The organism is Methylobacterium sp. A54F (genome assembly GCF_053346035.1).
The window spans coordinates 490,438-543,645 of sequence record NZ_JBKFBF010000001.1; the positions used below are offsets into that span (position 1 = coordinate 490,438).

58 protein-coding genes (2 of these 58 cut by a window edge) are annotated in these 53,208 nt (G+C 74.1%); 21 read left to right on the forward strand and 37 right to left on the reverse strand.

Annotated elements, in window-relative coordinates; genetic code table 11:
• From ACLBXP_RS02415 to ACLBXP_RS02465, 11 genes are all read right to left on the reverse strand, one after another.
• On the reverse strand, positions 1-1,047 hold the 5' portion of the coding sequence (locus ACLBXP_RS02415; RefSeq protein WP_447665951.1) for an acyltransferase family protein. Its footprint begins 36 nt before the window's first position; only the first 1,047 of its 1,083 coding nucleotides appear in the window; the start codon lies at positions 1,045-1,047; its stop codon lies beyond the left edge, outside the window.
• An 84-nt stretch (positions 1,048-1,131) separates the two neighbouring features.
• Complete coding sequence (locus tag ACLBXP_RS02420) at positions 1,132-1,575, reverse strand: peptidase P60 (RefSeq protein ID WP_447665953.1); 444 nt, start codon at positions 1,573-1,575, stop codon at positions 1,132-1,134.
• Between the two features lie 23 nt (positions 1,576-1,598).
• Positions 1,599-2,486, reverse strand: a complete 888-nt coding sequence (locus ACLBXP_RS02425) for a DUF2163 domain-containing protein (protein ID WP_447665955.1) — start codon at positions 2,484-2,486, stop codon at positions 1,599-1,601.
• Positions 2,487-2,496: 10 nt separating this feature from the next.
• Entirely contained in the window at positions 2,497-3,153 is a 657-nt protein-coding gene (locus ACLBXP_RS02430; RefSeq protein ID WP_447665956.1) for a phage distal tail protein, Rcc01695 family, read from the reverse strand.
• A 10-nt stretch (positions 3,154-3,163) separates the two neighbouring features.
• Complete coding sequence (locus ACLBXP_RS02435) at positions 3,164-3,736, reverse strand: phage tail tape measure protein (protein WP_447665958.1); 573 nt, start codon at positions 3,734-3,736, stop codon at positions 3,164-3,166.
• A 16-nt stretch (positions 3,737-3,752) separates the two neighbouring features.
• Positions 3,753-3,995: a phage tail assembly chaperone gene (locus ACLBXP_RS02440; protein ID WP_447666208.1), complete on the reverse strand. Its 243-nt coding sequence runs from the start codon at positions 3,993-3,995 to the stop codon at positions 3,753-3,755.
• Positions 3,992-4,363: a gene transfer agent family protein gene (locus tag ACLBXP_RS02445; protein ID WP_447665959.1), complete on the reverse strand. Its 372-nt coding sequence runs from the start codon at positions 4,361-4,363 to the stop codon at positions 3,992-3,994. Before ACLBXP_RS02445 ends, ACLBXP_RS02440 begins: the two co-directional genes overlap by 4 nt.
• 34 nt (positions 4,364-4,397) lie before the next feature.
• Complete coding sequence (locus ACLBXP_RS02450; RefSeq protein ID WP_447665961.1) at positions 4,398-4,808, reverse strand: phage major tail protein, TP901-1 family; 411 nt, start codon at positions 4,806-4,808, stop codon at positions 4,398-4,400.
• 25 nt (positions 4,809-4,833) lie between these two features.
• Positions 4,834-5,223, reverse strand: coding sequence for a DUF3168 domain-containing protein (locus ACLBXP_RS02455; protein ID WP_447666209.1), 390 nt, complete (start codon positions 5,221-5,223; stop codon positions 4,834-4,836).
• Positions 5,224-5,252: 29 nt separating this feature from the next.
• Complete coding sequence (locus ACLBXP_RS02460; RefSeq protein ID WP_447665963.1) at positions 5,253-5,618, reverse strand: head-tail adaptor protein; 366 nt, start codon at positions 5,616-5,618, stop codon at positions 5,253-5,255.
• 22 nt (positions 5,619-5,640) lie between these two features.
• Complete coding sequence (locus ACLBXP_RS02465) at positions 5,641-6,204, reverse strand: head-tail connector protein (RefSeq protein ID WP_447665964.1); 564 nt, start codon at positions 6,202-6,204, stop codon at positions 5,641-5,643.
• 43 nt (positions 6,205-6,247) lie between these two features.
• On the opposite strand from ACLBXP_RS02465, the gene ACLBXP_RS02470 reads away from it, so the two are divergent.
• The 3 genes from ACLBXP_RS02470 (at position 6,248) to ACLBXP_RS02480 (ending at position 8,429) form a co-directional block, all read left to right on the forward strand.
• Complete coding sequence (locus ACLBXP_RS02470) at positions 6,248-7,009, forward strand: S1 family peptidase (RefSeq protein ID WP_447665965.1); 762 nt, start codon at positions 6,248-6,250, stop codon at positions 7,007-7,009.
• Between the two features lie 152 nt (positions 7,010-7,161).
• Complete coding sequence (locus ACLBXP_RS02475; protein ID WP_447666210.1) at positions 7,162-8,064, forward strand: S1 family peptidase; 903 nt, start codon at positions 7,162-7,164, stop codon at positions 8,062-8,064.
• 128 nt (positions 8,065-8,192) lie between these two features.
• Complete coding sequence (locus ACLBXP_RS02480) at positions 8,193-8,429, forward strand: DUF6894 family protein (RefSeq protein WP_447665966.1); 237 nt, start codon at positions 8,193-8,195, stop codon at positions 8,427-8,429.
• A 193-nt stretch (positions 8,430-8,622) separates the two neighbouring features.
• On the opposite strand, the gene ACLBXP_RS02485 is transcribed toward ACLBXP_RS02480, so the two are convergent.
• The 7 genes from ACLBXP_RS02485 to ACLBXP_RS02515 form a co-directional block, all read right to left on the reverse strand.
• A complete protein-coding gene (locus ACLBXP_RS02485; RefSeq protein ID WP_447665967.1) occupies positions 8,623-8,868 on the reverse strand; it encodes a hypothetical protein in 246 nt (81 codons plus the stop codon).
• Positions 8,869-8,879: 11 nt separating this feature from the next.
• Complete coding sequence (locus ACLBXP_RS02490) at positions 8,880-9,959, reverse strand: hypothetical protein (RefSeq protein WP_447665968.1); 1,080 nt, start codon at positions 9,957-9,959, stop codon at positions 8,880-8,882.
• Positions 9,960-10,123: 164 nt separating this feature from the next.
• Entirely contained in the window at positions 10,124-11,386 is a 1,263-nt protein-coding gene (locus ACLBXP_RS02495; protein WP_447665969.1) for a phage major capsid protein, read from the reverse strand.
• On the reverse strand, positions 11,383-11,922 hold the full coding sequence (locus ACLBXP_RS02500) for an HK97 family phage prohead protease (RefSeq protein WP_447665970.1): 540 nt from the start codon (positions 11,920-11,922) through the stop codon (positions 11,383-11,385). Before ACLBXP_RS02500 ends, ACLBXP_RS02495 begins: the two co-directional genes overlap by 4 nt.
• Positions 11,922-13,091 carry a phage portal protein gene (locus ACLBXP_RS02505; protein WP_447665971.1) on the reverse strand — a complete coding sequence of 390 codons (1,170 nt, stop codon included), beginning with the start codon at positions 13,089-13,091 and terminating at the stop codon, positions 11,922-11,924. The genes ACLBXP_RS02500 and ACLBXP_RS02505 overlap by 1 nt, the downstream gene beginning before the upstream one ends.
• A 218-nt stretch (positions 13,092-13,309) precedes the next feature.
• Positions 13,310-14,614 carry a DNA-packaging protein gene (locus ACLBXP_RS02510; protein ID WP_447665973.1) on the reverse strand — a complete coding sequence of 435 codons (1,305 nt, stop codon included), beginning with the start codon at positions 14,612-14,614 and terminating at the stop codon, positions 13,310-13,312.
• Positions 14,532-15,266, reverse strand: coding sequence for a hypothetical protein (locus tag ACLBXP_RS02515; protein ID WP_447665974.1), 735 nt, complete (start codon positions 15,264-15,266; stop codon positions 14,532-14,534). Before ACLBXP_RS02515 ends, ACLBXP_RS02510 begins: the two co-directional genes overlap by 83 nt.
• A gap of 235 nt (positions 15,267-15,501) precedes the next feature.
• Between ACLBXP_RS02515 and ACLBXP_RS02520 the strand changes: the two genes are divergently transcribed.
• A complete protein-coding gene (locus ACLBXP_RS02520; RefSeq protein ID WP_447665975.1) occupies positions 15,502-16,542 on the forward strand; it encodes a sensor histidine kinase in 1,041 nt (346 codons plus the stop codon).
• A 326-nt stretch (positions 16,543-16,868) separates the two neighbouring features.
• On the forward strand, positions 16,869-17,291 hold the full coding sequence (locus ACLBXP_RS02525) for a SufE family protein (protein ID WP_447665977.1): 423 nt from the start codon (positions 16,869-16,871) through the stop codon (positions 17,289-17,291).
• A gap of 9 nt (positions 17,292-17,300) precedes the next feature.
• Here ACLBXP_RS02525 and ACLBXP_RS02530 read toward each other — a convergent pair whose 3' ends face one another.
• Both ACLBXP_RS02530 and ACLBXP_RS02535 read right to left on the reverse strand, forming a co-directional pair.
• Complete coding sequence (locus ACLBXP_RS02530; RefSeq protein WP_447665978.1) at positions 17,301-18,134, reverse strand: DUF6456 domain-containing protein; 834 nt, start codon at positions 18,132-18,134, stop codon at positions 17,301-17,303.
• Between the two features lie 91 nt (positions 18,135-18,225).
• A complete protein-coding gene (locus ACLBXP_RS02535; RefSeq protein WP_447665979.1) occupies positions 18,226-18,450 on the reverse strand; it encodes a hypothetical protein in 225 nt (74 codons plus the stop codon).
• 167 nt (positions 18,451-18,617) lie between these two features.
• Between ACLBXP_RS02535 and ACLBXP_RS02540 the strand changes: the two genes are divergently transcribed.
• A complete protein-coding gene (locus tag ACLBXP_RS02540) occupies positions 18,618-20,750 on the forward strand; it encodes a S9 family peptidase (RefSeq protein ID WP_447665980.1) in 2,133 nt (710 codons plus the stop codon).
• A gap of 53 nt (positions 20,751-20,803) precedes the next feature.
• On the opposite strand, the gene ACLBXP_RS02545 is transcribed toward ACLBXP_RS02540, so the two are convergent.
• Positions 20,804-24,340 (reverse strand): AsmA family protein, encoded by a 3,537-nt coding sequence (locus tag ACLBXP_RS02545; protein ID WP_447665981.1) that lies wholly within the window; start codon positions 24,338-24,340, stop codon positions 20,804-20,806.
• Positions 24,341-24,647: 307 nt separating this feature from the next.
• Between ACLBXP_RS02545 and ACLBXP_RS02550 the strand changes: the two genes are divergently transcribed.
• On the forward strand, positions 24,648-24,953 hold the full coding sequence (locus tag ACLBXP_RS02550) for an EndoU domain-containing protein (protein ID WP_447665982.1): 306 nt from the start codon (positions 24,648-24,650) through the stop codon (positions 24,951-24,953).
• A 12-nt stretch (positions 24,954-24,965) separates the two neighbouring features.
• Complete coding sequence (locus tag ACLBXP_RS02555; RefSeq protein ID WP_447665983.1) at positions 24,966-25,280, forward strand: hypothetical protein; 315 nt, start codon at positions 24,966-24,968, stop codon at positions 25,278-25,280.
• A gap of 62 nt (positions 25,281-25,342) precedes the next feature.
• Here ACLBXP_RS02555 and ACLBXP_RS02560 read toward each other — a convergent pair whose 3' ends face one another.
• Positions 25,343-25,594 (reverse strand): hypothetical protein, encoded by a 252-nt coding sequence (locus ACLBXP_RS02560; RefSeq protein ID WP_447665984.1) that lies wholly within the window; start codon positions 25,592-25,594, stop codon positions 25,343-25,345.
• 138 nt (positions 25,595-25,732) lie between these two features.
• On the opposite strand from ACLBXP_RS02560, the gene ACLBXP_RS02565 reads away from it, so the two are divergent.
• From ACLBXP_RS02565 to ACLBXP_RS02575, 3 genes are all read left to right on the forward strand, one after another.
• On the forward strand, positions 25,733-28,093 hold the full coding sequence (locus tag ACLBXP_RS02565; RefSeq protein WP_447665985.1) for an ATP-dependent helicase: 2,361 nt from the start codon (positions 25,733-25,735) through the stop codon (positions 28,091-28,093).
• A gap of 429 nt (positions 28,094-28,522) precedes the next feature.
• Positions 28,523-29,239, forward strand: a complete 717-nt coding sequence (locus ACLBXP_RS02570; protein ID WP_447665986.1) for a PhoH family protein — start codon at positions 28,523-28,525, stop codon at positions 29,237-29,239.
• 113 nt (positions 29,240-29,352) lie between these two features.
• Positions 29,353-29,601, forward strand: coding sequence for a hypothetical protein (locus ACLBXP_RS02575; RefSeq protein WP_447665987.1), 249 nt, complete (start codon positions 29,353-29,355; stop codon positions 29,599-29,601).
• Positions 29,602-29,816: 215 nt separating this feature from the next.
• Here ACLBXP_RS02575 and ACLBXP_RS02580 read toward each other — a convergent pair whose 3' ends face one another.
• Both ACLBXP_RS02580 and ACLBXP_RS02585 read right to left on the reverse strand, forming a co-directional pair.
• Entirely contained in the window at positions 29,817-31,289 is a 1,473-nt protein-coding gene (locus tag ACLBXP_RS02580; protein WP_447666211.1) for a L,D-transpeptidase family protein, read from the reverse strand.
• A 239-nt stretch (positions 31,290-31,528) separates the two neighbouring features.
• Positions 31,529-32,482, reverse strand: coding sequence for an acetyl-CoA carboxylase carboxyltransferase subunit alpha (locus ACLBXP_RS02585; RefSeq protein WP_447666212.1), 954 nt, complete (start codon positions 32,480-32,482; stop codon positions 31,529-31,531).
• Between the two features lie 295 nt (positions 32,483-32,777).
• Between ACLBXP_RS02585 and ACLBXP_RS02590 the strand changes: the two genes are divergently transcribed.
• Positions 32,778-33,563, forward strand: a complete 786-nt coding sequence (locus ACLBXP_RS02590; protein ID WP_447665988.1) for a 3-hydroxybutyrate dehydrogenase — start codon at positions 32,778-32,780, stop codon at positions 33,561-33,563.
• 41 nt (positions 33,564-33,604) lie between these two features.
• Here the strand turns inward: ACLBXP_RS02590 and ACLBXP_RS02595 are convergent, their stop codons facing one another.
• The 3 genes from ACLBXP_RS02595 to meaB form a co-directional block, all read right to left on the reverse strand.
• A complete protein-coding gene (locus tag ACLBXP_RS02595; protein WP_447665989.1) occupies positions 33,605-33,949 on the reverse strand; it encodes a CsbD family protein in 345 nt (114 codons plus the stop codon).
• A gap of 165 nt (positions 33,950-34,114) precedes the next feature.
• Positions 34,115-34,744: a pyroglutamyl-peptidase I family protein gene (locus ACLBXP_RS02600; protein ID WP_447665990.1), complete on the reverse strand. Its 630-nt coding sequence runs from the start codon at positions 34,742-34,744 to the stop codon at positions 34,115-34,117.
• Entirely contained in the window at positions 34,741-35,733 is a 993-nt protein-coding gene (gene meaB, locus ACLBXP_RS02605) for a methylmalonyl Co-A mutase-associated GTPase MeaB (RefSeq protein WP_447665991.1), read from the reverse strand. Before meaB ends, ACLBXP_RS02600 begins: the two co-directional genes overlap by 4 nt.
• A 564-nt stretch (positions 35,734-36,297) precedes the next feature.
• Here meaB and ACLBXP_RS02610 point away from each other — a divergent pair.
• Positions 36,298-37,335, forward strand: a complete 1,038-nt coding sequence (locus tag ACLBXP_RS02610; RefSeq protein ID WP_447665992.1) for an alpha/beta hydrolase — start codon at positions 36,298-36,300, stop codon at positions 37,333-37,335.
• A gap of 159 nt (positions 37,336-37,494) precedes the next feature.
• A complete protein-coding gene (locus ACLBXP_RS02615; protein WP_447665993.1) occupies positions 37,495-37,845 on the forward strand; it encodes a hypothetical protein in 351 nt (116 codons plus the stop codon).
• An 83-nt stretch (positions 37,846-37,928) separates the two neighbouring features.
• Here the strand turns inward: ACLBXP_RS02615 and ACLBXP_RS02620 are convergent, their stop codons facing one another.
• Positions 37,929-38,852 (reverse strand): acyl transferase, encoded by a 924-nt coding sequence (locus ACLBXP_RS02620; RefSeq protein WP_447665994.1) that lies wholly within the window; start codon positions 38,850-38,852, stop codon positions 37,929-37,931.
• Complete coding sequence (gene mdcB, locus ACLBXP_RS02625; RefSeq protein ID WP_447665995.1) at positions 38,849-39,733, reverse strand: triphosphoribosyl-dephospho-CoA synthase MdcB; 885 nt, start codon at positions 39,731-39,733, stop codon at positions 38,849-38,851. Before mdcB ends, ACLBXP_RS02620 begins: the two co-directional genes overlap by 4 nt.
• Positions 39,734-39,877: 144 nt before the next feature.
• Between mdcB and ACLBXP_RS02630 the strand changes: the two genes are divergently transcribed.
• From ACLBXP_RS02630 to ACLBXP_RS02645, 4 genes are all read left to right on the forward strand, one after another.
• Positions 39,878-40,402: a DUF533 domain-containing protein gene (locus ACLBXP_RS02630; protein WP_447665996.1), complete on the forward strand. Its 525-nt coding sequence runs from the start codon at positions 39,878-39,880 to the stop codon at positions 40,400-40,402.
• A 629-nt stretch (positions 40,403-41,031) separates the two neighbouring features.
• The gene (locus tag ACLBXP_RS02635; protein ID WP_447665997.1) at positions 41,032-42,105 is read left to right on the forward strand and encodes a TadE/TadG family type IV pilus assembly protein; all 1,074 of its coding nucleotides are present in this window, start codon (positions 41,032-41,034) and stop codon (positions 42,103-42,105) included.
• The gene (locus tag ACLBXP_RS02640) at positions 42,102-42,566 is read left to right on the forward strand and encodes a hypothetical protein (RefSeq protein ID WP_447665998.1); all 465 of its coding nucleotides are present in this window, start codon (positions 42,102-42,104) and stop codon (positions 42,564-42,566) included. The genes ACLBXP_RS02635 and ACLBXP_RS02640 overlap by 4 nt, the downstream gene beginning before the upstream one ends.
• On the forward strand, positions 42,566-43,102 hold the full coding sequence (locus ACLBXP_RS02645; protein ID WP_447665999.1) for a TadE/TadG family type IV pilus assembly protein: 537 nt from the start codon (positions 42,566-42,568) through the stop codon (positions 43,100-43,102). Before ACLBXP_RS02640 ends, ACLBXP_RS02645 begins: the two co-directional genes overlap by 1 nt.
• 26 nt (positions 43,103-43,128) lie before the next feature.
• On the opposite strand, the gene ACLBXP_RS02650 is transcribed toward ACLBXP_RS02645, so the two are convergent.
• From ACLBXP_RS02650 to ACLBXP_RS02670, 5 genes are all read right to left on the reverse strand, one after another.
• Positions 43,129-44,310: a pyridoxal phosphate-dependent aminotransferase gene (locus ACLBXP_RS02650; RefSeq protein WP_447666000.1), complete on the reverse strand. Its 1,182-nt coding sequence runs from the start codon at positions 44,308-44,310 to the stop codon at positions 43,129-43,131.
• A gap of 48 nt (positions 44,311-44,358) precedes the next feature.
• Positions 44,359-44,550: a hypothetical protein gene (locus ACLBXP_RS02655; protein ID WP_447666001.1), complete on the reverse strand. Its 192-nt coding sequence runs from the start codon at positions 44,548-44,550 to the stop codon at positions 44,359-44,361.
• 125 nt (positions 44,551-44,675) lie between these two features.
• Positions 44,676-46,085 (reverse strand): ATP-binding protein, encoded by a 1,410-nt coding sequence (locus tag ACLBXP_RS02660; RefSeq protein ID WP_447666002.1) that lies wholly within the window; start codon positions 46,083-46,085, stop codon positions 44,676-44,678.
• 7 nt (positions 46,086-46,092) lie between these two features.
• The gene (locus ACLBXP_RS02665) at positions 46,093-46,803 is read right to left on the reverse strand and encodes a response regulator (protein ID WP_447666003.1); all 711 of its coding nucleotides are present in this window, start codon (positions 46,801-46,803) and stop codon (positions 46,093-46,095) included.
• The gene (locus tag ACLBXP_RS02670) at positions 46,800-47,381 is read right to left on the reverse strand and encodes a MarR family winged helix-turn-helix transcriptional regulator (RefSeq protein WP_447666213.1); all 582 of its coding nucleotides are present in this window, start codon (positions 47,379-47,381) and stop codon (positions 46,800-46,802) included. Before ACLBXP_RS02670 ends, ACLBXP_RS02665 begins: the two co-directional genes overlap by 4 nt.
• 232 nt (positions 47,382-47,613) lie before the next feature.
• On the opposite strand from ACLBXP_RS02670, the gene ACLBXP_RS02675 reads away from it, so the two are divergent.
• From ACLBXP_RS02675 to ACLBXP_RS02685, 3 genes are all read left to right on the forward strand, one after another.
• Positions 47,614-48,501, forward strand: coding sequence for a branched-chain amino acid aminotransferase (locus ACLBXP_RS02675; RefSeq protein ID WP_447666004.1), 888 nt, complete (start codon positions 47,614-47,616; stop codon positions 48,499-48,501).
• A 169-nt stretch (positions 48,502-48,670) separates the two neighbouring features.
• Positions 48,671-48,925 (forward strand): DUF3072 domain-containing protein, encoded by a 255-nt coding sequence (locus ACLBXP_RS02680; RefSeq protein ID WP_447666005.1) that lies wholly within the window; start codon positions 48,671-48,673, stop codon positions 48,923-48,925.
• 114 nt (positions 48,926-49,039) lie between these two features.
• A complete protein-coding gene (locus tag ACLBXP_RS02685) occupies positions 49,040-49,270 on the forward strand; it encodes a Flp family type IVb pilin (RefSeq protein WP_447666006.1) in 231 nt (76 codons plus the stop codon).
• Between the two features lie 7 nt (positions 49,271-49,277).
• Here the strand turns inward: ACLBXP_RS02685 and ACLBXP_RS02690 are convergent, their stop codons facing one another.
• From ACLBXP_RS02690 to ACLBXP_RS02700, 3 genes are all read right to left on the reverse strand, one after another.
• A complete protein-coding gene (locus ACLBXP_RS02690) occupies positions 49,278-50,105 on the reverse strand; it encodes a DUF937 domain-containing protein (RefSeq protein WP_447666007.1) in 828 nt (275 codons plus the stop codon).
• Positions 50,106-50,172: 67 nt separating this feature from the next.
• Positions 50,173-51,618, reverse strand: a complete 1,446-nt coding sequence (locus tag ACLBXP_RS02695) for an MATE family efflux transporter (RefSeq protein WP_447666008.1) — start codon at positions 51,616-51,618, stop codon at positions 50,173-50,175.
• On the reverse strand, positions 51,611-53,208 hold the 3' portion of the coding sequence (locus tag ACLBXP_RS02700) for a monovalent cation:proton antiporter-2 (CPA2) family protein (protein ID WP_447666009.1). Its footprint extends 376 nt past the window's final position; only the last 1,598 of its 1,974 coding nucleotides appear in the window; the start codon falls outside the window, past its right edge; its stop codon occupies positions 51,611-51,613. Before ACLBXP_RS02700 ends, ACLBXP_RS02695 begins: the two co-directional genes overlap by 8 nt.

Consider the following 53,208-nt stretch of genomic DNA (forward strand, 5'->3'; position numbering starts at 1 on the left):
CCACCGGCGCAGCGCCGGCAGGCGGTCGAGGGCCGGGCGCTCGACGAGGTGCCAGCTCAGGAGGCCGAGGCCGGTGGCGACGGCGAGGACCAGGGCCGCCATGGCCCAGGGGGAGAGCTGCGGCGCGTGCAGGATCAGGAGGCACTGCACCGGCCAGGCGTAGAGGTAGAGCCCGTAGGAGGGGTCGGCCGCGTTCGCCGCGAGGCTGAGCGCGGTCGGGCGCACCGCGAAGGCGAACCAGAAGATCAGGTAGCCGCCCAGCAGCGCGAAGGCGGGCTCGGCCAGGGGCCCGACGCACAGCAGCGGCGCGAGCAGGGCCGCCGCGCCGCCGGCCCCGCGGGCCGTGTAGCGGATCCGCGCAGCGAACAGCTGGAAGGCGCCCCCGCAGGCGAACAGGAAGCCGAGCCGGATCATCTCCGAGAGGGTGCCGAGCGCCGTCCCCGGCTGCCCCACCGGCAGGAGGAGCGGCCGCACCAGCACGAGCCCGGCGAGGACCGCGAGGAGCGCGAGGTAGCGCCGGTCGTCGCGGAACACCCCGAGCTTCGCCACGAGGCCGAGGAGCAGGTAGCAGCCGAACTCGATCGGGATCGTCCACATCGCCCCGTTGAGGATCGGGTAGGACAGGTCCGCGAAGGCCCCGGGGACCACCGGGATCAGCAGCAGGGCGAGGCGCGCGAGGCTCCCGTGCGCCGAGGCGCCCGCGAGGTCGCCGCCCGCCAGGGGCGCCACCACGGCGATGCAGACCAGGGAGGCGACGACGAAGCCCGGGTAGATCCGCACCGCGCGGCGCGCCACGTAGTCGGCAAACGAGGTCCGGTTGCGGTAGCTGCGCGTGACGAGGTAGCCGCTCACCAGGAAGAAGCCGTCGACGGCCAGCTCCCCGAACGACAGCGTACCGAAGGCCCGCGTCAGCAGCTCGCGGGAGCGGTCGCCGTCGACGAGCTCCGGCGCGTGCGAGAGCACGACGAGGGCGGCCAGGATCAGGCGGATCGCGCCGATGTTGTTGGCGCGGCTCGCATCCTCCCGGGCCGCGGGGATGGCCGGCATCGCGGCGGGTCTCCGGGCGGTGTGGCGGGGCGGGTTCGGATCGACCCTAGCGCATCCGGGGGCCCTCGCGCCGTCGTGCCCCGGTCACACCGCGCCCGGAAACCGGAAGACGTATCGCAGGTGGCGGCGCCACCAGGGCGTGAGCGCGACCTCCGTCACCGCGGCGCCGTCATGGGCGTGGATCATCGCGGCCGGGCCCGTCGCGATGGCGCAGTGGCGGGCCGGCAGGTGCGCCCGGAAGCCGAAGAGCAGGACGTGGCCGGGAGCGATCCGCTTATCCGGCACGGGCAGCAGGTGGCGGAGCGCGGCCTCCGCCAGCGGGTCGCTGCCGGCCGGCGCCGACTCGGCCCAGCTCCCCGCGTAGGGTGGCGGCGTCTCCGGCTCCGGCCCGAGGAGTCCGCGCCAGACCCCGCGCAGGAGGCCGAGGCAGTCGCAGCCGATGCCGGGGAGCGAGGCCTGGTGCCGGTAGGGCGTGCCGAGCCAGAGCCGCGCCTGCGCGACCACGGCCTCGGGCGTGACGTCACGCATCGGTGCCTCCACGGTCCATCGCCTCAGGTGCCGACCGGGCGGAACAGGCTGCCGCCGTCGAGGCCGGGGCCGGAGCCCGGGGCGTAGCGGAGCACGAAGTCGTTGCCCGGCATGTGCGGGAATCCCTGGAAGTTCGGGACGTTGGCGAAGGTGTCCCGGCAGGTGGCGAGGCGCTTGTCGCAGCCCGCCGTGAGCGTGAAGGCGTCGCCGGGCGCGATCGGCCGCGGCGGCGCCTCCCAGAGGTCGAGGCTGCCGGCCGTGGCCGTCCGCACGTCGCCGGCCAGCCCCGCATTGGCGCCCCCGGTCCAGGCCAGGCGGCCGGCGGCGAAGAGGGTGTCCGGGAACGCGCCCGCCAGCGCCGCCGTGAAGCGGCCGGGCGCCTCCGCGGCGAGGACCGTGCCGGTGGTCCGGAACCGCCCGAGGTCGACGCGGCAGCGCATGTCACCGAGATCGGCCCCGCAGGTGGCGCCGTAGGTCCGGCCGCGGGTCGCGTCGAGGCGGTCCATCAGGCCGCGCAGCTCGGCCACGAAGGCCGCGCCGGTGCGGCGGATCTCGCCGAGGCTCGCCACGTCGAGGAGGAGGCGGGCGGCCGGGTCCGTCCAGTCGACGATCCAGGTCTCGACGCTCGCCCCGTCGTAGAGGCCGCCCGCGACGTCGGCCTCGGTGAGGCCGAGCCCCGTGAGCGCCCCCGCCACCTCGCCGCCCGAGACCGCGAAGCCGAGCTCGGCGCTGGCCTCCGCCGCCTCGAGCCCGCTGCGGGCCGCGTAGACGAGGCCCCCGAAGGTGAGGTCGCGGTCGTGGTCGGTGAAGCCGAGGCTCGCCCCGTCGCGCCGGCGCAGCGCCCAGCAGTGGCACAGCGTGGTGGCGCCCCCCGAGAGGCGCGTGGCGAGGGCGGGCGGCAGGTCGCGCATGGGGCCTCCCTCAGGGCACGATCTCGATCAGGGGCACCCGCGGGATCTCGCCCGCCGTGAAAGCCTCGAGGTCGATGCCGAGGCTGTCCGTGTCGAAGCGGACGGGCACGTCGAACTCGAAGCCCGCCGTCACCGCGGCCCCCGCGGGCGGCACCGCGCCGGCCGCGAAGGTGACGAGGCCGGTGGCGGGGTCGCAGGCGAACTGGCCGCGGGCGGCCTCGGTCCCGTTCACCGCCACCCGCACGGTGCCGTCCACCGGCTTGGCGATGAGCCGCCGGTAGGGGAGGGGCCCGCCGCCCGCGACCCGGTCCGAATAGGTCTTGGCGAGCGCGAAGGCGCGGTTGGCGCCGTCGCCGGTGCCGAGGGGCTGGTCGGTCGGGCCCGGCGCCCGCGAGGGCAGGCCGGAGCGGAAATCGACCCGGTCGCGGTAGCGGAAGCCGTAGAGGCGGCCGCGCCGCGCCTCGAAGAAGGCCAGCACGGCGTGCAGCGCGTCGAGGCTGCGCACGCCGAAGCCCGCCTCGTAGCGCCGCCGGGAATCCGCCCAGCGGCCGTTGCGGTGCTCGCGGCCCGAGGCCAGGGTGACGATCTCGGTGAGCCGCACCGGGCCGCCGCTGCCGCGCAGCGAGACGTCGAGGGGGAAGCGCACCTCGTGGAAGTCGGACGCCATCCGGGCCTCCTCACAGCGCCCGCTGGCCGCGGGCGACCGCGCGGGCGAGGCCGGCGGCGACCTGCGCCTCGGAGCGGCGGAAGCCCGCCACGTCCGGCGTCGCGATGTTGACGGTGACGGAGACCGGCCGGCCCGGGCTGCCCGCCGCCACGCCGAGGCGCCCGTCCTGGCCCCGCCGCAGGGGCAGGATCGCCTCGGGGCCGGCCTCGCCCATCAGGCCGGTGCCCCCGCGCATCGGGAAGTAAGTCGGCGCGGCGACGATCCCGCCCTCCGCGAAGGGCCGCACCCGGCCCCCGGCCACGACGCCGCCGCGCGCGAAGGCCGCGCTCTCGGCACTGGCGCCGATCAGGCTGTTGACGAGGCTCGTGACGCCGGTGCGCACCGGGCTCAGCGCCGCCCGGGTCGCCGCGCTGGCGAGGCGGGTGCCGAGCTGGGCCAGCACCCCGTCGAGCTGCCGCCCGGCCCCGAGGTTGCGGGTGAGCGCCGTCGAGAGGCTGTTGCCGAAGCTCTTCGCGAGGCGGTCGAGGGTGTCGAGCTGGCGGATGCGGGCCGCGGTGTCGCGCTCGGTCTCGGTCTCGGCCATGGCTCTCTGCCTCTCGTCAGTCGGGGTCGGGGTGGGCGGCGAGGAGCCGCGCGAGGTCGGCCCCGGTCGGGGCCGCCCAGGTCTGCGGTGCCCAGGTCCGCGGCGCGCCGGTCGATGTCCCGGCGGCGGCGATCAGCTCGCGGGGCGTCGCCGCCCAGAAGTCGCGCGGGCGCCAGCCGAGGCGGTGGAGCCCCAGGTGCAGCGCCGCATCCCACGGGAAGGCGGGGGCAGGCCCCGGCGCGTCCCCGCCCGTGGTCAGCGAGGGCCCGCGGGTGCCTCGCCGCGATCAGGCGTTTCGGCCTCGGCCCGTCCGGCCTCGGCCGGCCCGAAGGCCGCCACCAGCGCCCGCTCCAGGGCGAGCGCCACGGCCGCGAGGCCGCCCGCCAGGGGCAGGCGCGCCACGGCTGCGTCGTCGAGGTCGTGGCCGCCCCCGCGGAGCGCCGCGCCGAGGAGCGCGATCAGGTCCCGGCTCGCGAGCCGGCCGCCCGCGAAGCGCGCGCCGAGGCCGGAGAGGTCGTCGGCGCCGCAGGCCGCCTCCAGCTCGGCCAGCGCCCCGAGCGTCAGGCACAGGGTGTAGCGGCGGCCGCCGAGGTCGAGCGGCACCTCGCCGCGGCGCAGGTTGGGCATGGCGGCGCTCCGCAGGGAATGGGTGGTCGGTGGGTCAGGTCGCCGTGAAGCTCAGCGGCCCGGCCGAGTCGAGGCTGATGTCGAAGGTGACCTCGCCGGCATGGTCGCCCCGGTACTCGAGGCTCGTGACCTGGAACGGCCCCTCGATGATCCCGAAGGACGGCACCACGATCTGGTAGGTCTCGATGGCGCCGTCGAAGAAGACCTGGCGCAGGCGCAGGTCCGACGCCTCGTCGCGGAACACGCCGGAGCCGGAGAGGCCGGCGCGGCGCACGCCCGCCCCGGCCAGGAGCTCGCGCCAGCGCCCCGCCGAGTCGGCGTTCGTGACGTCGACGGCCTCGGCGTTCAGGGCGATCTGGCGGGCGCGCAGGCCCGCCACCGCCACGAAGCCGCCGGCGCCGTTGCCGGCCCTGATGAGGAGGTCCTTGCCCTTCTGCGCTGCCATGGCGGTCTCCGGTCCGGGATGGGGGTCAGGCCGCCTCGGTGACGGCTTCGAGGGTGAGGGTGCTGCGGGCCTCGCCGGTGCGCTCGTCGCGGGCGGCGCTGAGCGCCCGCACGCGGAGCGTCACCACGGCGTGCCCGGCGGGCGCGAGGTTCGCGTCCGTGATCAGGCGGGCCATGCGCTCGGCGGCGTCGAGCCCCGTGCGGGCGGAGCCTGCCCGGGCGAAGACCACGAGCTGCAGGGTGTGGGCGTGGCGCGCCGCCCCGTCGACGGAGGCGTCGCGCACCTCGGCGTCGCCGAACAGGGCGTAGACCGGCACGGAGCCGCGGGGCGGCTCGTCGTGGAGGCGGAAGGCCCCGCCCATCAGGGCGGCCAGCGTCGCGTCGGTGGCGAGGTAGGCCAGGAGGGCCGCCCGCATCGCGAGGAGCGGCGTCGGGGGGAGCGGGCTCACGAGGCGGCCTCCGCGAGTTCCTCGACCTCGCAGACGAGGTCGCGCCCGCGCTCCGCCGGGTCGCCGACCGACCGGATCGTGAAGCGGCGCGGGCCCGCCGCGAGGCGCATCTCGGGGGCGAGGCCCGGGCGCGCCCGCAGGGTGATGCGGTGGGTGGCGACGCTGTCGCTGCGGCCGCCGCGGCTGCGCTCCGCCTGGCCGAGGGGTTCGATCGCCCCCCAGACCAGCGGCCCGGCCACGTAGCGGCGCAGGCGCCCGCCGAAGCCGTCGGGCTCGTCCACCGGCCGTTCGAGCACGAAGCGCCGCCGCCGCGCCCCGAGGGCGAGGCGCGCGAGGGGAGTGGGTGAGAGGAACTGGCGCATCGGGGCTCCGGGTCTCGGGCGGCTACAGGCGCAGCCAGCGGTAGGGCGATGCCAGCGCGGCGATGTCGGGGGGCAGCACCGGGCCGGCCTCGTCGCCGCGATGCTCGAACCAGGCGGCGGCGAGCCGCCGGACGGCCAGCGCCAGCGGCGGCGGCAGGGGCGGCCCGTCCCCGCCGAAGCCGGCCCGCAGCTCGATCGCGAGGCCGCCCGGGCCGGCCCGCGCCACCGCGTCGAGGTGGAGGGCCGGGGCCTCCAGCGGGTCTGGGCCTGCGGCGACGAGGCCGGGCGGGAATGCTGCGAGCGTGCCGTCCGCCGCGAGGGCGCCGGCCCGCGCCACGGCGACCAGCGGGCTGAGCGGCAGGGCGAGGCGCCCGTCCCGCGGGCGCTCGGGAAGCCAGAGCCGGAAGGTGCCCGGCGCGAGGATGCGCCGCGTCTCGGCCTCCAGGCGCGCCCGCGCCGCCGCGATCAGGCTGCCGATCAGCGCGTCCTCGGCGCCGCCGTCGTCGGGGTCGAGGCGCAGGTAGGCCCGCATCTCGGCGAGGCTCACCGGCTCGACGGTGGCGCCGTCCACGCGTATCGGGGTCATCGCTCGGATCTCCGGTGAGCACGAAGTCAGGATCGGACCGTCGATGGGACGCACCAGCCCGCCCCGCCCGCGCGCGGCCCGCGCGACCGCCCGCGCCGCCGCGCTCGGCGCCGCGCTGGCGGCCCTGTCGGGGGCGCCCGCCTCGGCCGTGGTGGGGGGCCGCGAGGCGCCGGAGGCGGCCTCCGCCAGCGTGATGGTGCTGACCTCGAACGGCGGCGTCTGCACCGGCGTCGTGGTGGCCCGTGACGCGGTGCTCACCGCCGGCCACTGCGTCGCCGGCATCACCCAGAACCGCGTCCACTTCCGCGATGCCGGGGACCAGCCCGTGCTGATGGACCTCGCCGAGCGCCGCGTGCATCCGGGCTACGTGGCCGATGCGGTGCGGGGCCGGACGCGCTCGATCGACCTCGCCCTGCTGCGTACCCGCGAGCCGCTGCCGGCGCGGTTCACGGCGGCGACGCTCAGCCCCGCCATGCCGCGGGCGGGCGCGGACCTGATCCTCGGCGGCTACGGCGCCACGGACCTGCGCGACCGCCGCTCGCTGGGGCGCTTCCGCGTCGCGGCGCTGCCCGTGGTGGAACCCTACGGGCAGAGCCGCATCCTGGTCTGGCTGCAGGGCGCCCGCGCCGGCGGCTGCCAGGGGGATTCCGGCGGCCCGATCTCGGAGGGCGGGGCGGTGGTCGCCCTCGCGGCCTGGGTGAAGGACGCCTGCGGCGGCCTCACGCAGGGCATCCTGCTCGGCCCGCAGCGCGACTGGATCGACCGCACCCTCGGGGACTGGCAGCGCAGCGCCGCCTGGAACTGAGCCGCGCGGACGGGACGCGGCGCCCGATCCCGAGGCACGGCGGAACCACAGCTTGGCCGGTCGATTGGGTTAGGCTAGGCTCGAAGGGCCTCTGACAAGCTTGAACCCGGATGCGGGAGAGACGAGTGATGGTCGCGACCCCGTTCCGCACGATGTTCCGCCGGTCCGGGCGCGGGTTTCCGGGCGGGACCGCGGGCCTTCGGCGCGCGGCGATCGCCCTCGGCGCGGTCGCGGCCGGCCTCGCCGCGGCGCCCGCGCAGGCCGTGATCAACGGCCAGGTCGCGCGCGACCCGAACGGGGCGCGCAGCTTCACGGTGCGCATCGAGAGCACCCAGGGCGAGATCTGCTCCGGCACCCTGATCGCCCCCGACATCGTCCTCACCGCCGCCCATTGCGTGATGCACCAGGCCGGCTACAGCGTGATCGCGGTGGACCGCGGCTTCCGGCAGGTGCGCATCCCGGCGGCCGCCGCCTCGATGCATCCGGACTTCGTGCCCGGCACCACCCCGGAGGACCAGCCCGGCATCGACCTCGCCCTGATCAAGCTCGCCCAGCCCCTCGGCGGCGACTTCATGCCCCTCGACGCCCGGGGCGGGGGCGGCATCGCCAACGGCGAGAGCGTGGACATCGCGGGCTTCGGGGTCGTTGCCGAGAACCGGCGCAACACCGCCCGCACGCTCCGCCAGGCGCACCTCGTCTCGATCGGCTCCCTCCAGGTCGCCAACCGGGTGACGGTGGTGACGGACCGCCAGCGCCTCGCCGAGACGGCGGGGGCGGGCGCCTGCCTCGGCGATTCCGGCGGGCCGATCCTGCGCGGCGGCCCCGGCGGCTACCAGATCATCGGCGTCGTCAGCTGGTCCAGCGGCGCGCTCCAGCAGAACGGCCGGCGGCGCACCGCCTGCGGCGGCTTCACGGCCGTGACGCCGGTGGCCGAGCACGCGGGCTGGATCGCCACCCGTGCGGCCGAGCTCAACCGCATGCAGGTCGGCGAGGCGCTGCCGCAGGGCCGCGGCAACCGGACCGACTGGATGGCCCGCTCCGCCCGCCGCCGGTGATTCCGCGGCGACGAACCGCCCCGGACGTCACGCCGCGCGGCGAGGAAGCGCATCCGGCACGTCGTCAACCTTGACGGCGCTCTGCTATGGTCGTGGGAGGCAGTCCCACGTTGATTCGGCCCACCCCCATGCCCCGGTACTTCATCGACCTTCACGACGGGTCTGAGCTGGCTCGCGACGAGACCGGCTTCGAGCTGCCCGACCGCGCCGCGGCCCGCGACAAGGCCACGCGCATCATGTCGCGCATCGCCCGCGACTTCCTGCCCGACGTCGACCGCCAGGACTACGTGGCGGCGGTGCGCGACTCCAAGGGCGCCGTGCTGTTCCGCCTGCGCATGTCCCTCGTGATCGAAACCGGCGAGTAGCCGTCACGGAACCGTCAGGCGCCTCCGCTAGGGGGGCGCCGATGACCGCTCTCGAGAACCTGATCGGCGACGCCCGCCGGCGCCGCTCCTACAACCGCATGGTCCTGATCATCGTCACGACGATGGGCGCCGTGGGCGTCGCGGCCGGCCTGATGCGCTGAGGCGAGGAGTCGCGACGGCCGGTCCGGGGGCCTCAGTAGGCCTCCACCGGCCCCGTGACCTCCACGTCGACGTCGAAGTTGCGGAACTGCTTCGGCAATCCGCGGGCGGCGTCGGGATCCTCGACGAACACCTTCATGGTCCAGCGATCGCCGGTCCTGTTGACCCCGAGGCCGACGGCCCGGCCCGGGCGGCCGCGTGCGTATTGCGACACGAACTCGGCCTTCGCGGCCTGCGCGTCCGCCTGTGAGGCGAGCAGCTTCGCGCGGCGATCATCCATGACCGAATCCCTCAGGGGCCAGTATAGATATCAACATCCAACGCATTCAGAACCGACTGGATCGGGTTGGCAAAAGTGATGCCATGACCGTTCGGCCCACCCCGGGAAGTACCGGCAAAGAGGAGCCCCACCGCCTGCCCATCCTCCGTTAGGATGAGCGAGCCGCTGTCGCCCGCGCGGGAGAATGCGCCGTCTCGGCCCCCGATGGCAACCTGCCGGTCGAAGCGCATCAGCCGGATGCTGCCGCGATCGGGCATCTGGACGGTCACGTTTTCCACGTCGATCGCGATGACCGCCCCGTGCGTGCAGTCCGTCGTGCGGCCGACCTTCAGGACCGACAGGCCCGGCAGCAGCGGTGCCTCGATGCCGCCCGTCAGGGTGCAGACGTGCCGGCCGCCGTGATCGCTCACCTGCCCCGCCGCGCAGGCGGTTCCGTCGAGGACCGGCGCGAAGGCGCAGTCCAAAAGGTTGATGGCGCCGGCGCCGAACCCGATCGGCACGAAGCGGTCGAGCTGCGCGGCATGGTTCGCCGCGTGGTGCAGATGGCCGCCATCGGCGGCGCCGGGCTGAAGGATGATGTCCCCGCAGGCCCCCGCATTCGCGAGCGCGAGGACGTGGTTGTTCGACAGGATGCCGACTTGGCCGCCGGTCCGGCATCGCACGAAGCAGCCGAGGGTCCCGGCCGTCGTGAGGTGATGGCCGACCGAGCTGCCGATGCGCAGGGGACGGCACCGGGCACGCCCGCCCCGCGCCTTGATCCGGCCGGTGACGATCACCCGGACCTCGTTCGGCCCCACGATGTCGAGGGCGCGTTCCACGACCGGGTGATGGCGCAGCCGTGCCTGCTGCACGAACAGGCCCAGCGCGCGCTCGCCCTCTCCGTCCCCCACGATCCCGACCGCGATCAGGTCGCGGGGGTCGGGCTCCCCGGTCTGCCGGGCCGCCTCGATCGCATCGAAGGCCTCCGAACCCGGCAGGGCCATGAACAGGGGCGGCGCGTCATCGGCGAGGGCCACCATGGGGACTTCCCCGAAGCGGAAGGCGCGCAGGAACACCTCGGCCTTCGCATTCTCTGCCCCGTCCAAGTCCATGCCGCATCACCCCCGCGTCAACCCAGGCGGTTAAATCACCTTCAAGTTAACAAATGAAGGGTTGTTCCCGCGGATAACTACCTCAGGTGTGATTACAGCCTGCGTTGTGACCTTTCCTCGACAGTTGCGGCCCTCCGCCACGCCTGGATGGAGGGCCGCGGCCCTCAGGCGAACTTCACGAGCTTGATCGCCTCGTGGTCCTGCACGCCGCCGCCGACGCGCTTCGTGGTGTAGAACAGCACGTAGGGCTTGGCGGAGTAGGGGTCGCGCAGCACCCGGAGCCCCGTGCGGTCGACCACCAGGTAGCCGCGGCGGAAGTCGCCGAAGGCCACCGAGAGGGAGCCCGCGGCCGCGTCCGGCATCGCCTCGGCCTCGGTGACGGGGAAGCCCATCAGGGTCGCGGGCCGGTCGGCGGTGAGCGGCGGCTGCCAGAGGTAGTTGCCGTCCGCGTCCTTGAACTTGCGGATGGTGCTCTGCAGGCGCCGGTTCATCACGAAGCCGGCGTTCTGGCGGTAGGCGGCGCGCAGCCCGAAGACGAGGTCGTAGAGGAGGTCGCAGGGGCTCTGGGCCGGGAAGGCGCCGGCCGTCCCGGTGGCGACGAAGCCGATCTTGCCCGGCACCCAGGCGGCGTTCGCCACCGTGTCGTAGCTCAGGAAGCCCTTCGGGCGGCTCACGCCGTTGCCGGTCACGAAGGCTACGCCCTCCTGCTCGGCGAAGGCGGTCTCGACCTCGTCGGCGAGCCAGGCGTCGACGTCGACGACGGCGTCGTCGAGGAGCGTCTGCGTGGCGGCCGGCATGGCGTAGAGCTCCATCGCCGGGAAGGCGAGCTCGGACAGGGCCGGTCCCGCGGTCTCGGGGCGCGGGGCGGCCTCGGCCACCCAGCCGGCGACCGGCGCCCCCGTCGCCACCGCCCGCTTGTACTGGCCGCCCGAGATCGCCCGGACGCTCGCGAGCGCGCGGATCGGCGAGAGGGTGGCGAGGCGGCGCAGCACCTCGCGCTCGATGGTCTGGGGCACGAGGTAGCCGCCGTCGGGGCCGGAGCCAGCCTGCAGGGCCTTGGCCTCCAGGCCCTTGAGCCCGGCGCTCTCGCCGGCCCGCACGTAGAGGTCGAAGGCCGCCTTGTGCTCCGCGGCGAGCGGGTCGCGGGCGGGCTCCGGCCCGGCGAGCGGGGGCCGGGCGCGGTCGAGGGCGATGCGGTCGAGCCGCCCGCGCGCCGCGTCGAGGGCGGCGTCGATGCGGGCGAGCTTCTCCTCGGTCACCACGTCGGGGCCGAGCCGGCCCTCGATCTCGGCGAGGCGGCGGTCGTTCGTCGCCTTGAAGGCGTCGAAGGCGCGGCCGAACTCGTCGAGGGCGGCCTTCGCCTCGCCGGGAGCGCCGGCGGCCTTGTTCTCGAGGAGGAGCGTGTCGCGGGCGGTGTCAACGGTCATCGGGGCCTCTCGGGCTGGGACGGAAGGGGTGTGCGGAAGCGGCGCGCAGCGGACGGGGCGAGCCGGCGCGCCAGGGCGCGGAGCCCGGCCGCGAGGCCGTCCTCCGCATCGGCGTCGGGGCCGGCGTCCGGTCTCGCACCGGCGCGGGCGCCGGGCTGCAGCGGGAAGCTGACGAGGGAGATCTCCCAGAGGTCGACCGCCAGGAGGTGGCGCTGCCCGGCCCGGTCGGGGCGGGCGCTCAGGGTCCGGAAGCCGATCGAGAGCCCGTCGAGGCCGCCCCCGCGCATCAGCGCGTCGACCTCCCGGGCGCGCTGCACGGCGAGGTTGAGGCAGCCCTCGACGCGCAGGCCCCGCGCATCCTCGGCGAGGCCGATCCAGCGGCCGATCGGCTCGGCGGGGTCGTGCTGGAACAGCATCCGGACGCCGTGCGCCCCGCGCCGCCGCAGGGTCTCGGCGAAGGCCCCGCGGGCCACCACGTCGCGGCCGAGGTCGGGCACGCCGAAGAGGCTCGCGTAGCCGGTGAAGTGGCCGTCCATCAGGGGGCTCCCGGTTCGGGTGCGTAGCCGACCGCCTCGCGCTTCTCGGCGGGGCTCAGGAAATCCGCCGCGCCGACCCGCCGCCACAGGCTCTCGCGCTCGGGGGCGAGGGCCTCGATGGCGTCGAGGTCGGGCTCCAGGCTCGCGGGGCCGAAGGCGGGCTCCAGCCAGCGCGCCAGCGCGTCCGCCGTGCGGCGCACCAGCGGGATCACGGTCTGGCGGTAGAAGGCGCGGTTCGCCTCCGCGTAGTTCGCGTGGGTGTTGTCGCCGGGCAGGCCGAGGAGCAGCGGCGGCACCCCGAAGGCGAGGGCGATCTCGCGGGCGGCCGCCGCCTTGGCCTCCACGAAGTCCATGTCCCGCGGGGACAGGGCGAGGGGCTTCCAGTCGAGGCCGCCCTCCAGCAGGAGCGGGCGGCCCGCGTTGGCGGCGCCCTGGTAGCTCGCCTCGAGCTCGCCCTTGAGGCGGCCGAACTGCGCCTCGGTGAGCCCGGTCGTGCCGGCGAAGACCAGGGCGCCGGAGGGGCGCGCCGCGTTGTCGAGGAGCGCCTTGTTCCAGGCGCCCGCCGCGTTGTGCAGGTCGAGGGCCACCGCCGCGGCCTCCATCGGCGCCAGCCCGTAATGGTCGTCGCGGGGATGGAACAGGCGCAGGTGGAGGATCGGCGCCACGCCCTCGCCGCCCATGTCGTAGCGCAGGCGGCGCCCGCCGGCCTCGTAGACGTAGGCCGCGGGCCAGCCGTCCGGCCCCGGGACCACCCGCATCCGGTCGGGCCGGAGGGCCTGCAGCGCCCGCGGCACCCGGTCGAGGCAGATTGCCTCGACGTAGGCGTTGCCGGACACCATCAGGTGCCCGTAGAGGCCCTCCAGGAAGCCCGTCCCGCCCTCCCGGGGGTTCGGCCGCGCGAGCAGCGCGGCGAGCGGCCGGGCGGCCTCGGCGGTGGGCCCCGTGAGGGTCAGGGGCAGCGCGGCCGCGGCCTCGGCCACCATCCGCACGGCCCGGTGCACCACGGCGTTGCGCTCGAAGCCCTCGCGGGCGAGCGCCGCCCCGTCCCGGGCGGTCCAGACGGCGCGGCCCTCCCCGTAGAGGGCGAAGGCCGGCGGGGCGAGGGCGGCAGCCTTCGCGGCCGGCACGTAGCCGGCCGCCCGGGCGAGCCGGGCGATCAGGTGGGCCATGGGGGTCTCCGGAGGTGGGGCGTTCGCGGCGAGGCGGGGCCCGGCGCGCCGGGCGGGGCGGCCCGGGCCGCGCGGGGCGGGCCGCCGACCGGCCGCCACCAATCCGCACCCGCCGAACCGGCCCAGAGGGCGCTGGTCGGCCGGCAGGCGCGGACGGCCGGGTCAAGGATCCGGCGCCCCCGGCATCGCAAGCGGCGTACCGTGTGTCTTGTCGAGGTCTACAACCCGCGGATGCGCGGCTCGCGGCTGCCGAGGAGCAGGTGGGTGACCGCCCAGACCAGGGCGTCGAGGCGGTCCGGCGAGGCGCCGGCCGAGAGGCCGTCCGACCCGAAGTCGCAGAGCTCGTCCTCCAGGGCCGGGAAGGTGCCGGCGTGGCGCACGCGGCCCTGGCCGTAGAGCACCGAGACCGGCTCCGCCCGCAGGTACTTGCCCCGGGTGGCCCTGACCGCGGTGACGGGGACGGCCGGGTCGACCTCGGCGAGCACCGCCGCCGCCATCTCGCCGCCCTGGTTGGTCTCGACCACGAGGGCGTCCGCGGAGAGGCGGTGATAGAGGGCGAGGGCCGCCGAGGCCCAGGCCTGGGGGGCGGCGCGGGCGAGCGTCGCGTCGGCGAGCACGTAGGCGGTGCCCCCGAGGGCGCCGACCGCCACGATCCCGCAGGCATCCGCCCGCGCTCCCGAGGAGGCGGGCGGGTCCACCGCGACCACGATGCGGGCGAGCCCCGGCGGCGCGCCGTCGACCCGCGCGGCCTCCAGGGCGGCCCGGGTCCAGAGGGCGTCCGCCCGGTCCTCGATCAGCTCGCCGTCGAGCTCCTGCCGGCCGAGCCGCGTGCCGGCGTAGCGGCCGACCACCGCCTCCAGGAAGGCGGGGGCGAGGTTGCGGGCGTTGTCGGCGGTGCGCGCCCGGCTCACCACCGCCCGCGGGTCGGCGATCAGGCGGCGGATCAGCGGGATCGGCCGCGGCGTCGTGGTGACGAGGTTGCGCGGGTGCCGCCCGAGGCGGAGCCCGAACTGCAGCATGTCGTAGGCGGCCTCCGGCCGGCGCCACTTGGCGAGTTCGTCCGACCAGGCGGCGCCGAACTGGGGGCCGCGCAGGGAATCCGGCTCCTCCGCCGAGAAGGCCAGCGCCACCGCGCCGTTGCTCCACTCGACCCGCCGCCGGCTCGGCGACCAGTGCGGCCGGGCGCCCCGGCCGGGCAGGCCGAGGAGGCCGGAGGGCCCCTCGATCATCACGTCGCGCACGTCCGCGTAGGTCTCGCCCACCAGGGCGATGCGGCCCACGGCCTCCGTCGTGAAGGCGGGGTCCCCGAGGGCGAGCGCCCGCACCCACTCGGCCCCCGTGCGGGTCTTGCCGCAGCCGCGCCCGCCGATGACCGCCCAGGTGGTCCAGTCGGCGCGGGGGCAGGGGGGCAGCTGGTCGGCCCGCGCGAGATGCAGCCAGTCAGTCGCCAGCCCCGCGACGAGGCCCGGCGGCAGGCTCGCCAGGAAGTCCGGCAGGCGCCCGCTCGCCAGCGAACGCCGCATAGCGGTCCGCGATCGCCGCGCGCAGGGCCGGCAGGTCGGCCGGGTTCGCTCTAGGCTCGCGGGCATCTGGCTCGCGGGCATCTGGCTCGCGGGCATCTCCCCCGGCATCCGCGCCTCCCGCATCCATGGTCAGGTCGTCGAGGAGGCGCTTGAGGCCCCCGAGGTCGCGAAGCGCGCGTGCCGTGTCGAGCCCCGGCGGCGCCTCGGCGAGGCGGGCATCGCCCAGCGCCGCGTCGAACTGCGCGATCTGCTCGGCGACGAGCCGGCGCAGGCTCCTGCGCAGGCCGGCCGCGTCGATCTCGGGTGGGCACGGGGCTCGCCGGGCGGCGCGCCCGCGCGCGTCGGACAGGCTGCGCACCATCAGCGCGCGCCCCGCCGCCCGCGTCGGGCCCAGCACCTCGGCGAGGTCGCCTGGATCGACGGAGGGGTTCCGGTAGAGGCGGGCCAGGGCCGCCCGGCGCCGCGCCGTCAGCTCCCCTTCGACACTGCCCTTGCGGAGCCGCCAGCGGTGGGTCCGGTTCCAGGAGGAGATGACGCTGCGCGAGACGCCCGTCGTCCGCGCGATGGCGCGCACGCTGCGGCTCGTGTCGCGCATCAGCGCCGCGACCGCCGCAACCGTCTCGGGCGGGACGGGCTGGAAAGCTCCGCGCATCGCCAGGCCCCGCCGTCTCGTCACACTTCTTGAGCGTTCCTGTTTTGTACTCCAGGAGCGTCGCGCTGTCAACCACGAAAATCCTAAGACCGGCAAATCATCCCTTAACCCATGTTGTGCGCTCTTGCATTCCGGCACCCTGCCCGGACCGCTCGGAACGGGGTTCCGCCCGGCACGTTGACCGGCGCTTGCAATGCGCACATCAGCCTGGAGTGACGGGCGAATCGGGAGCACCATGGCCGCGGACACAGCCTCGAACGGATCGCATCCGGGCCGGGACGAAGTCGACGCCGCGTTCCGGCGCTTCTCCGACTTCGTGCCGCTGATGATGTGGCGTGCCGACCCGGCCGGGCAGGCCGTGCACCACAACGAGTGCTGGCTCGACTTCACCGGCCGCAGCGCCGCAGCGGAGATCGGCGAGGGCTGGCGCGAGGGGCTCCACCCGGACGACTTCGACCGCCACGCCGCCCTGGTCGCGGATGCCTTCGCGCGGCGCGAGCCGTTCACCGTCGAGTACCGCCTGCGCCGGCACGACGGGGCCTATCGCTGGCTCCTCGACACCGGGCGGCCCCTCACCGAGCAGGGCGTGTTCCACGGCTTTCTCGGCTCCTGCTTCGACATCACCGACCGCAAGCGGGCGGAGGAGCACATCGAGCGGGCGCTCGCCGAGAAGGAGACCCTGCTGGCTGAGGTGTATCACCGGGTCCGCAACAACCTCCAGGTGATGGTGAGCCTGATCGGGCTCTACGGCCGCGCCGCGCCGCAGCCCTGCCGCGGCAGCTTCGAGGCGCTGGGCCAGCGGGTGCGGGCGATCGCCCTGGTGCAGCAGCACCTGCACGAGGCCCCCCACATCGCCTCGATCGACCTGCGCGACTACCTGTTCCGCCTCGCCTCCGGCCTCGGCCAGCTGCGGCGGGCCGGGCGCATCAGCGTCCAGGTGGGGGGTGCGGGCAGCGCGCTCGTGGAGCCGCGCACCGCCAACGCGCTGGGCATGATCGTCGCCGAGATCGTGGCCGAGTGCCTCGACGCCACCCCCGAGAGCGTCTCCTGCGGCATCCGCGTCGACATCCAGGCCGCCCCGGGCTCGCCGGTGCGCCTCCGCGTGGTCTCCGAAGCCTCGGACGGGACCGACACCGACCGGCCCGACGTGCCCAAGCTCGGGCCCCGCCTCATCGCGGCCTACGCGGCCCAGGCCGAGATCGCGGCCTTCGGCACCGCCCGGGCCGACGACCCGCTGGAGCTGCAGCTTCCCGAGACGCGGACCGGCGCGGCCTGAGCCGGGGCCGCCGTGGCACCAGGGCTCCGGGCTCGGCTCGACGCCGGGCCACAGCCGCCCCGATTCACCCTCGCCGTCATTCCGGGGCCGCATAGCGGAGCCCGGAATCCAGAACCGCCGACGCCCCCTCGTCCTGCCACCTCGGCGGCTCTGGATCCCGGGCTCGCCTGCGGCGCCCCGGGATGACGTCGTGCATGTCATGAGGCGTCACGCTCGTCCTGTGCTCGTGCTTCGTTGGCCCGGGCTCGGAGCCCCGGCCGTGGCCCCGGACGCCCGGGCCGCCTATATGCCGGGGCGAGACGCGCCCCCGAACCGACCGAGCCCGCATGCTGCCCCCGATCGAGACCATCATCGAGAATTTCGAGTTCATCGACGACTGGGAGGAGCGCTACCGCTACGTGATCGAGCTCGGCCGCGCCCTGCCGCCGCCCACCGAGGCGCTGCACAGCGAGGCGAACCGGGTGCACGGCTGCGCCAGCCAGGTCTGGCTCGACATGGCGGTGGAGCGCGAGGGAGCCGAGCCGCGCCTGCGCCTGCAGGGGGACAGCGACGCCCACATCGTGCGCGGCCTCGTCGCGCTGATGATCGCGCTGTTCGACGGCAAGACCCCCCGCGAGGCCGCCGACACCGACGCCCTCGCGCTCTACAGCCGCCTCGGCCTCGCCGAGCACCTCACGCCCCAGCGCTCGAACGGCGTGCGCGCCATGGCGGACCGCATCCACCGCGACGCGGTGCGCCTCGCCGGCTGAGGCGCTGCGTCAGGCCCGCTCGCGCCACAGCCGCATCCGGGCCCGGTCCGGGCCGGTGGCGCTGCGCTCGAGGCCGTAATGCTCGGCGAGCCGCCCGAGGGCGATGCGGGCCACCACCTTGGCGGAGCGGGCCGGCCAGCGCCGCTCGGCCTCGATCCGCTCCAGGCCCTTGAGGTAGCCGCAGAGGTCGATCAGCAGGCCCGAGAGGTCGCTCCCCACCGCCGCCAGCGCCGCGCGCACCCGCTGCTGGGCGGCCACCGCCGCGTCGGTGGCCGCGGCCGGGTCGCGCGGGCCGGAGCCGTCGACCCGCACCGCCCCCCAGTCGATTCCCGTCCGGGGCATCATCTGCGCGAGGGTCATGTCCCGCCGCAGGCGCTCCCCCGCCTCGAACGAGGCCCCGTCGAGGAGGGGCGCCCCGTCGCGCCCCCGGCGCCGCGCCATCCAGGCGAGCGGGCTCTCGCTCGCGTCCCGCAGGGCCGGGCCGTCCGCGGCCGCCGCGCCCTCCGTCGCCACGAGGTCGAGGTGCTGGGCCAGGAACGCGCTCTCGCCCGCGGCGGCGGCCCGGCGCAGGTGCGCGCGGCCCGCCGGGGCGATGGTGATCCGCCCCCGGCCGCCGGCCTCGCGCTGGGCGAGGTCCGCGCGCAGGAGCTCGGCCCCGGCGGCCTCCGGGAAGCGCCCGCCCCCGACCGAGAGGCCGCTGCCGCCGGCCCGCAGGATCAGGGCACCGGGCTCGATCGGGTCCGCGAAGGCGTAGGCGCCCTCCGCCGCGAGCGCCGCCAGAAGCCGCCCCGCTGACCGCCCGAGGGGACGCGTACGCACCAATTTGTTCGTGTTTTGTTCCATCCGTGGGGCGCCCTTGGGGTTGCGCGAGACACCTGAGGTAACGGAAAATGATCCTAGAACAAGACTTGACGGCGTTATCCCCAGCGGAGCGTCACGCTGCGGGCGGCCGGGTCGGCGGGTGGCGCAGAACCTCGGCGATCTCGTCCTCGGACTTGCCGCGCACGGCGTAGCCCATGCGCTCGAAGCGCTCGACCAGCGCGTCGCTGTCGCTGGCCGAGCGGGCCGCCCAGGCGGCGAGCTCGGCGTTTGTGCCGTCGAGGTCGACCTCGGCGGGCGTCTCGGGGCCGGCGCCGCCGGCGGGGCTGTCGCTGCTCATGCTGACATGATGTCGCAGGCCGGAATCCCTGTCCAGCCGCCTCGGCCCGGGGCCCGTCACGATGCCGCGGGTTGCCGCGGCGGGCCCACGGCGTCACATGTCTGCGGCCTCGCGGGCCGGGCGGCGCCTCGCCCTCCGGCCCGTCCGTTCCCCACAGGATCCCGGCGATGACCCCCGACCGTTCCGCACCGTTCCCTCGCCTCGAAGCCCCAGTCGCGCCCCGCAGGCCGCACGCCTTCACGGTCCACGGCCGGACGATCAGCGACGACTACGCCTGGCTGAAGGCCGAGAACTGGCAGGCGGTGCTGAAGGACCCCGCCGCGCTGCCGGCGGACATCGCGGCCCACCTCGCCGCCGAGAACGCCCACGCGGAGGCCGCGCTCGCGGACACGGCGGAGCTGCGCCGGACGCTCGTCGCCGAGATGCGCGGCCGGATCCGGGAGGACGACAGCAGCGTGCCGGAGCCCGACGGCCCCTTCGCCTACTACACCCGCCACCGCGACGGCGGGCAGCACCCCCTCGTCTGCCGCCGGCCCCGCACCGTGCTGGCGCTGACGGGCGAGCCGAGCCCGGAGGAGGGCGAGGCGATCCTGCTCGACGGGGACCGGGAGGGCGCCGGCCAGCCGTTCTTCGAGCTCGCCGCGGCGGTCCACTCGGACGACCACGCCCGCCTCGCCTGGAGCGCGGACGGCAAGGGCTCCGAGCTCTACACGATCCGGGTGCGCGACCTCGCCACCGGCACGGACCTCGACGACCGGGTGGAGGCGACCTCGGGCGCGGCGGTGTGGTCGGGCGACGGGCAGAGCTTCTACTACGTGGCGGTGGACGCGAACCACCGCCCGGCCCGGGTCATGCGCCACCGCGTCGGCACCCCGCAGGACGCGGACGTCGCGATCTACGAGGAGCCCGATTCCGGATTCTTCGTCCACATCGGCAAGACCCAGTCCGGCGCCGACCTCGCGGTCACGGCCTCCGACCACGAGACCTCGGAGGTCCACCTCCTCGACCGCCACGCAGCGGACCCGGTCCTCACGGTCGTGCAGCCGCGCGAACCGCTGCTGATCTACTCGGTGGAGAGCTGGGGCGAGCACCTCTTCATCCTGACGAACGCCGACGGCGCCGAGGACTTCAAGATCGTCACGGCGCGCCGCGCGGCGCCGGGGCGCGCCCACTGGCAGGACGTCGTCCCGCACCGGCCGGGGGTGATGATCCGCCACCAGCACGTGCTGGGGAACCACCTCGTGCGCCTCGAGATCGAGAACGCGCGCCCCCGCATCATCGTGCGCGACATGGCGGGCGAGGAGCACGCGGTGGCCTTCGCGGAGGAGGCCTACTCCCTCGGCCTGCAGCCCGGCCACGAGTTCGAGACGGCGGTGATCCGCTTCACCTACTCCTCGATGACGACGCCTGCCGAGACCTACGATTACGACTGCGTCACCCGCGCCCGGCAGCTGCGCAAGCGCCAGACCGTGCCGAGCGGGCACGACCCGGCGGCTTACGTGACGCGGCGCCTGTTCGCCATGGCCCCGGACGGGGCGCAGGTGCCGATCTCGCTCCTGCACCGGCGCGACAGTCCCCTCGACGGCAGCGCGCCGCTCCTCCTCTACGGCTACGGCTCCTACGGCACGCTGATGCCGGCGGCCTTCCGGACGAACCTGCTCAGCCTCGTGGATCGGGGCTTCGTCTACGCCATCGCCCACGTCCGGGGCGGCACCGAGAAGGGCTGGGGTTGGTACCTCGACGGCAAGCGCGACCGGAAGACCAACACCTTCACGGACTTCATCGCCTGCGGGCGGGCGCTGATCGAGGCGGGCTACACCGCGCCGGGGCGGATCGTGGCGCACGGCGGCAGCGCGGGTGGGATGCTGATGGGGGCGGTGGCCAACATGGCGTCCGAGCTCTTCGCCGGTATCGTCGCCGACGTGCCCTTCGTGGACGTGCTCAACACCATGCTGGACGGCGACCTGCCGCTCACGCCCCCCGAATGGCCCGAATGGGGCAACCCCGGCGCGGACCCCGCCGCCTTCGAGACGATCCTGTCCTACTCGCCCTACGACAACGTCGGCGCCCACGCCTACCCGGCGATCCTGGCGCTCGGCGGCCTCACCGACCCGCGGGTGACCTATTGGGAGCCGGCAAAATGGGTGGCGCGCCTGCGCGCCACCATGACGGGCGGCGGCCCGGTGCTCCTGCGCGTCAACATGGAGGCCGGCCACGGCGGCGCCGCCGGCCGGTTCGACCGCCTGGAGGAAGTCGGCCTGATCTACGCCTTCGCGCTGACGGCGGTGGGCCGGGCCTGAGGCCGTTCAGGGCGCGCTCCTTCGCGCGTCGGGCGCGGTGAGCAGGCGCGGGCTCACGGCTGCGCCGAGGGCGGGCGGATGTCGAGGGGAGGGTCGGCAGCGTCCGGTGCGCGGGCGCGGGCGGCATCCTCGGCCCGCTGGCGGGCCTGGCGGGCGGCCTCCTCGGCGGCCTTCTCCGCCGCGGCCCGGTCGGCGGCGGCCTTGAGGGCGGCGGCACGGGCCCGGTCCATCTCGACGCGGGCGCGGCGGCGCTGGCGCTCCGCCTGGTCGGCCTCGATGAGCTCGATCTTCTCCAGTTCCCGCTGCAGCACGACGGCCGAGAGGCCGTTCGTGAGCGCGCCGACGTCGAGGCTGCGCTCGGGCGCCGCGAGGGAGCCCGTGAGCCCGAGCTGGATCGCGGGCGCCGCCCCCGTCCAGGCCTTCGGGACCGCGCCGCCGGTCAGCGTGCCGCGGGCATCGAGCCGGCCGCTGCGCAGGTCGAGCCCGACGCTGCCGACCCAGCGGGCGGTGCCGAGGTCGAGGTCGAGGGGACCGGCCCGGAGCTGGCCGCCGATGATCGTCGCGGGCGTCGCGACGGCGCCCCGCGCCTGGGCCGCGCCCTTGCCGAGCTCGTCCGCCACGAAGCCCTGCAGGCGGCCCTCCCGCAGCGGGTCCTCGTCGTCGAGGGCGCGAGCGAGGGCCCGCCCCAGGGCGCCCGGATCGACCCCTGGCACCGAGAGGTCGGCGAGGCGGATCTCGCCCGTGCCGGCGAGGTTCGCGACGAGCGCGGCCGCGCTGTCGCCCGTCGCGCTGAAGCGGAAGCCGGCCCCGAGGCGCCCGCTCAGCGGCCCCCCCGTGAGCGCGGCGAGGGCCGCGTCCTCGATCGCGGCCTCGCCGGAGACCGCCGCGGCCCCGCCCCGGCGGGCGAGGGACACGGAGGCCGTCAGGCGCCCTTCGGCGAGGCGGGCCGAAAGGTCGCGCAGGGCGAGCGTCCCGCTCTCGGCAGCGAGGCGGAAGGCCGCGCCGGTCGCCACCAGGCCCCGGCCGAGGTCGAGGCGGGCCACGCGCAGGTCGAGGCTCGCCGGCGCCGACAGGGTGGGCGCCGCCGCGAAGCGGGCGCTCGGCCAGCCCCCCGGGGCCTCCGGCCCGGGCGCCGACGGCGCCACGAGGCTCGCGGCCAGGAGCGGCAGGGACAGGCGGGGCAGCGTCGCGGAGCCGGACAGCGCCCCGTCCGGTGCCCGCACCAGGGCGGCCGTCACCGTATCGGCGCCGAGCCGGCCCGAGACGTCGGCGCGGGCGTCCTCGCCCGCCCGCGACAGGGCGAGGCTGAGGTCGGCCGGCCAGGGGCCGGCGCCCGGGCTCGCCCCGGCGGCGAGGCGCAGGAAGGGCGTGAGGTCGCCCGTCGCGAGCCGGAGGGTGCCGCCGGCGGGCGGCCCCGGCTCGGCCCCGAGGCGGATCGGCTCCGGCGTCGCGACCGTGAGGCCCGCGATCGTGCCGCCGACCTGCAGGGCGAGGCCGGTCGCGGCGGCGGGGGCGTTTCCCGGCGCCGGGCGGCTCCCCTGGATGCGCAGGGACGCGGGCTGCTGCAGCCCGGGGATGTCGGCGCGCTCGAACCAGATGCCCGCCCGCGCCGTCGCGAGGGAGACGTCGACCTGCTCGGCCTGACCGGCGCGGGTGAGGAGCGACAGGTCGAGGGGGCCGCCGGCGGCGCTGCCCTTGGCGGTGATCCGCAGCGCGTCGCGCTGGCCGGCCTCCCGCTCCACGGTCACGGCGAGGTCGAGGGCTCCGGCGCGCAGGAAGCCGGGCACGAGGCGGGCCTCCGGAATGAAGGCGCGGTCGAGGAGCGCTGCGAGCGGCGCCGCCACCGGCGCCGTCACCCGCCCGCTGATCCGGCCCGAGCCGTCCGGCGCGATCGCCCCGGCGAGGCGCGCGTTGGCGCCCGCGAGGTCGGTGACGTCGAGGCTGTCGACCCGCAGGCCCGCCCCGTCGGACTCGATGCGCGCCGCGATGCGCCCGGCCGCCGACCCGGCCGGCCCGTAGCGGACGTCCCGCGCCTCGATGGTCAGGCCGAGGTCGCGCCCGTGCAGCCCCGCGAGCGCTCCCCCGAAGGCGGGCAGCTCCGCCACGTCGAGGCCGTTCGCGCGGATCTGCGCGTCGATGCGCCCGCGGCCGCCGGCCTCGGCCTCCGCGTAGCGGGCGTTGCCGGTGATCTGCGCGCCGCCGAGGGCCAGCCGCAGATTGCGCAGCGAGTAGTCCGGCGCGGCCGCCGAGAGGTCGGCGCTGGCCTCCACGGGGCGCCCGTCGAGGGCCGCCACCGCCGGGCCGTCGAGGCCGAGCCGGCGCAGGTAGCGGCCGAAGCCGTCGGAGACCGGCGCCGCGAGGGAGACGGTCCCGGTGAAGCGGGGATGCGGGGCGAGGTCGACCTCGCCCCGCGCCGCCAGCGTCGCCGCTCCCGGCGCGGTGGCGCGGGCGCGCCGCACCAGCACGCCGCCGGTCCGGTCGACGGTGCCGGCCACCGCGATGTCCTGCCACTCGTCGAGGCCGAGGGCGGCGCTCTCCACCGCGACGTCGAGGTCGACCATCATCGGCAGGCCGGCCCGGGTCCGCGGCAGGCCGCGGGCCACGAGGTCGCGCCCGGCCTGCGAGACCAGGAAGGCGTCGAGGTCGAGCCGGCGCGCCTGCAGGGCGAGCGCGGCCCGGCCCTCGCGCAGGTCGATCCGGCCGGTGCCGGCGAGCCGCAGCGCCGGGCCGCCCGGGTTGACCTCGGCATTCACGGCGGTGAAGCGCACCATCGGACCGCTGGCCGAGAAGCTGCCGGACAGCGAGAACGGCAGGTAGGCCCCCGGCTCCTGCGTGGGCGGCCCCACCACGAGGCGCGCCGTGCCCTCGGCCTCCGGCAGGTAGGCGCGGGTTCCGGGCGCAGGGCTCTCGGGATCCCGGGCGGCCAGCCGCAGGCGCATGTCCGCCTCGAAGCGCGGCCGGGTCTCGCCGCCGCCCGAGATCTTGAGGGGCACGCTGCCGTCCGGCGCCGCCTCGCCGGTGACCGCGCGGAACGGGACGCCGCCGCTCGCGCCCTCGATCCGCCACGGCCCGGCGAGGGCCGGCGCCTGGACGGCGAGGTTCTCGGCCGCGAGCTGGTCGGTGCGGCCCGTGGCGGGCACGGTCGTGGTGAGGAGGAACTGCTGGACGTGCAGCCCGTCGATGGCGAGGTCGCGGCCGGCGAGGTTCTCGGACAGGCCCGGCGGCAGCACCAGGGCCTGCGCGTCGGTGATCGGCAGCCGCAATTCGGCGCGGCCGATCCGGGTTTCGGTGAAGCGGATCTCGCCCTTCAGCAGCGGCGCGAGCGCCACCTCGGCCTTGGCGAACCGGATGTCGAGGCCGGCCTCCCCCGTCTCCCCGCCGATCCGCAGCCGGTCGAGGCGCAGGCGCGGCGAGGGCAGCAGGCGGACCCCGATGCGGCCCTCGCTGCGCGCGGCGAGCCCCAGCGACTGGCCAATCGCCCGGTCGACGAGGGCCCGGTGGGCCGTCCAGTCGATGAACGGCGGCACCGCGAGGGCCGCCACGAGGACGAGGATGACGGCGCCCGCGAGCGCGGTCAGGAGGTCACGCACCGTGTTCGTTCCGCTTCCACCCCGGGACGAGGCCCGGGCCCGGCGGGCATATCACAGCGACGCTTCCCCCGTCCGCGCCCGGAATGCCACGCCGCCGACGCACGCTGCGCAAGGCCGGCCCGGTTCAGGCAGCCTCATCGCACCGCCGGAGCAGGTCCAGCCCTATGCGTCTCAATAGCCTGCCGATAGCGATCAATCCGCCCGACCGCCGCTCGAGTTCCCGGTGGATGTTCGACTGCCTCCAGACCGTTGCTTTAGCAACTATTTACGCACGGGCACGTTCTCGATCGTCGGGAGGGGACAGGATGTGCAGAGGACCGTTTCGCGGGCGCGTCGCATACATATCCTGGACGGTGATGCGAACGGCGGCGGTCACAGGGCGGGCACCGGCCGAACCGGCAAGACGGAATTTCCGGCCCACTGGGACGATGATAGGATCATCCGCGAAATCGAGAGCATTGCCAACGATCCGGCCCTGTCGCCCCACCTTCAGGCCAACGGGCGCAACCGGTTCACCGGAACGCGGGACGGGGTCGAGATCGAGGTGATCGTGGATCGGGACGATACGTCGATCGTGACCGGGTATCCGACCAACACGCCTGCGAACCCCTGAGGGCGCGTCGCCATGTTCGACACAGAGACCGACCTCCAGGTCAGGACCCTATCGGAGACCCTGGCGCGCCGCCTCAACGAGACTTGGCCGGATGAGCGCCTTCGCGATGCCAATCACAATCTGCAGTTTGGCCAGTACGGCGAGTTTCTGTCCAACGTCTGCGCGGCCCATCTCAGGAAGGACATCGAACTCGACGCAACCGACCGCGAGCGGGTGGAGACGCTCATCCGGCTGATGAACATGCAACAGGACATCGACGACCTGCGCGCGTTCATCGCGGCGCACCCGGACACGGCGGGCGGACGCCCGGCGAAGCGCCGGGCCTGAGCGAAGGCACAGGCTGCGCTCGATCTCAGGCCGGGGCGCTTCGCCGGCTGATCATCTGATCCTCAGCGGTGCGGCACGCCGATCGGCGGGGCCTGGACGGGGGCCGGGCGGTTCTGGATCGCCTGCTGGTTCTCCATCCGGAGCTGATTCGTGGAGGAGGTCTGGTTCTGCTGGAGCGAGCGGATCTCGCCCTGGCGGGCGAGGGAATCGTTGGCGGAGTTCGACTGCGACAGCCCGCTCTGGGCGAGGGCGGGTGCGGCCGTCAGGATGGCGAGTGCCGCCAGGGCAAGCGTGCGGGTGTGGTGAGAGGGCATGGCGAACCTCGTGTCGTCGCGATGGGGTTTCGGATCTCGTGCGAGACGACGCGGCGACGCGCGCGCGGGTTCCGCTCCCGCGCGATTGCGCCGCGCGCGGGCCTCGACGCCGTTCGCGTTTTGGTCCAGTGAGGGCGCATGCAGAACCCCCACGACGCCGGCTCCGGCGAGCGCCCGGGCTCCACCTCCATCGCGGCCCGCGCCCTGGCGGGCCTCCGGCCCGAGGCCGCCGCCTACCTGGAGGGCCTCAACCCCGAGCAGCGCCGCGCCGTCGAGACGACGGAGGGGCCCGTGCTGGTGCTCGCGGGCGCCGGCACCGGCAAGACCCGGGTTCTGACGACGCGCATCGCCCACATCATCGCCACCGGGAAGGCCCGCCCCTTCGACATCCTCGCCGTCACCTTCACCAACAAGGCGGCGCGGGAGATGAAGCACCGGATCGGCGCCCTGATCGGCCCGGCCGGGGAGGGCATGCCCTGGCTCGGCACCTTCCACGCCATCGGCACCAAGATCCTGCGCCGGCACGCCGAGCTCGTGGGGCTGAAGTCCGATTTCACGATCCTCGGCACCGACGACCAGCTGCGGCTGATGAAGCAGGTCATCGCCGACCAGAACGTGGACGAGAAGCGCTGGCCGGCCCGCGCGCTCAGCCACGCCATCGACGGCTGGAAGAACCGCGGCCTCGGCCCCGAGCAGGTGCCGGCCGGCGAGGCCGGCGCCTTCGCGTTCGGCAAGGGCGGCGCCCTCTACACCGCCTATCAGGCCCGCCTCGCAACGCTCAACGCCGTCGATTTCGGCGACCTCCTGCTCCTCTGCCTCAAGCTGTGGCGCGAGAACCCGGACGTGCTGGCGAACTACCAGTCCCGCTTCCGCTACATCCTCGTGGACGAGTACCAGGACACCAACGTCGCCCAGTACCTCTGGCTGCGCCTGCTGGCGCAGGGCCACCGCAACGTCGCCTGCGTGGGCGACGACGACCAGTCGATCTACGGCTGGCGCGGCGCGGAGGTCGACAACATCCTGCGCTTCGAGCACGACTTCCCGGGCGCCGTCGTGGTGCGGCTGGAGCGCAACTACCGCTCCACGGGCCACATCCTGGCCGCCGCCTCCGGGCTCATCGCGAAGAACGAGGGCCGCCTCGGCAAGACCCTGCGCACCGAGGACGAGCCGGGCGAGCGCGTCACGGTCTCGGGCGCCTGGGATTCCGAGGAGGAGGCGCGGCTCCTGGCCGAGTCGATCGAATCGCTCCAGGCGAAGAAGCACGCCCTCTCCGAGATCGCCGTGCTGGTGCGGATCTCCGCGCAGATGCGCGAGATCGAGGACCGCTTCGTCCAGCTCGGCCTGCCCTACCGGGTGATCGGCGGCCCGCGCTTCTACGAGCGGGCCGAGATTCGCGACGCGCTGGCCTACCTGCGCATCACCGCGAACCCCGCCGACGACCTCGCCTTCGAGCGCATCGTCAACACCCCAAAGCGCGGCCTCGGCGACGCGACGCTGCAGCAGCTCCACACCTTCGCCCGCGCCGAGCGCATCCCCCTGCTGCTGGCCGCCCGCCGCCTCGTCGAGACTGACGAGCTGAAGCCCCGCGTGCGCTCGACGCTGCGCGCCCTCGTGGAGAGTTTTTCGCGTTGGGCCAAGGCGGTGGAGAGCCTGCCCCACCCGGAGGTCGCCCAGACCATCCTGGAGGAATCCGGCTACACCGAGATGTGGCAGAAGGACCGCTCGGCGGACGCGGCGGGGCGGCTCGAGAACCTCAAGGAGTTCGTCCGCTCCATGGAGGAGTTCCCCGATCTCGCGGGCTTCCTGGAGCACGTCTCCCTCGTCATGGAGGCGAGCGAGGCGGAAGGGGCCGAGCGCGTCAGCCTGATGACGCTGCACGCCGCCAAGGGGCTCGAATTCGACACGGTGTTCCTGCCGGGCTGGGAGGACGGACTCTTCCCCAACCAGCGGGCGCTCGACGAGAGCGGCCGGGCGGGGCTGGAGGAGGAGCGGCGCCTCGCCCATGTCGGCCTCACCCGCGCCCGCAAGCGCGCCAAGCTGTCCTTCGCGGTCAACCGGCGCATCCACGGGCTGTGGTCCTCGACCATCCCCTCCCGCTTCATCGACGAGTTGCCCGAGGCCAGCGTCGACGTGGTGGAGGCGCCGGCCCACTTCTCGGCCGGCGCCTCGCGCTTCGACCGGAACCCGACGCCCTTCGGCTCGTCCTACGCCACCCCCGGCTGGCAGCGCGCGCAGGCCAACACCAGCCGCTCCGAGGGCTTCGGCGAGCGCCGCTTCGGCGGAGCGCCGGGCGGCCGGGCCGGCGGCCCGCGCCAGATCGAGGGCGAGCTGATCGCCAAGTCCACGGGGACGCCCTCCGCCTTCTCGGGCGGGATGCGGGTCTTCCACACCAAGTTCGGGCCCGGCACCGTGGCGGGGGTCGACGGCAACAAGCTCACCGTTGACTTCGACAAGGCCGGCCGCAAGATGGTCCTCGACAGCTTCGTCGAGCAGGCGTGAGCTGTCCCGCCGGCCAAGCCCGGACTTCGGGGGCGGCAAGGCCGGCCGGCATCGCCCGCCCGGGCGAGACAGGATCGAGGTCGTGCCGGATGCGCCGTCATCCCGTGTACCCCGCCATCTGCCCCCGGCGTCGTTCCGGCGCCTGACCCCGATCCGCCCCAGCCCCCTGTCACCGCCCTGCAACGCTGCCCGCGTATCCCGTCGCGCAACCCGCGCGCCGGCGCGCGGCTGGTGCGGCGGTTGCATCTCCTCCACCGGCCTCGCGGGGGCGCGCTCGTCGCTCTCCACAGGCAATGCACGTCGGCGTGGAACCGACACGTCGACGCGTCATTAAATTGTGTAGTCTCGGAGAGGTCGGATCGCGAATAGAGCCCTTAAATAGAGCGTAGTGCTAAGTCAGGTTGGCAAGTCCAGTTGGAGTGTTGATCGATGAAAAGACGACGCGCGCGACTTGAGCTGGTGGAAGACCGCACGGTCCGGATGCACCGGACCCGCTTCGACGAGGAGCGAAACCCGAGCCCCATCCAACCCCTCACCGAACGCCAGGGCGAATACCTCGAAGCGCTCGGCAGCAGCGCTCAGGTCATCGTTCTCGGGCCAGCCGGAACCGGCAAGACCTTCATCGCCGGCACCCGCGCCGCCGACCAGCTCCGCCAGCGTCGCATCGCCAAGGTCGTGATCACCCGCCCCAACGTGCCCTCGGGGCGCTCCCTCGGGTTCTTCCCCGGCACCCTCGAGGAAAAGATCGCGCCCTGGGTCGCCCCCCTCACGGAGGCCATGAAGGAGCGGATGGGCCAGGCGGCCTTCGAGATCGCGGTGAAGGCCGGCGACATCGAGATCGTGCCCTTCGAGGTGATGCGCGGGCGCACCTTCAAGAACTGCCTCGTGATCCTCGACGAGGCGCAGAACACCACCACGGCCGAGATCAAGATGTTCCTCACCCGCATCGGCGACGATTGCCAGGTGATCATCAACGGCGACGTCTCGCAGACGGACCTGCGCGAGACCTCGGGCCTGCGCACCGTCATCCACCTCGTGAAGAGCCGGATGATGCCGATCCCGGTGGTGGAGTTCACCCGCGACGACATCGTGCGCTCGGGCATCTGCGCGGAGTGGGTGAAGGCGTTCGAGGAAACCAATCTCTGAGTTGAGGGTTGTTCGGTGCGAAACCCCCTGGGGTTTCGCACCGGCATGGACGAAGCGTCTCTTCGGACCTCCGGAGCGACGGCCGTGCCCGCCCAACACATGGAGTCTGCTTCGTGAGGAAACTGTCCTTCGCCATCGCCGTCCTCGCCAGCCTCGGCGGCGCGAGCCTCGCCACGTCCGCCTCGGCCGCGCCCGGCGCGCCGATGGGCGTCACCGCCCCGGACACGGTCACCCACGTGCAGATGAACCGCATGGAGCGTCGCATGATGCACCGGCGGATGGAGCGCCGCATGATGCGCCGTCACATGGAGCGCCGCATGATGCGTCGTCACATGGAGCGGCGGATGATGCGCCGCATGTGACGGTTCGCTCCCTGGTGCGATCGGCGGGGTCCTTCGGGGCCCCGTTTTCGTTTTCGGGCCCCCTCGGCCGGACGGTCCGGCGCGGGCGTCGCGCTGAGGCGGGGAGGGCGCGGAGATTCTGCAGCCGGTCTGGATTCGTGCCTGGTTTCGAAGGCCGGGGTCCCGCGCGTCCGACCTCTCCCGACAGGGGAGCCGCAGCCGCGCGAGGCGCCCCCTCAGTTCCTGGCTGTGGCGGCCTTCTCGGGGGCTTTTTCGGCGGCCTTGCCGGCGTCCTTGCCCGCCTCCTTGCGAGGCGCGGCGTGCGCCGTGTGCACCGGCTTGGCGGCCTTCGGTGGGTTGATGGCGGCGGTCGTCGCCTCGGCGGGGGCGGTCGGCGGCTCCGCGGGCTTCTCGGCTTGCGTCTCCGACGGCTTGGCGAACAGCTTGCCGAACACCCGGCTGTAGGCGCTCGGGTCGCCGTCCGCATCGGCGACCGCGATACGCGCGGGCTTCTGCGCCTCGGCGGTCTCCGGCGCCTTTGCGGCCTCCGGCGTTTTCGCGGCCAGCATCACCGGCGCGCCCGTGGGGCCGACCTTGCGGGTGTCCTTGTGGGCGAGCGCCGCGGCCGCGGCCTTGGTCGGGCCCGGCGCATCGGCCGCGGCGAGCACCACCTGGCGGCCCTTGGCGTCCACCTCGAACTCCCGCGGGCCCGCCGCGAGGCTCTCGGGGCGGCTGACGTCGCCGAGCGTGTGCCGGGCGTAGTCCTTGGGGGCGTAGGCGAGCTCCGGTTCCGCCGGGGCGCCGAGGTTGGCGAAGGCGCTCTGCGGCGGCTGGGGCCGGAAGACCGGGTTCTGCCCGCCGTCCTCGTAGACGACGCGGGTCGGCGCCGTGCCCTTGGCGACCAGCGCCGCGATCTCCTGGTCGTCGCGCTGGCGCTTCTCGGCCACCAGGGTCTCGACCTTCGGGCTGCAGGAGCCGGCCGCCGCGTCGGCGCCGCCGAACACGTAGCGGGTGCCGCACAGGCCGACCCGCGGCTCCTCGCGCAGGGCCTCGAAGTAGTCCGACCCTTCCTTGAGGTTACGCCAGAACGGAGCGTTCGGGTCGTTGCGGAACTTGGCCAGGTTCGTGGCCGTCATCCGGAACGGGTAGGACTGGAACTGGAAGGCGCGCTGCCCACCCGCGAAGGCCTCGCGCGCGATGGCGTAGATCTCGGAGATCGACTCGTCCGTCATGGCGAAGCACCCGGCCGAGGAGCAGGTGCCGTGGACCATGATGTAGTTGCCCGTGCGGCCGTTCGCCCGGTCGAAGGCGTTCGGATAGCCGGTGTCGAACGAGAGGTAGTAGGACGAGTTCGGGTTCATCTGGCCCGGGGTGATCGTGTAGAACCCCTCCGGGGCCTGCCGGTCACCCTGCTTCGTCTTCGGCCCGAGCTGGCCCGACCAGCGGCAGATCGGGAAGGTCTTGAGGAGCGCGTACTGGCCGGAGGCGCCGCGCTTCCAGACCTCCATCTCCGCTTCCTTCTTGTAGGCGCGGATAAGGATGGGATCGCCCTGCGACATCCCCTTGGTCTGCATCAGGGACAGAGTCTTGGCCGGGACCGGCGTCAGGTGCCGGGTGGAGCTGCCGCCCCAGGAGGTGCCGTCCTGGCAGGCACCGAGGGTGAGAGACAGCGCGAGGAGACTCGCCGCCGCGAACGGACGCACAGCCAGACGCACAGCCATGGGGGGACCCCGTCTTCGAACTCAACCGCGCGCGGGCTTGTCGGACCCCGTCGCACGTCACTCCCCAAACCTGTAGCGTCGTTAAACTTACCTCCGCCTTACCGCAATGACATGGAAGACACGCGCGTCCGCGCTGTGAACAGCGTGCGTCGGCCGTGATTCCGCCGCGATGGTGCGCGCCGCGGCGTGCGGCCCGGGCGGGACGTTCCGAGCCGGCAGCGCCCGCCTCAGAGCTTGCGGCCGATCTCCAGGAACTTGGCGGCGCGACGGTCCCGGATCTCGGCCGGGGACAGGCCGTCGAACTCGGCGAGCGCCCCGGCGATGGCCGTGCCGGCGGCCTCGATCGCCGCGCCGCGGTCCCGGTGCGCGCCGCCCGTGGCCTCCGGCACGATGGCGTCGATGATGCCGAGGCGCAGCAGGTCCTGGGCGGTGATCTTCATGGCGGTGGCGGCGTCGTGGGCGCGGCCCTGGTCGCGCCACAGGATGGAGGCCGCGCCCTCGGGCGAGATCACCCCGTAGATCGCGTGCTCCAGCATCAGCACGCGGTTGGCGGTGGCGATGGCGATGGCCCCGCCCGAGCCGCCCTCGCCGATGACGAGGGCGATGTTGGGCACGCCGAGGGCGAGGCAGGCCTCCGTCGAGCGGGCGATGGCCTCGGCCTGGCCGCGCTCCTCCGCCTCGATGCCCGGGAAGGCGCCGGCGGTGTCGACGAAGGCGAGGACGGGCAGGCCGAAGCGGTCGGCGAGCTCCATCAGGCGCACCGCCTTCCGGTAGCCCTCGGGGCGGGCCATCCCGAAATTGTGGCGCAGGCGCGTCTCGGTGGTGGAGCCCTTCTCCTGCCCGAGCACGCAGACCGGCCGGCCGCGGAAGCGCCCGAAGCCGCCGACGATCGCGGCGTCCTCGCCGAAGCTGCGGTCGCCCGCGAGCGGCGTGAACTCGCCGATGAGCCCCGCGCAGTAATCCACGAAGTGCGGGCGCTGCGGGTGGCGGGCGACCTGCGTCTTCTGCCAGGGGGTCAGGTTGGCGTAGATCTCGGCCAGCGCCTGCGCGGCCTTCGTCTCGAGCCGGCCGACCTCCTCGCTGATCGAGACGGCCCCGTCGCGCGCGCCGAGCGCCCGCAATTCCTCGACCTTGGCCTCGAGCTCCGCCACGGGCTTCTCGAAGTCGAGATAGGAGCGCATCACGGCCGCGGGGCCCTGTGCGGCCCCTCGGGCCGCACCTTGCGTCGATCCCTGCATCCTCGGGTCCATCCTCAGCGCCCGGTCAGGCCGGGGCGCGGGCGCGAGGTGTTGGCGATGCCGGCACGGGTGTCAACCGCCGCGTCCCTGTCGCACGCGGGCGGGCCCCGCGGCGTCGACTTCCGGCCGCCCATCGGGCAGGTGTGGGGCCCGAGCCCCGCGCGCCGCCGATCACCCGCGGCGCGCCCCGTTCCCTCGCCCCGCGGCGCCCCCCGCGCCGCCTGAGCCGGAGACCAGCATGACCCTGAAATCCAAGGCCGCGATCGTCACGGGCTCAACAAGCGGGATCGGCCTCGCCATCGCCCGGGCCTTCGCCCGCGAGGGGGCCGACGTCGTCCTCAACGGCTTCGGCGAGCCCGCGGCGATCGAGGCGGCGCGCGCCGGCATCGAATCGGAGTTCGGCGTGACGGCCCTGCACTCGCCCGCCGACATGACGAAGCCCGATGAGATCGCCGAGATGGTCCGGCTCGCGGAAGAGCGCTTCGGGCGCGCCGACATCCTCGTGAACAATGCCGGGATCCAGTTCGTGTCCCCGGTCGAGGAGTTCCCGCCCGAGAAGTGGGAACAGATCATCGCGATCAACCTGTCCTCGGCCTTCTACGCCATGCGGGCGGTGATTCCCGGAATGAAGGCGCGGGGCTGGGGGCGCATCATCAACACGGCGTCGGCCCACTCCCTGGTGGCCTCGCCCTACAAGTCGGCCTACGTCGCGGCCAAGCACGGCATCGCCGGCCTGACGAAGAGCGCGGCCCTGGAGCTCGCGCCGCACGGCGTCACGGTCAACTGCATCTCGCCGGGCTACGTCTGGACGCCCCTCGTCGAGGCGCAGATCCCCGACACCATGAAGGCCCGCGGCCTTTCGAAGGAGCAGGTGATCGAGGACGTGCTCCTGAAGGCCCAGCCCACCAAGGCGTTCGTCACGGTGGACCAGGTGGCCGCCCTCGCGGTGTTCCTGTGCTCGGACGCGGCGAGCCAGATGACCGGCTCCAACCTCTCCATGGACGGCGGCTGGACGGCGCAGTAGCCCGCCCCCGCAACCGGAGGGCGCGGGGGCGGGCGTCGCCCTCAGCGGCGCCCGTGCAGGAGCAGGGCGAGGCCGTAGCCGACCGCGCCCGCGATCAGGAGCGCGACCAGGGGGTTCTCCTCGACGCGGGCGCCGACCACCCGGCTGCCGTCGCGCACGTAGGCGCTGCCCCGCTCGTAGGCGTCGCTCGCGTAGTCGCCGGCATCGTCGGCCACGTCGCGCAGCCGGTCCTTGGCCTGGCCGTAGGCGTCCTGGGCGCGTCCCTGCGCCTCGCGGAAGCGGCCCTCCACCGAGTCGCGCGACGAGCCCACGAAGTCGCCCGCGGCGCCCTGGACCTTGCCGCCCAGCTCCTTGGCCGTGCCGGTGATGCGATCCGTATCAACCATGGTGGTCTCCTCAGCTCGGATGCCCGTCCGCGGTCGGCCGAGCCTGGCCGCCGGGCGGCGCCCGTCGTCCAGCAAACGCCCGAGGCGGTGTTTGTGCACCGCCGCGCAGCCGATTTTTGATGCCGCCACCCGATTCCCGGTCGCGCCGCCGGGCGGTCGCGGGCCTCAGCGGGCCCGCGGTCCCGCGCCCGCGACGGTTCTCGCCCGCCGCAGGAGGAGCTTCGCCACGGCCGCGAGGGCCCGCACCGGCTCGCCCGTGGGCGCACGGCCCGGACGGCGCGGCCGCCGGGTCGCCGGGACCGGGGGGGTGTGCACGAACAGCACCGGGCAGGGCTCGGCGAGCGCCCGGTAGTAGCTGGCGTTGCACAGGTAGCGGCCGGCCTCCCGCGAGATGGCGGCGGCAAGCCCGTGCCGCCGCAGGATCGCGAGCGCTTGAGGGCCGGCGGCGCAGCGGCGCGCCGGCGGTCCGCCCGGGTCGAGGGCGAGCCGCCGGGCGGTGGCACCGCTCGCGTCCGGAAAGAGCCGGCTCGCGCGGTTTGCCGCCCGTACCTCGACGCGCAGGCGCTTCGCCCGGGCAGCGACGCCGAACATCAGCACTGCCGCCGGCCGCACCGCGAGGGCGGGCTCCAGTGCGTCGGGGATCGCCGCATAGGCGGTCCGCAGGATCACGACCCGCGGCGCTCCGTGGAGGCGCAGGACCGGCTCGGCGGCGACCCGGCGGGCGAGGGCGGCGCTCGGGTTGCGCGGCATGCCGGGGAACGGGCCGAACCCCGTGATGAGCAGCCGGCCCCTCACAACCCGATCAGGGCGGCGATGGCCGCCGCGCCCGCGGCCGGCGAACTGTCGCCGCCGGCCACCGCGGCCTCGGCCTCGGCCGTCTGGCGACGCACCTCCGCGGAGCCGACGAGGCGCTGATGCAGGCGCTCGTGCACGAGCGCCCACATCCACTTCACGTCCTGCTCGCGGCGCTTGCGCGCGATCTCGCCCGTGGCGGTGAGCTTCTGGCGGTGGTCCGTCACCTTGTCCCACAGGGCGTCGAGGCGCTTGCCGTGCAGGCCCGAGATCGTGACGACCGGCGGCGTCCAGGTGGCGGAGGCGGGCGTCAGGATGTGCAGCGCCGCCCGGTACTCGGAGGCCGCGGCGCTCGCCCGCCGCTCGCCCTCGCCGTCGTCGGCCTTGTTGACCGCGATCATGTCGGCGAGTTCGAGGATGCCCTTCTTGATGCCCTGCAGCTCGTCGCCCGCGCCCGGCAGCATCAGCACGAGGAAGAAGTCGGTGAGGTCGGCCACCGCCGTCTCGGACTGGCCGACGCCCACCGTCTCGACGAGGATCACGTCGAAGCCCGCGGCCTCGCACAGCAGCATCGTCTCGCGGGTCTTGGCCGCCACGCCCCCGAGGGTGCCGGAGGAGGGGGAGGGCCGGATGAAGGCGTTCGGCTCCACCGCGAGCCGGGCCATGCGGGTCTTGTCCCCGAGGATCGAGCCGCCGGTGCGCGTCGAGGACGGGTCGACGGCGAGCACGGCGACCTTGTGCCCCGCCCCCGTCAGGAAGGCCCCCAGCGCGTCGATGGTGGTCGACTTGCCGACCCCCGGCACGCCCGTGATGCCGACCCGCACGGCGCTGCCGGTCTGCGGCAGAACCGCGTCGATCAGGGTCCTGGCCGCCTCCCGGTGGTCGGCCCTGCGGGATTCCGCGAGGGTGATCGCGCGGGCGAGCGCCGCGCGGTCGCCCGAGAGAAGCCGCTCGCGCAGCGCATCGAGGTCGAGGGAGGGAGGAGGCGCCATGACGCCTTCTTGCCGGCTGCGCGGCCGTTCGTCGAGGGGCGCCGGGCATTGAGGGCCGGCCGCGATCGGTCTATATTCCCTTTCGGTCGAGCACGGTTGGACGCCGCGGGAGGTCAGTCCCGCGGCGTCCGTGCTCAGCTGAGTGATGAGTGGCTCATCAGATCAGCGCCAGCGTGATGGTCATCGACCACGCGCTGGCGTTTTTCGTCACCGTGATGGTCACGATCGGGAACCCGATCATCCGTCCTCACCCCCTTTCCGGTCGGCCCGCTCGGAGGGCGGTGTCGGGCCAGCCCACCGCCAAGCCCGCTGACCCGGGCCTTCGCGCGACCGGAGAGGATTCGGCTGAGCCCGCCGATCATGCGCCTGGGATTCCTGTCCTGCAATCGATCGGGGGTTGTGGCACGAGCCTGTGCCGCCGCCGCAACAGATCCCGGGCTGCCCGCAATCCACACCGGGGCCCGCCTCATCCATGCCCCGTCATGGCCAAGATTGTGCGGGACAGGCTAGGTCACCGGACCGGGCGCGCGTCGTCCCGGCCACCGTGCGGGACCGACAAGAGCCATGCTGCGCCAGCCCCTCACCCGACGCTCCCTCGTTCGCCTCGGCACCCTGCTGGGAGCGGCCGGCCTCGCGCCGGCGCTGGGCGGCTGCGTCACCGACGGGCTCGCCACCGGCACGGTGCCGATCCCCGAGAAGCAATCCGCCATCGACGTGATGCCGGTGCTCCTCGTCGCGACGACCCGCAAGCCGGTCGGCAGCCCGCCGCGGTCGCCGTACTTCAGTTCCGAGCGCGGCCGCGGCCTCAGCTTCGCCGAGGTGCGGCTCTCGCCGCCCGACCGCTCGCTCATCGGCAAGGTCTCGGCCGTCATCACCGGCGACTGGACCATCGGGGCTGTGCCGCAGGTCGAGACGGGGGCCGGCGCGCCGGCTGCCTTCGCCCAGGCGGCGCTCGGGCGCGACGTTCTGATCTACGTCCACGGCTACCGGGAATCCTTCGCGTCGGCCGCCGTCAGCGCGGCGCGGCTCTCCGACGGCATCCGCTTCCGGGGCGTGTCGGGCCTGTTCACCTGGCCGTCCGCCGCGGCGGCCTTCGATTACGGGTACGACCGCGAGAGCGCCCTGTGGTCGCGGGACGCCTTCGAGGACCTCCTCAAGGCGCTGGCGGCCTCGCCGAGCGGGGGGCGCATCAACATCGTCGCCCACTCGATGGGCACGCTGCTGACCCTCGAAACCCTCCGGATGCTGCGGGCCGAGGCCGGCGAGGCCGCGATGGCGCGGATCGGCGCGGTGGTGCTGGCCGCGCCCGACATCGATTTCGACCTGTTCTCGAAGGGGGTCGAGCGGCTGGGGCCGGACGTCAGCAAGATCACCGTCATCTCGGCGACGAACGACCGGGCGCTGGAGCTGTCGAGCACCATCGCGGGCGGCGTGGTGCGGGCGGGGGCGGCGGACCGGGAGCGGCTTGAGGCTCTGGGCGTGCGCGTCGCCGACGCCTCGGACTACGCGGGCGGCCTGATCAACCACGACCTGTTCCTCTCCAATCCCGAGGTCCAGGGCGTCGTGAAGCGGGCCATCGCCCGGGCCGGCGGCGGGGTCTGAGACCGATCGACGCCGCGCAGGTCCCGGCGCGCCCGCGATCGGCGCTCCCCGCCCGCATGAGGGTTGGCGGCCGGCCTGATCCCTCCTACAGCGGCGGCGTGGCGCCCCGGGATTCGCGGGGGCCGGCGCCGGGCCGGGCCCGGCTGGAGGGACAGCGGCATGTTCACGCTCGAGATCGACGGCACCGCCGTGGCGGTCATCAACGGTGACGAGGAGACCGCGCGCGACCTCTTCACCTGCGACGGGTTCAAGGAAGACATCCAGGCGATGACGAGCGCGGGCCGTCCGCTGTGGAACGGCACCTCCGAGCTGAAGATCCGGCCGGCCACCGAGGACGAGGTCGAGGTCTTCGAGGATGCTCTCGCCGAGGACGATTCGGACGAGGATTTCGAGGAGGATCCGCGCCACGCCGGGGATTTGAGCTCCGGCTCGGACGACGAGGAAGAGGACGAGGCCGACATCGTGTTCCTCGTCGACATCGACGACGAGTCCGACACCGCGGACGCCTGACCGGCGCCGCACCCGAGGCGCCGGGCGGGATCCGGTCCGGCGCAGCACCATAGCTTCGGCCCCGCCGCCGGGCCGGCGGGGCCTCAGGCCGCCGCGATCCAGGCCGCGGCGCCATCGATCGACCGGAAATCGGCGAGCGCGTGCACGCGGGCATCCGGCAGGGCGGCGCGGGCCATGGTGGCGAGCGCCTGGCCGGGCCCGAGCTCCAGGATCGAATCCGCGCCGAACTCGCCGACCCCGTCGAGGCAGGCCGCCCAATCGAGGGGTTCCGCGATCTGGCGCGCGAGCTTGTCGAGGCCGGTGGCGGCGTCGAAGACGGGTGCGCCGTCGAGGCCGCTGAGCAGGCGCGGGCCGCCGCGCGGCGGGGATGCGAGGGGCGTAGCGGCGAGGCGCTCCGCGAACGCGGCCGCCGCCGCGGCGAGCAGCGGCGTGTGCGAGGGCGTATGCACCGGCAGCAGCACCGCGCGCTGCGCGCCCCGCGCCAGCGCCTCCGCGCAGACGGCTTCGAGGCCTGCCACGGCCCCCCCCACGACCACGCTGTCCGCCGCGTTGACGATGGCGAGGTGGCAGCCGTGCGCCTCCGCCAGCGCCGCGAGGCTCCGGTGGGGCAGCCCCCGCAGGCCGGCGAGGCCGTGCCCCGGGCCCGATGCGGCGTCCATCGCCTCGGCGCGGGCCGCCGCCAGGGCGAGGATCGCCTCCGGCGCGAAGCGGCCGGCGCAGCCCCAGGCGGCGAGATCGCCGATGCTGTATCCCGCAACCACCACGCGACCCGGGGCGGCGGCCGCTACCACGCTCCAGCCCGCGAGGGCGGTGACGCAGACGAGGATCTGCCCGGCACGGTTCTCGTGGAGGCGCGCGCCCCCGGCCCGGGCGAGGTCCCGCGGATCGGCGCCGAGCAGGGGCCGGGCGGCCGCGAAGACGGGCTGTGCCGGCCCGTGATCGGCCAGGAGGTCGAACATCTCCGGGTGCTGGCCGCCCTGGCCGGAGAGCAGCACCGCGAGGGTCACGGCGCGGGAGCCTCCAGGGCATCGACGAACAGCGTCATGGCGAGGAGATCGGCCGCCCCGCCGGGGCTGAGGCGCCGGGCCACGAACGCCAGGTGGATCGCCTCGGCCCGCGCGCGCCAATCCGCGCGGGCGACGCCGCCCGCGGCGATGAAGGCGCCCGCCTCGGCGCGCGCGAAGGCGTAGCCCTCCGGGCCGCCCCGGTGCAGGAGGTTCGTGTCCTCCAGCTCCGCGATCAGCGCGAGGCAGGCCTCGACGCGGGCGGCCTCGGCGTCGCCGGGGCTGGCGAGCCGCCCGCGGCGCAGGGCCGGCAGGCCGACGCCGTAGAGGGTCGGAAACCCCGCCGCCGCCTCGGCCGGCGCTCCGCCGACGCCGTGCGTCCGCCGCACCCGGGCGCCGGGGGCGTGCAGCAGCTCCGGCCCGTCGAGGATGCCGGCGGCGTAGTGGGCCCGCACATGCGCGCCGAGCGCGCCCTCCGCCAGGCGCGGCTCCGGCGCGCCGGGCTCAGTCGCCTCACACAGGGCGCCCGCCGCCGCGCAGAGCAGGCCGAGGCCGAAGATCGCGCCCCGGTGGGTGTTCACGCCGCCGGTCGCCTCCCGCATGGCCGCCTCCGCGGCGATGCCGATGCGCCGCAGCGCCGGCATCGGCAGGCCGCCCGCGCCGGCCCGGGTGAGGTCGGCGAGGTAGGGCTCGATCGCCCGGGCGCTCGCCCGGAAGGTCGCCGCATCCATGTCGGCGTGGCTGCCGCTGTCGACGTGGCTGACGAGGCCGGGCTTCGGATAGGTGTCGATCTCGAGACGCAGCGCCAGCACCGCGGCCCCGGCGATCAGGGCGGCGTGGTGCTCGGCGGGGCCCCGCATCGCGCGGGTGACGGGCACGGTCATCGCTCCGGAATGCGGGAATGCGCGGTCCGACGCAACCGTGCGGGGGCCGGGCGGCTGAACCGGAGCGGCGCTCCGGCCGTTGCCGCTCCGCATGTCGGTGGCCGGCTTGGCGGCGCGCGGCATGCTGTGCATGGGAGGTGCGTGATGGCTGAACCCCAGGGACCCGCCGAGGCGGGACGGATGGTCGATGCGCTGGTGCGCGGGCGCCGCGGCAGCCTCCTGGCGGGCGCCGCGGTCGGCGGGCTCGCGCTGATCGGCGGGCTCGCCTGGCGGGCCCTGCGCGGCGAGGCCGCGGCGGAGACGCCCGCCTTCGATTCGGTGAACGACGACGAGGCGCGCCTGATGCTGCGCGCCATGGTGGCCGCCACGGTGGCGGACGGGATGGTCGACGCGCGGGAGCGCCAGCGGCTCGACGAGGCGGTGACGGCCGCGGGCCTCGACCGCGACGGGCGCGCCTGGCTCGAGCGGGAACTCTCCGACCCCGCCGATGTCGACGAGCTGGCCGAGCGCGTCGACGATCCCGACGCCGCCGCCCGCATCTACGCGGCGGCGCGCCTCGCCATCGATGCCGACACGCTGCAGGAGCGCCAGTTCCTCAAGATGCTGGCGGAGGCCCTCGACGTACCGCAAGAGGCCACGGGCCGCCTCGACCGGGCCGTGGCAGCATGAGGCCGCTCCGGCTCCACGGGCCTGGCGCCGACCGGCGGATCTCCGCGCGGCTCCGCGCGAGGTCGCAGGCCGGGACCACGAAGAACGGATAGCCGCCGTCCGCCCGCAGGGTGACGCTGAGGCAGGGCTGGCCGAAGCGGGCGGCATCCGCCGCCGCCGCGCCGTAGTCGGACACGCAGAGCGGGTAGACCGGGGTGCCGGGCCCGGCGGCCGGCGCCTCGGCGCAGGCGCGCAGCAGTCGATAGGGGGCCGGGCCCCGGCCGCGGCCGAGGGCTCCGAGCCACGCCTCCCACCACCGGCCTCTCATCGGCATCGTCCCGCTCCGGGCCCGCGTCGCGCCTCCCCCGTGTGAACACCAGCTCCGGGCCGAAATCCAGCCGGAACGGCAGCCGGTTCGTCAACAGATCGTTACGAGACGCACGAAGGGTTTCCCGAAGAACGGGATCGGCGCGCAGCATAGCGCGGCATCGGTCCCATTATACAACCAGGAATTTCAATTAAACTCAGTAATGTGTCCAGCGATTGTTGTAATTGTTCGAGATAGGATGGCTTATCCGTCAATCGGGAAGGGGTTTGTTTAGTCGCCGCTCCGTATTCTGGTGCCCGCGGAGTTCCACGGTGCGGGTGACATGTTCAAGCTCGACGAGCGCGGTTCGGTGGCGGCGATCCTGGGCATCGCCCTCCCGGTCATGCTCCTCGGCATCGGCGGCGTGATCGAGACGTCGCGGGCCGTCACCTACCGCCAGCAGCTGACCAGCGCGGTCGAGCTCGCCTGCCGACAGGCGCAGGCCTTCGTGAACGGGCGCAAGCCCCAGGACGTGAAGCCCGGCGACACCGCGAAGACCTATCCGGTCGACATCCAGCGCATCGCCCAGCAGAACTTCGCCGCCAAGGGGCTGCAGCAGGTCCCGGTGAGCACCGGCACGACCGACACCAACGTGCACGTCGAGGTGGCGGCCAGCATGCCGCTGCTGATGGGCGGGGTGCTCGGCCGGGACGCGATCGCCTTCGCGCTGAACCGCGACTGCGCCGTCATCCCCACGGCCACGGCCATCACCACCGGGCCGAACGCCCCCAAGCTCCTGATCTCCGAGTCGTTCGAGCGACCGAGCCACACCGTCAATTACAACGACTGGTCGGTGCTCGGGACCCCCAGCCAGAGCAGCACCTGGAACGGCTGGACGACGATGAACGCCGGCATCGAGATCAACGGCCAGCGGGAACTCGCCAGCAACACGATCCGCTTCGGCGACTTCTTCGCCGAGCTCGACAGCGACTGCTCGACCGACCCGCAAAATCGCAGCACGGCGACCTGCCGCTCGAACTCGACGATGTCGCGGGTGCTCGACTTGGCCGTGGGCGACTACGAGATCCGCTACTGGTACATCGCCCGCCTGCGCGATGCGGGTCAGCCCGGCAAGGTCATCTGCGGCGCCAAGGACAGCGACGTCTCCTGGTACAAGGCCAACGGACAGACGAACCGCATCGAGGTCTACGTGGAGAAGGCGGGGAACTACACCTTCGCGCCGGCCAACATGGTCGATGTCTGCGTGCAGGCCGATGCCTGGACGGAGCGGGTGATCCGTTTCAGCGTCGAGGCCAAGTCCGAATACCGGATCAGCTGGCGGGCGGCCGGGCGGGAGGACACCTACGGCGGCCTGATCGACAACCTGCGCATCTGCCGCAGCACGTGCCCGCAATGAGCGCGCCGCTGCGCGCCGGCCTGCGCCGCTGGGGGCCATGCGCGCGCGGCGCGGCCGCGGTCCAGATGGCCCTCCTCGCCTGGCCGACCCTCTTCATCGTGGTCGGGATCTTCCAGTTCATCCTGGCCCAGTACGTGCAGGTCCTGCTCAACAACCACCTGCACAACTCGGCGGCCCAGCCGGAGGCGGCGCTGCTCGCCGGCAGCCAGAGGGCCTACAAGACCCTGCTCTGCGCCAGGATCGCGATGATGCCGGCCGCGACCTGCACGGCGGCCCTGCGCGTCGAGCAGATGACGCTGGCGAGCGCGCCGACCGCCGTCGCGCCGATCACCGGCGGGAGCTTCGCGGCCGGCGCCGCCCGCGACGTGATGCTCCTGCGCGCCGCCCTGCCGGTGCCGATGTTCCTGCCGCTGATCCCCCAGATCACCGCACGATCCTCCGTCACCTACCGGAGGCCGTGATGGCACGGGTCGGACCAGGCAGGCTCGGCGCGTGCCGGCGCGGCGCCGCCGCGGTGGAGTTCGCGCTGCTCGCGGCCCTGCTGCTGCTCCTGCTCGCAGGCCTCATCGACCTCGTCGGCCTCTCGGGCAAGGGCCGGGAGCTGGAACGCGCCTCCACCGAGATCGCCAACGCCATCGCGCAGTGCAAGGACACCAGCGACGGGAGTTGCGTCACGAACACCATCGGGCTCTACAAGAACCGGGTCGCCAACGCCCTGGTGCTGCTGCCCGCGGACGCGACGCTCAGCATGGTCCAGATCGCCAAGGTCGGCGGCCTGCTGCGGATCTGCGCCGGCAACGCCACCTACCTCGACCCGGAGGTCGCCGCCTCCGCCAACACCCTGCTGGCCGACCAGGACAGCGCGATCGTCGTGCTCCTCCAGGCGAGCCACACCGCCATGCTGCCGGCCCTGTCGCGGCTCTTCCTGGGCCAGACGAGCCGGCGGCTGAGCCGATTCGCCACCTCGGTCTACGTCAGCCAGTCCCCGGCCTGCTGAGCCAGCCAGGGCGCCTCGGCTCGCATTCAGCCGGGTCGGCGCTCGGCCAGGAAGCGGCCCATGCGCTCGATCGCCCGGGCGATGTTCTCCTGCGAGTTGGCGTAGGAGAGGCGGACGTAACCCTCGCCGTGGACGCCGAAATCCGGGCCGCCGATCACCGCGACGCCGGCCTCCTCCAGGAGTGCGGAGGCCAGGGGCTTCGCCTTCCAGCCCGTCTCCGAGATGTTCGGGAAGGCGTAGAAGGCGCCCTTCGGGGTGATGCAGGAGACGTTCGCCAGGCCGTTCAGGCCCTCCACCACGAGGCGGCGGCGCCGGTCGAACTCGGCCACCATCTCGGCCACGCAGTCCTGCGGCCCGTCGAGGGCGGCGATGCCGGCCCATTGCGTGCTGGCGTTGACGCACGAATGGGCGTTCACCGCGAGCTTGCGCGCCGCGTCGTAGAGGGGCTTCGGCCAGACCGACCAGCCGAGGCGCCAGCCCGTCATGGCGTAGGTCTTCGAGGCGCCGTCGAGGTAGATCAGCCGGTCGCGGATCTCGGGGTAGGCGAGGAGCGAGTGGTGCGCCTCCCCGTCGTAGGTCATGGTGCCGTAGATCTCATCGGACATCACGGCAACGTCCGGGTGGCGCGCGAGGCCCGCCACGAGGGCGTCGATCTCGGCCTTCGGCGTCACGCCCCCCGTGGGGTTCGCCGGCGAGTTCACGATGAGGAGGCGGGTCCGCTCGGTGATGAGCGACAGCGTCTCCTCGGCCGAGAAGGCGAAGCCGTTCTGCTCGCGGATCGGAACCGGCACGGGGGTGGCGCCGGTGAACTCGATCATCGAGCGGTAGATCGGGAAGCCCGGGTCCGGGTAGAGGATCTCGGCGCCGGGCTCGCCGAACATCAGGATCGCCATGAACATCGTGACCTTGCCGCCCGGCACGATCAGCACGCTGTCCGGCGAGACCTCGACGCCGTGGCGGCGCTGGATGTCGCGGGCCACCGCCTCGCGGAGCGGCGGGATGCCCACCGCCGGCGTGTAGCCGTGGTGCCCGTCCCGCAGGGCCTTGATGCCGGCCTCCACGATGTGGGGCGGCGTCGGCATGTCGGGCTGGCCGATGCCGAGGTTCACGATGTCGCGTCCCTCGGCGGCCAGCGCGTTGGCGCGGGCCAGAACCGCGAAGGCGTTCTCCTCGCCGATGCGCCCGAAGGCGGGAACGATCGAGAGCATGGCGGGCCTCCGGGTTCGGGCGGGCGGCCTGCGCCGCCTAGGCGAGCGTCAGGGCTTCGAGCGCTCGGCCAGCCGGGCCGCGGCGAAGGACATGGCGGCGGCGACGATGCCGAGGATCACGAAGGTCTTCACCGAGGCGGTGAAGAGGGCCGGCTCGATGCCGGTGTCGGTGTAGAGCACGAGGCCGATCGCGGCGAGCGGCACCGAGACCAGGATGAAGAGCGGCACGAGCGGGTTCATGGGAGGCACTCAGGTGGGCGCGGCAGGCTTGCCGGCGCGTCGTTCGAAGAGAAGCCCCCGTGCATAGCACCGCCAAGCCGGGATTGAAAAACCCCCCGGGCCCGGTTTTTTGCCGCGCCGCGCCTTCAGGCCGGCACCCGCACGGTCGCGCGCACGCCGCCGAGCGGGCTGTCCTGCAACGTCACGTCGCCGCCGTGCGCCCGCGCGATGTCGCGCGCGATGGCGAGGCCGAGGCCGGACCCGCCCGCGTCCTGGCGCGCGTCGTCGAGGCGGACGAAGGGCTTGAACACCTCCTCGCGGCTCTCGGCCGGGATGCCGGGCCCGTCGTCGTCGATGGAGACCAGGAAGGAGCGGCCCTCCCGCCGGCCGGAGATCGCCACCGTCTCGCCGTACCGGGCGGCGTTGGCCGCGAGGTTGAACAGGCAGCGCCGGAAGGCGTCAGGCCGCACCGTCACGCTGGGGTCGCCGGGCAGTTCCACGGCGTCGACGTGGGCGCCGAGCCGCTCCACGTCGGTGCGCAGGTCTTCCAGCAGCGCCCGCATGTCGGTGGGGGTGGCGGCTTCCGCGGAATCGCCCCGCGCGAAGGCGAGGTAGGCCTCGAGCATGCGGCTCATCTCGTCGACGTCGCGGCTGAGGTCCTCCACCTCCGGGGTCTGCTCCACCAGGGCGAGGGACAGGCGGAAGCGCGTGATGATGGTGCGCAGGTCGTGGCTGACGCCGTTCAGCATCGTGGTGCGCTGCTCCATGGCGCGCTCGATGCGCCGGCGCATCTCGATGAAGGCGTGCCCGGCCTGCCGCACCTCGCGGGCGCCGCGCGGCTTGAACTCGATGTCCCGCCCCTTGCCGAAACTCTCCGCCACGGCCGCGAGCCGCAGGATCGGCTTGATCTGGTTGCGCAGGAACAGGATCGCGACGCCGAGGAGGACCAGCGACGAGCCGATCATCCAGACGAGGAAGATGTGGGAGTTCGAGGCGTAGGCCTGGCTCCGGCGCGCCGTGATCCGCATCACGCCGTCCGGGATGGCGACCCGGATCTCGATCAGGTTCGAGCGGCCCACCGTGTCGATCCAGTACGCGCGGCGGATCTGGCGCTTGATCTCGTCGGACAGCGCCTCGTCGAGGATCGAGAAGAACGGCCGGGGCCCGGGATTCGGGAGCTTTGCTCCCTTCAGGATGTCGAGGTCGAGGTTGAGGCGCTCGCCGGCGATGCGGGTCAGCGTCTCCGCGTCCCGGTCCTGCGGGTAGCTCTCGTAGATGTCGATGAGGGCCGCGACGTCGGCGGTGACGGCAGAGGAGAGCCGCTTCGTCACGAGCTGCCAGTGCCGCTCCATGAAGGTGTAGGCGATCACCGACTGCAGCAGCACCACGGGGGCGATGATGATGATCAGCGAGCGGGCGTAGAGGCCCTTCGGCAGGACGTCGCCGATGGCCCGGGCGAGGCGCCGCCACAGGGCGCGCAGGGCCGGCAGTCCGCGGGGGGCGGGCGCCGGCTTCGGCAGGGCCGCCTCGGGCGCGCGGTCGTAGCCACCGGCCATGGCGGCCTCAATCCACCGCGAGGCGGTAGCCGACGCCGCGCACGGTCTGCAGGAAGGTCGGGTTGGCCGGGTCCACCTCGGTCTTGCGGCGCAGGCGGTTGATCTGGACGTCGATGGTGCGCTCGGCCGCCGCGCCGCCGGCACCCGCGAGCGCCTCGCGCTCGACGTTGGCGCCGTGCGCCGCGGCCAGGATCGTCAGGATCTCGCGCTCGCGCTCGGTGATCCGGATCATCTCATCCTCGCGGCGCAGCTCGCCCCGGTCGATCCGGTAGGAGAAGGGGCCGAAGGTCACCACGTCGCCGCCGACCTCGCGGCGGGGGCCGGCCGCCCGGTTGATGATGTTGTTGAGGCGCAGGATCAGCTCGCGCGGGTCGAAGGGCTTCGGCAGGTAGTCGTCGGCGCCGATCTCCAGGCCCGTCACCCGGTCGTTCGGGTTGGACCGGGCGGTGAGCATCAGGATCGGCACCCGGGAGGTCTCGCGGACCTTGCGGGCGTAGTCGAAGCCGTTCTCGCCCGGCATCATCACGTCGAGCACCAGGGCGTCGAACACCAGGCTCTGGGCCTTGGCCCGGGCCTCCTCCGTGTTCGCCGCGGCCGTGACGCGAAAGCCCTGCTCGAACAGGTAGCGGGAGAGGAGCTCCCGCACCCGGCGGTCGTCGTCGACGACCAGGATGTGGGGGGCTTGGTCCGGCAGGTCGGCCCGGGCGGCGGCGCTCACGCGGCGCCTCGCACCCGGCGGGCCATCAGGCGCCGCACGGCGGCGCGCTCGTCCGGCTCGATCATCGCGAGCAGGAAGGCGTGCGCCGAGGTCTGGGCGGACCCTTGGTCCGGCGTCTGGGCGGGTGCCTGGGTCTGGGCCTGGATCCCGTCCGGCTCGGAGAGCGCCCGGGCGACGCGGCGGACCTGCACGCGGGTCAGGTCCCGGGCGAGGCCGGCCCCGCGGTCGGTGCAGTAGAGGAGCCGCTGGCGGCGGTCGCTCGTGCCGGTCTTCTGCGCGATGTAGCCCTGCTCGATCAAATCCTTCAGCACCCGGTTGAGGCTCTGCTTCGTGATGCGCAGGATGTCGAGGAGTTCGGCGATGGTAAGGCCCGGATAGCGGTCGACGAAGTGCAGGACCCGGTGATGGGCCCGGCCGAAGCCGTACTCCGCGAGGATCCGGTCGGGGTCGCCGACGAAGTCCCGGTAGGCGAAGAACAGCAGCTCGATCAGGTCGTCGCTGGTCAGCGCCCCCTCGACCTGCGGCCCGGGCGGGTGCGCTGCGTCGGCGGGCGTCTCGGCCGAGGCGGCGGAGTCCATCGGTGTGGCGCGGGTCACGTCGTGGTCTGTCTCGATATAAGTCAGTGTTGTTGACATATCCCAGCCCGGTTGCTACCCGTCAACCCTTCCGGCAGAACGCGTCCCTGGCGGCGCGCGCCCGCATGCGCCTCGCACGCGCGCGCCGGAGCGGCAAGCCCGACCCTGCGGCGAGCCGGACCCCGACGTTCCTGGCGGCCCCCGCCCGGCCGCACGAGAAGGAAGACTGATCCCCATGTCCGTGATCCCGTTCGACGAGCGCGAGGGCACGATCTGGTACGATGGCGCCATGGTGCCGTGGCGGGAGGCCAAGATCCACGTGCTGAGCCACGGTCTCCACTACGGATCCTCGGTGTTCGAGGGCGAGCGGGCCTATGGCGGGCAGATCTTCAAGAGCCGCCAGCACGCCGAACGCCTCAAGGCATCGGCCGAGCTCCTCGACTTCACGATCCCCTACAGCGTCGACGAGATCGAGGCCGCCAAGCAGCTCGTCCTGCGCACCAGCGGCCTGCGGGACGCCTACCTGCGCCCGGTCGCCTGGCGCGGCTCCGAGATGATGGGCGTGGCCGCGCAGGCCAACACCATCCACCTCGCCGTCGCGGCCTGGGAGTGGCCGAGCTACTTCGACCCGGCCACCAAGATGAAGGGCATCCGCCTCGACATCGCCGATTACCGCCGGCCCGACCCGCGCACCGCCCCCTCCACCTCGAAGGCGGCGGGCCTCTACATGATCTGCACGATCTCGAAGCACCGGGCCGAGAACAAGGGCTACGCCGACGCCCTGATGCTCGACTGGGAGGACAACGTCGCCGAGTGCACGGGCGCCAACGTCTTCTTTGTCCGGGACGGTGTGCTCCACACGCCGCAGGCCGACCGCTTCCTCAACGGCATCACCCGGCAGACGGTGATCGAGCTCGCCCGCCGCCGCGGCATCGCGGTGACCGAGCGCCGCATCCGCCCCGAGGAGATGTCGGATTTCTCCGAGTGCTTCATCACGGGCTCGGCCGCCGAGGTCACGCCGGTCTCCGAGATCGGCCCCTACCGGTTCACGCCCGCCGCGCTCACCAAGACGCTGATGGACGACTACACCGCCGAGGTGCAGCCGAAGGCCCACGCGGCCTGAGCGGACCGGCCCCGGCGCGGCAGCCTGCCGCGCCGACCCTCTAAACCTTGCGCGGCAGCCTGCCGCGCCGATACTCCAAACCTTGCGCGGCAGCCTGCCGCGCCGGGCTTCGGAACCCTGGGCGGGCCGGGGTGTTGAGTAGAACGTTTCAGGAACGAAAGGTTCTCTCATGTCCAAGGCCGCTCAAGCGCAGGACTCCGCGAAGGACGCCAATCCGAAGGCCGATCCGAAGGACGTCTCGAACCAGATCAAGGATCCGGACCAGTGGACCACCGGCGGTGAGCCGATGACCGGCGCGCAGGCCTCCTACCTGAAGACGCTCTCGGAGGAGACCAAGGAGCCGAAGGCGTTCGACCCGGACCTCGACAAGGCCGAGGCCTCGAAGCGGATCGACGCCCTGCGCAAGGAGGCCGGGCGCGACTGACCCGACGCCCGCCCCGCACGACAATCCCGGCCCTTCCGCGATCGTCTTAAAGGCTCGTCAACGCGCCGGCCTCTAGGTTGCGGCGACGCCATCGTGGCGGAGGGGGTGAGCGTGATGGCAAAGGTTCCGGGAGCCGCGGGGGCGGCCGGCCCGCGGAAGGCCGAGCGGGCCGCTGCACGCCTGCGCGCCTTCGCCCGGGACGCCCGCGGCGCCACCGCCATCGAGTACGCGCTGATCGGCGTGCTGATCTCGATCGCCATCGTGGCGTCCGCCCGGGCCGTCGGCAGTCAGGTCGGCACGCTGTTCAACACGGTCAACACCCAGGTCACCACCGCCGTCCAGTGACCGGGCGTCAGCCGCGCTCGGGCTTCCCGCGGCCGCCGGGCTTGCCCTCCGTCCGGGGGGCGGCCGGCTCGGGGGGCTTCGGGCCCTCCGGGGCCGCCCCGTCCGGGCCGGCCGGCGCCGCGGATCCCGCCGCGGACCCCTTGTCTCGCTCGGCCTCGGTCCAGAACGCGTCGAAGATGCCCTGCATCGCCTTGACGTTGCGCTCCTGCACCTCCGCGCCGGTCTGCAGCATCTGATGGAACATGTCGTAGGCGGGCGTCTCGGTCCGCTCCTCCGCCGCGCCCGGCGCCGGGCGGGACGCGGCGGGCTTCGGCGCCGGGCCGCGGGCCTTCGGGGCCGGGGCGGGCGCGGGCGCCGGCTGCTGGGCCGGCAGGAAGGCGCGCATCATGTCGGCCCAGACGGCGTTCATCGGGAACGGCTCGGGCGTCGGCGCACGGGCGGGCTCGGAGGGGGCCGGCTGGTTCAGAAGCATGTGGACGAGGCTCGCCACCACCATGCCGGCCATCACGGGCAGCATCTGGCGCAGCACCTGCGAGCCGACCCCGCTCGCCGCGGAGGCCTGCTGGAGCACCGCCTGCGCCAGCATCGGCGAGCCGAACAGCTGCGCGAGCGGCGCCTCGGCGGCCTTGGGCTGGCCGCCCCAGGGCGTGCCCGCCATCCCGAAGAACGGCGCGAAGCCGCCCATCTCGCCGGTCTTCTGCAGGCCGAGGGCGAAGGCCGGCATCAGCGCCTCGAAGGCGCGGCGGGTCTGCTCCGGGGTCAGGCCGAACTGCTGCCCCATCCCCTGCAGGCCGGCGCCGTTCTGCGCCTGGAGCATGTCGAGCGGGTTGAACATGGCGGTCGGGCCTCACACTGAGCCCCCACCCTAGTCGCACCGGGGCGCACTTGGCCAGTTGAGCGCCTCACACCACCGCGCCGTGCTGGGGCGCGCCGGCCGCCAGCGCCGCCTCGCTCTCGGCCCGGACCGCCTGCGGAGCCGGGGGCGCGCGGCGCTGCAGGCGGTCCACCGTGCGGTAGGCGAGCCCGATCCCGATCACGCCGAACAGCAGCGAACCGAGGCCGACCCCCGCGATGACACCACGGGGCCCGTAGAGGGCGGCGCCGAGGAGCGCCGGCGGCATGGTGCCGAGGCTCGCCCGGCCCCAGTTCAGGGCGGTGGACAGGAACGGCGCGCCGAGGTTGTTGAACGAGGCATTCGACAGGAACAGGAGGCCGTTGAAGAACCAGACCGCCCCGCTGACGAGGCAGAAGAAGCCGAACAGGTCAGCGGCCTCGCCGGTGAGCGCGAACAGGCTCGTCAGCGGCCCGCGGGCCAGGATCAGCGCGAGCCAGACGGTCGCGACGTAGCCGGCCGTGACCGCGGCCCCCCCGCTCAGCACCGCCCGCATGCGGTCGAAGCGGCCCGCGCCCCAGTTCTGCCCGAGGATCGGGCCGATCGAGCCCGACATCGCAAACAGGCCCCCGAAGGCCACCGGGGTGAGCCGGTCGATGACGGCGTTCGCGGCGATCGCCACGGGGCCGAAGCTCGCCAGGGCGTGCGCGATGAAGGCGCTCGCGACCGAGGGCGCGAGGTTCGTCAGCATCGCGGGGAGCGCGATGCGGAAGACGATGCCCGCATCCTGCACGACGGCCCCGGCCCGGGGGCGCGTCAGCAGGCGGTGCCGGCGCACGCCCCACCAGCCGACCAGCGCGAAGGTGGCGCGGGCCACGCACAGGGTGATGGCCGCCCCGTCGACCCCGAGGCCCGCCCCGAAGATCAGCACCGGGTCGAGCCCCGCCGTCACCACGGCGCCGGCCAGCGTCACGTACATGGCCTGCCGGGCGGCCCCCACGGCCCGCAGCAGCCCCGAGAACATCATGCCGAGGCCCATCAGCAGGTTCGAGGGCAGGGCGATCCGCAGGAACCGCTCCGCGACCGGAAGCGTCTCGGCATCGGCTCCGATCAGGCGCAGCAGGGGTTCGAGGAGGGGCAGCAGCACCAGGACGAGCCCGGCCGCCACCGCGAGGCCGTGCAGGCTCGCCGAGGTGGCAAGCCGCCGCGCGCCCGCATCGTCCCCCGAGCCGATCGCGCGCGAGACCAGGGCGCCGGCCGCGATCATCAGGCCGATGTTGATCGACACCGCGAAGAACTGGACGATCGAGGCGAAGCCCACCGCCGCCGTTAGGCGCGGGTCGCCGAGCTTCGAAACGTAGAGGAGCGACAGGAGGTCGACCACGAAGATCGCCATGAGGCCGACCGAGCCCGTGGCGCTCATCACGAGCACGTGGCGCAGGATCGAGCCCTGGACGAATCGCGCGGCATCGGCCCGCGCGGGCGCCTCGCTGCCCAGCACGGGGGCATCAGCCATGCCGGGTGCCGCCTTCCGCCGCCAGAACCTCGCCCGCGTCCCGCCGCTCGGCCTCGCGGCCCTGGTCCCGCGGACCGTCCCGCTGCTGCTCCCGCGGGTGCTCCCTCTGATGTTCCTTGGCCTCCTGGCCGATGATGTCCTGCGTCTCGGCGTTGAGCGCCCGGGCCGCGCGCTGCGGCGCGGTGAGGGGCTCGGGCTTGAAGGCGGGCTGCGGGCCCCGCAGCCAGTTGGCGCCGTCCGGCAGGGCGCCGGCCTGCTGCAGGACGAGGCGCGCGATGTCGCGCTTGCGCACGTCGTCCGCGCGCGCCGCGGCCGCCTCGGCCGACAGGCCCAGGCCCTCCAGGGTGGCGCGCCCGAAGGCGAGGGCGGATTCCGCGGTCTCGCGGAGCTGGTAGTCCACGTCCCGGTTCATCAGCTCGACGGCGTGCGTGCGGTCGTAGGCCCGCACGTAGGTGCGCACGCTCGAGAACTCCTCGTGCACCATGTCGATGATCTTCAGCGCCGCCTCGCGGTCGTCGATGCAGACGCAGATCAGCTCCACGCGGCCGATCCCGGCGGCGCGCAGCACGTCGAGGCGGGTGCCGTCCCCGTAATAGACCCGGAACCCGAAGCGCGTGGCGGAGCGGATCTGCTCCACGTCCTTGTCGATCACCGTGACGGCGATGCCCTCGGCGAGGAGCACCTGCGTGAGGATCTGCCCGAACCGGCCGAAGCCGACCACGAGCACGCGGGCCTCGGCGTTCTCCACCACCTCGGCGGCCCCCGGCGCGTCCGCGGCGCCGGCGGTGCGGCGGGCGATCAGCACGTCGAGCCCCTTGGCGGCCACGGGGCCGATCAGCATGGTGAGCGCCGCGAGCGCCACCGCGAAGCGGGTGGCGTTGGCGTCCGTGAGGCCGAGCCCCTCGGCCTGGGGCAGGAGCACGAAGGCGAACTCGCCGGCCGGCGCCAGGATCGCCGCGCCCCGCACCGCGTCGAGCCAGCCGGAGCCGAACAGGCGGAACAGGGCGGCCACGAGGGCGACCTTCAGCAGGATCGCCGCCGCGGTCGCGCCGAACAGGATCGGCCAGGTCGCCTTCACGAGGCCGCCGTCGATCGACATGCCGACGCTCATGAAGAACAGGCCGAGCAGCATGCCGCGGAAGGGCTCGATGTCCGCCTCGAGCTGGTGGCGGAAGTTCGATTCGGCGAGCAGGATGCCGGCGAGGAACGCCCCCATCGCCATCGAGAGGCCGACCTCCTGCATGAGGAGGGCGGTGCCGAGCACCACGAGGAGGGCCGCGGCCGTCATCACCTCGCGGGCGCCGCTCGCCGCGAGCATCCGGAAGAACGGGTTGAGGCCGTAGCGCCCCACCACGACCACGGCGAGGATCGCCGCCAGCGCCTTGCCGGTGGATTGCACCGCCGCGCCGAACCACGGGCCGCCGCTCCCCCCGCCCGCCGAGGCGAGGAGCGGCATGAGGGCGAGGATCGCCACCACCGAGAGGTCCTGGAACAGCAGCACCGCGAAGGCCCGGCCGCCATAGGCCGTGCCGAGGTCGCCCCGCTCCTCGAGGAGCTGCAGCGCCACCGCGGTGGCCGAGAGGGCGAGCG

Excerpts from the sequence above, each read along its gene's own strand:
- ACLBXP_RS02565 (WP_447665985.1), top strand. The coding sequence starts at position 25,733 with ATGCAGAACCCCCACGACGCCGGCTCCGGCGAGCGCCCGGGCTCCACC.
- ACLBXP_RS02420 (WP_447665953.1), bottom strand. The coding sequence starts at position 1,575 with ATGCGTGACGTCACGCCCGAGGCCGTGGTCGCGCAGGCGCGGCTCTGG.
- ACLBXP_RS02460 (WP_447665963.1), bottom strand. The coding sequence starts at position 5,618 with ATGCGCCAGTTCCTCTCACCCACTCCCCTCGCGCGCCTCGCCCTCGGG.
- ACLBXP_RS02525 (WP_447665977.1), top strand. The coding sequence starts at position 16,869 with ATGCTGCCCCCGATCGAGACCATCATCGAGAATTTCGAGTTCATCGAC.
- ACLBXP_RS02685 (WP_447666006.1), top strand. The coding sequence starts at position 49,040 with ATGGCAAAGGTTCCGGGAGCCGCGGGGGCGGCCGGCCCGCGGAAGGCC.
- ACLBXP_RS02610 (WP_447665992.1), top strand. The coding sequence starts at position 36,298 with ATGCTGCGCCAGCCCCTCACCCGACGCTCCCTCGTTCGCCTCGGCACC.
- ACLBXP_RS02675 (WP_447666004.1), top strand. The coding sequence starts at position 47,614 with ATGTCCGTGATCCCGTTCGACGAGCGCGAGGGCACGATCTGGTACGAT.
- ACLBXP_RS02660 (WP_447666002.1), bottom strand. The coding sequence starts at position 46,085 with ATGGCCGGTGGCTACGACCGCGCGCCCGAGGCGGCCCTGCCGAAGCCG.
- ACLBXP_RS02430 (WP_447665956.1), bottom strand. The coding sequence starts at position 3,153 with ATGGCGTCCGACTTCCACGAGGTGCGCTTCCCCCTCGACGTCTCGCTG.
- ACLBXP_RS02695 (WP_447666008.1), bottom strand. The coding sequence starts at position 51,618 with ATGGCTGATGCCCCCGTGCTGGGCAGCGAGGCGCCCGCGCGGGCCGAT.
- ACLBXP_RS02435 (WP_447665958.1), bottom strand. The coding sequence starts at position 3,736 with ATGGCCGAGACCGAGACCGAGCGCGACACCGCGGCCCGCATCCGCCAG.
- ACLBXP_RS02490 (WP_447665968.1), bottom strand. The coding sequence starts at position 9,959 with ATGGACTTGGACGGGGCAGAGAATGCGAAGGCCGAGGTGTTCCTGCGC.
- ACLBXP_RS02425 (WP_447665955.1), bottom strand. The coding sequence starts at position 2,486 with ATGCGCGACCTGCCGCCCGCCCTCGCCACGCGCCTCTCGGGGGGCGCC.
- ACLBXP_RS02645 (WP_447665999.1), top strand. The coding sequence starts at position 42,566 with ATGGCACGGGTCGGACCAGGCAGGCTCGGCGCGTGCCGGCGCGGCGCC.
- ACLBXP_RS02450 (WP_447665961.1), bottom strand. The coding sequence starts at position 4,808 with ATGGCAGCGCAGAAGGGCAAGGACCTCCTCATCAGGGCCGGCAACGGC.
- ACLBXP_RS02445 (WP_447665959.1), bottom strand. The coding sequence starts at position 4,363 with ATGCCCAACCTGCGCCGCGGCGAGGTGCCGCTCGACCTCGGCGGCCGC.
- ACLBXP_RS02690 (WP_447666007.1), bottom strand. The coding sequence starts at position 50,105 with ATGTTCAACCCGCTCGACATGCTCCAGGCGCAGAACGGCGCCGGCCTG.
- ACLBXP_RS02540 (WP_447665980.1), top strand. The coding sequence starts at position 18,618 with ATGACCCCCGACCGTTCCGCACCGTTCCCTCGCCTCGAAGCCCCAGTC.
- ACLBXP_RS02465 (WP_447665964.1), bottom strand. The coding sequence starts at position 6,204 with ATGACCCCGATACGCGTGGACGGCGCCACCGTCGAGCCGGTGAGCCTC.
- ACLBXP_RS02615 (WP_447665993.1), top strand. The coding sequence starts at position 37,495 with ATGTTCACGCTCGAGATCGACGGCACCGCCGTGGCGGTCATCAACGGT.
- ACLBXP_RS02485 (WP_447665967.1), bottom strand. The coding sequence starts at position 8,868 with ATGGATGATCGCCGCGCGAAGCTGCTCGCCTCACAGGCGGACGCGCAG.
- ACLBXP_RS02510 (WP_447665973.1), bottom strand. The coding sequence starts at position 14,614 with ATGCGGCGTTCGCTGGCGAGCGGGCGCCTGCCGGACTTCCTGGCGAGC.
- mdcB (WP_447665995.1), bottom strand. The coding sequence starts at position 39,733 with ATGACCGTGCCCGTCACCCGCGCGATGCGGGGCCCCGCCGAGCACCAC.
- ACLBXP_RS02640 (WP_447665998.1), top strand. The coding sequence starts at position 42,102 with ATGAGCGCGCCGCTGCGCGCCGGCCTGCGCCGCTGGGGGCCATGCGCG.
- ACLBXP_RS02495 (WP_447665969.1), bottom strand. The coding sequence starts at position 11,386 with ATGACCGTTGACACCGCCCGCGACACGCTCCTCCTCGAGAACAAGGCC.
- ACLBXP_RS02480 (WP_447665966.1), top strand. The coding sequence starts at position 8,193 with ATGCCCCGGTACTTCATCGACCTTCACGACGGGTCTGAGCTGGCTCGC.
- ACLBXP_RS02535 (WP_447665979.1), bottom strand. The coding sequence starts at position 18,450 with ATGAGCAGCGACAGCCCCGCCGGCGGCGCCGGCCCCGAGACGCCCGCC.
- ACLBXP_RS02560 (WP_447665984.1), bottom strand. The coding sequence starts at position 25,594 with ATGCCCTCTCACCACACCCGCACGCTTGCCCTGGCGGCACTCGCCATC.
- ACLBXP_RS02470 (WP_447665965.1), top strand. The coding sequence starts at position 6,248 with ATGGGACGCACCAGCCCGCCCCGCCCGCGCGCGGCCCGCGCGACCGCC.
- ACLBXP_RS02595 (WP_447665989.1), bottom strand. The coding sequence starts at position 33,949 with ATGGTTGATACGGATCGCATCACCGGCACGGCCAAGGAGCTGGGCGGC.
- ACLBXP_RS02680 (WP_447666005.1), top strand. The coding sequence starts at position 48,671 with ATGTCCAAGGCCGCTCAAGCGCAGGACTCCGCGAAGGACGCCAATCCG.
- ACLBXP_RS02555 (WP_447665983.1), top strand. The coding sequence starts at position 24,966 with ATGTTCGACACAGAGACCGACCTCCAGGTCAGGACCCTATCGGAGACC.
- ACLBXP_RS02650 (WP_447666000.1), bottom strand. The coding sequence starts at position 44,310 with ATGCTCTCGATCGTTCCCGCCTTCGGGCGCATCGGCGAGGAGAACGCC.
- ACLBXP_RS02530 (WP_447665978.1), bottom strand. The coding sequence starts at position 18,134 with ATGGAACAAAACACGAACAAATTGGTGCGTACGCGTCCCCTCGGGCGG.
- ACLBXP_RS02630 (WP_447665996.1), top strand. The coding sequence starts at position 39,878 with ATGGCTGAACCCCAGGGACCCGCCGAGGCGGGACGGATGGTCGATGCG.
- ACLBXP_RS02500 (WP_447665970.1), bottom strand. The coding sequence starts at position 11,922 with ATGGACGGCCACTTCACCGGCTACGCGAGCCTCTTCGGCGTGCCCGAC.
- ACLBXP_RS02655 (WP_447666001.1), bottom strand. The coding sequence starts at position 44,550 with ATGAACCCGCTCGTGCCGCTCTTCATCCTGGTCTCGGTGCCGCTCGCC.
- ACLBXP_RS02670 (WP_447666213.1), bottom strand. The coding sequence starts at position 47,381 with ATGGACTCCGCCGCCTCGGCCGAGACGCCCGCCGACGCAGCGCACCCG.
- ACLBXP_RS02505 (WP_447665971.1), bottom strand. The coding sequence starts at position 13,091 with ATGGCCCACCTGATCGCCCGGCTCGCCCGGGCGGCCGGCTACGTGCCG.
- ACLBXP_RS02515 (WP_447665974.1), bottom strand. The coding sequence starts at position 15,266 with ATGCGCGGAGCTTTCCAGCCCGTCCCGCCCGAGACGGTTGCGGCGGTC.
- ACLBXP_RS02570 (WP_447665986.1), top strand. The coding sequence starts at position 28,523 with ATGAAAAGACGACGCGCGCGACTTGAGCTGGTGGAAGACCGCACGGTC.
- ACLBXP_RS02475 (WP_447666210.1), top strand. The coding sequence starts at position 7,162 with ATGTTCCGCCGGTCCGGGCGCGGGTTTCCGGGCGGGACCGCGGGCCTT.
- ACLBXP_RS02585 (WP_447666212.1), bottom strand. The coding sequence starts at position 32,482 with ATGCGCTCCTATCTCGACTTCGAGAAGCCCGTGGCGGAGCTCGAGGCC.
- ACLBXP_RS02455 (WP_447666209.1), bottom strand. The coding sequence starts at position 5,223 with ATGCGGGCGGCCCTCCTGGCCTACCTCGCCACCGACGCGACGCTGGCC.
- meaB (WP_447665991.1), bottom strand. The coding sequence starts at position 35,733 with ATGGCGCCTCCTCCCTCCCTCGACCTCGATGCGCTGCGCGAGCGGCTT.
- ACLBXP_RS02520 (WP_447665975.1), top strand. The coding sequence starts at position 15,502 with ATGGCCGCGGACACAGCCTCGAACGGATCGCATCCGGGCCGGGACGAA.
- ACLBXP_RS02590 (WP_447665988.1), top strand. The coding sequence starts at position 32,778 with ATGACCCTGAAATCCAAGGCCGCGATCGTCACGGGCTCAACAAGCGGG.
- ACLBXP_RS02635 (WP_447665997.1), top strand. The coding sequence starts at position 41,032 with ATGTTCAAGCTCGACGAGCGCGGTTCGGTGGCGGCGATCCTGGGCATC.